This is a genomic window from uncultured Pseudacidovorax sp., assembly GCF_913773995.1.
GTDB lineage: Bacteria > Pseudomonadota > Gammaproteobacteria > Burkholderiales > Burkholderiaceae_C > Xenophilus.
This window is the reverse complement of record NZ_CAJYES010000226.1, coordinates 1-55,644: the sequence shown is the minus strand read 5'-3', so window position 1 is coordinate 55,644 and position 55,644 is coordinate 1. Positions and strand designations below refer to the sequence as shown.

The 55,644-nt window shown below is 69.7% G+C and carries 52 protein-coding genes (1 of these 52 only partly in view); 20 read left to right on the top strand and 32 right to left on the bottom strand.

Annotated features, from left to right (window positions below; translation table 11 throughout):
- The 4 genes in view from QZ772_RS20985 to QZ772_RS20970 are tightly spaced (at most 32 nt apart) and all read right to left on the bottom strand, a layout consistent with a single transcriptional unit that may run on beyond the window.
- Positions 1-1,288: the 5' portion of a feruloyl-CoA synthase gene (locus QZ772_RS20985; protein WP_295530488.1), read on the bottom strand. It extends 518 nt beyond the left edge of the window; only the first 1,288 of its 1,806 coding nucleotides appear in the window; its start codon is at positions 1,286-1,288; its stop codon lies off the left edge, out of view.
- Between the two features lie 32 nt (positions 1,289-1,320).
- Positions 1,321-2,268 (bottom strand): 3-hydroxyacyl-CoA dehydrogenase NAD-binding domain-containing protein, encoded by a 948-nt coding sequence (locus QZ772_RS20980; RefSeq protein WP_295530485.1) that lies wholly within the window; start codon positions 2,266-2,268, stop codon positions 1,321-1,323.
- The gene (locus QZ772_RS20975) at positions 2,265-3,473 is read right to left on the bottom strand and encodes an ABC transporter substrate-binding protein (protein WP_295530482.1); all 1,209 of its coding nucleotides are present in this window, start codon (positions 3,471-3,473) and stop codon (positions 2,265-2,267) included. The genes QZ772_RS20980 and QZ772_RS20975 overlap by 4 nt, the downstream gene beginning before the upstream one ends.
- Positions 3,474-3,499: 26 nt before the next feature.
- Entirely contained in the window at positions 3,500-4,441 is a 942-nt protein-coding gene (locus QZ772_RS20970; protein WP_295530479.1) for a 3-keto-5-aminohexanoate cleavage protein, read from the bottom strand.
- Positions 4,442-4,601: 160 nt separating this feature from the next.
- On the opposite strand from QZ772_RS20970, the gene QZ772_RS20965 reads away from it, so the two are divergent.
- Positions 4,602-5,291 carry a Crp/Fnr family transcriptional regulator gene (locus QZ772_RS20965; protein WP_295530476.1) on the top strand — a complete coding sequence of 230 codons (690 nt, stop codon included), beginning with the start codon at positions 4,602-4,604 and terminating at the stop codon, positions 5,289-5,291.
- A gap of 18 nt (positions 5,292-5,309) precedes the next feature.
- On the opposite strand, the gene QZ772_RS20960 is transcribed toward QZ772_RS20965, so the two are convergent.
- The 9 genes from QZ772_RS20960 to QZ772_RS20920 all read right to left on the bottom strand — a co-directional run bounded on the left by QZ772_RS20960 (position 5,310) and on the right by QZ772_RS20920 (position 14,810).
- Positions 5,310-6,011, bottom strand: coding sequence for an ABC transporter ATP-binding protein (locus QZ772_RS20960; RefSeq protein WP_295530473.1), 702 nt, complete (start codon positions 6,009-6,011; stop codon positions 5,310-5,312).
- A 16-nt stretch (positions 6,012-6,027) separates the two neighbouring features.
- Positions 6,028-6,792, bottom strand: coding sequence for an ABC transporter ATP-binding protein (locus QZ772_RS20955; RefSeq protein ID WP_295530470.1), 765 nt, complete (start codon positions 6,790-6,792; stop codon positions 6,028-6,030).
- Positions 6,789-7,796: a branched-chain amino acid ABC transporter permease gene (locus QZ772_RS20950; protein WP_295530468.1), complete on the bottom strand. Its 1,008-nt coding sequence runs from the start codon at positions 7,794-7,796 to the stop codon at positions 6,789-6,791. Before QZ772_RS20950 ends, QZ772_RS20955 begins: the two co-directional genes overlap by 4 nt.
- A gap of 20 nt (positions 7,797-7,816) precedes the next feature.
- Positions 7,817-8,689 carry a branched-chain amino acid ABC transporter permease gene (locus QZ772_RS20945; protein WP_017757730.1) on the bottom strand — a complete coding sequence of 291 codons (873 nt, stop codon included), beginning with the start codon at positions 8,687-8,689 and terminating at the stop codon, positions 7,817-7,819.
- 274 nt (positions 8,690-8,963) lie between these two features.
- A complete protein-coding gene (locus tag QZ772_RS20940) occupies positions 8,964-10,133 on the bottom strand; it encodes an ABC transporter substrate-binding protein (RefSeq protein ID WP_295530464.1) in 1,170 nt (389 codons plus the stop codon).
- Positions 10,134-10,198: 65 nt separating this feature from the next.
- Complete coding sequence (locus tag QZ772_RS20935) at positions 10,199-11,020, bottom strand: alpha/beta hydrolase (RefSeq protein WP_295530461.1); 822 nt, start codon at positions 11,018-11,020, stop codon at positions 10,199-10,201.
- Positions 11,021-11,177: 157 nt separating this feature from the next.
- Positions 11,178-12,728, bottom strand: a complete 1,551-nt coding sequence (locus QZ772_RS20930; RefSeq protein WP_295530459.1) for a benzoate-CoA ligase family protein — start codon at positions 12,726-12,728, stop codon at positions 11,178-11,180.
- A gap of 51 nt (positions 12,729-12,779) precedes the next feature.
- Entirely contained in the window at positions 12,780-14,333 is a 1,554-nt protein-coding gene (locus QZ772_RS20925) for a 3,4-dehydroadipyl-CoA semialdehyde dehydrogenase (protein WP_295530456.1), read from the bottom strand.
- 3 nt (positions 14,334-14,336) lie between these two features.
- The gene (locus QZ772_RS20920; RefSeq protein WP_295530453.1) at positions 14,337-14,810 is read right to left on the bottom strand and encodes a DUF4863 family protein; all 474 of its coding nucleotides are present in this window, start codon (positions 14,808-14,810) and stop codon (positions 14,337-14,339) included.
- Between the two features lie 242 nt (positions 14,811-15,052).
- On the opposite strand from QZ772_RS20920, the gene QZ772_RS20915 reads away from it, so the two are divergent.
- Positions 15,053-16,015, top strand: coding sequence for a helix-turn-helix transcriptional regulator (locus QZ772_RS20915; protein ID WP_295530450.1), 963 nt, complete (start codon positions 15,053-15,055; stop codon positions 16,013-16,015).
- A 28-nt stretch (positions 16,016-16,043) separates the two neighbouring features.
- Here QZ772_RS20915 and QZ772_RS20910 read toward each other — a convergent pair whose 3' ends face one another.
- Both QZ772_RS20910 and QZ772_RS20905 read right to left on the bottom strand, forming a co-directional pair.
- Positions 16,044-16,364: a type II toxin-antitoxin system PemK/MazF family toxin gene (locus QZ772_RS20910; RefSeq protein ID WP_295530844.1), complete on the bottom strand. Its 321-nt coding sequence runs from the start codon at positions 16,362-16,364 to the stop codon at positions 16,044-16,046.
- On the bottom strand, positions 16,358-16,612 hold the full coding sequence (locus QZ772_RS20905) for an AbrB/MazE/SpoVT family DNA-binding domain-containing protein (RefSeq protein WP_295530841.1): 255 nt from the start codon (positions 16,610-16,612) through the stop codon (positions 16,358-16,360). Before QZ772_RS20905 ends, QZ772_RS20910 begins: the two co-directional genes overlap by 7 nt.
- Before the next feature lie 305 nt (positions 16,613-16,917).
- Between QZ772_RS20905 and boxC the strand changes: the two genes are divergently transcribed.
- The 5 genes from boxC (at position 16,918) to QZ772_RS20880 (ending at position 22,650) form a co-directional block, all read left to right on the top strand.
- Entirely contained in the window at positions 16,918-18,606 is a 1,689-nt protein-coding gene (boxC, locus tag QZ772_RS20900; RefSeq protein ID WP_295530447.1) for a 2,3-epoxybenzoyl-CoA dihydrolase, read from the top strand.
- A 164-nt stretch (positions 18,607-18,770) separates the two neighbouring features.
- Positions 18,771-20,198, top strand: coding sequence for a benzoyl-CoA 2,3-epoxidase subunit BoxB (boxB, locus tag QZ772_RS20895; RefSeq protein ID WP_295530444.1), 1,428 nt, complete (start codon positions 18,771-18,773; stop codon positions 20,196-20,198).
- A gap of 237 nt (positions 20,199-20,435) precedes the next feature.
- Complete coding sequence (gene boxA / locus QZ772_RS20890; protein ID WP_295530441.1) at positions 20,436-21,716, top strand: benzoyl-CoA 2,3-epoxidase subunit BoxA; 1,281 nt, start codon at positions 20,436-20,438, stop codon at positions 21,714-21,716.
- A gap of 123 nt (positions 21,717-21,839) precedes the next feature.
- The gene (locus tag QZ772_RS20885) at positions 21,840-22,199 is read left to right on the top strand and encodes a cupin domain-containing protein (RefSeq protein ID WP_295530438.1); all 360 of its coding nucleotides are present in this window, start codon (positions 21,840-21,842) and stop codon (positions 22,197-22,199) included.
- A 16-nt stretch (positions 22,200-22,215) separates the two neighbouring features.
- Positions 22,216-22,650, top strand: a complete 435-nt coding sequence (locus QZ772_RS20880; protein WP_295530435.1) for a MaoC family dehydratase — start codon at positions 22,216-22,218, stop codon at positions 22,648-22,650.
- 73 nt (positions 22,651-22,723) lie between these two features.
- Here the strand turns inward: QZ772_RS20880 and fahA are convergent, their stop codons facing one another.
- The 7 genes from fahA to QZ772_RS20845 form a co-directional block, all read right to left on the bottom strand.
- A complete protein-coding gene (gene fahA / locus QZ772_RS20875; protein ID WP_295530432.1) occupies positions 22,724-24,046 on the bottom strand; it encodes a fumarylacetoacetase in 1,323 nt (440 codons plus the stop codon).
- Between the two features lie 12 nt (positions 24,047-24,058).
- Positions 24,059-24,865 carry a cyclase family protein gene (locus QZ772_RS20870; protein WP_295530429.1) on the bottom strand — a complete coding sequence of 269 codons (807 nt, stop codon included), beginning with the start codon at positions 24,863-24,865 and terminating at the stop codon, positions 24,059-24,061.
- 150 nt (positions 24,866-25,015) lie between these two features.
- The gene (locus QZ772_RS20865; protein WP_295530426.1) at positions 25,016-25,792 is read right to left on the bottom strand and encodes an ABC transporter permease; all 777 of its coding nucleotides are present in this window, start codon (positions 25,790-25,792) and stop codon (positions 25,016-25,018) included.
- Positions 25,789-26,505, bottom strand: coding sequence for an ABC transporter permease (locus QZ772_RS20860; RefSeq protein WP_295530423.1), 717 nt, complete (start codon positions 26,503-26,505; stop codon positions 25,789-25,791). The genes QZ772_RS20865 and QZ772_RS20860 overlap by 4 nt, the downstream gene beginning before the upstream one ends.
- 157 nt (positions 26,506-26,662) lie before the next feature.
- Complete coding sequence (locus tag QZ772_RS20855) at positions 26,663-27,514, bottom strand: ABC transporter ATP-binding protein (RefSeq protein WP_295530839.1); 852 nt, start codon at positions 27,512-27,514, stop codon at positions 26,663-26,665.
- A gap of 33 nt (positions 27,515-27,547) precedes the next feature.
- A complete protein-coding gene (locus QZ772_RS20850) occupies positions 27,548-28,495 on the bottom strand; it encodes an ABC transporter substrate-binding protein (protein ID WP_295530837.1) in 948 nt (315 codons plus the stop codon).
- Positions 28,492-29,232 carry a TetR/AcrR family transcriptional regulator gene (locus tag QZ772_RS20845; protein ID WP_295530420.1) on the bottom strand — a complete coding sequence of 247 codons (741 nt, stop codon included), beginning with the start codon at positions 29,230-29,232 and terminating at the stop codon, positions 28,492-28,494. Before QZ772_RS20845 ends, QZ772_RS20850 begins: the two co-directional genes overlap by 4 nt.
- A 163-nt stretch (positions 29,233-29,395) precedes the next feature.
- Between QZ772_RS20845 and QZ772_RS20840 the strand changes: the two genes are divergently transcribed.
- Complete coding sequence (locus tag QZ772_RS20840; protein WP_295530417.1) at positions 29,396-31,447, top strand: acetoacetate--CoA ligase; 2,052 nt, start codon at positions 29,396-29,398, stop codon at positions 31,445-31,447.
- Positions 31,448-31,526: 79 nt separating this feature from the next.
- Positions 31,527-32,750 carry an MFS transporter gene (locus QZ772_RS20835; RefSeq protein ID WP_295530414.1) on the top strand — a complete coding sequence of 408 codons (1,224 nt, stop codon included), beginning with the start codon at positions 31,527-31,529 and terminating at the stop codon, positions 32,748-32,750.
- A 67-nt stretch (positions 32,751-32,817) separates the two neighbouring features.
- On the opposite strand, the gene QZ772_RS20830 is transcribed toward QZ772_RS20835, so the two are convergent.
- Both QZ772_RS20830 and QZ772_RS20825 read right to left on the bottom strand, forming a co-directional pair.
- Entirely contained in the window at positions 32,818-33,615 is a 798-nt protein-coding gene (locus QZ772_RS20830; RefSeq protein ID WP_295530411.1) for a hypothetical protein, read from the bottom strand.
- Positions 33,616-33,879: 264 nt separating this feature from the next.
- A complete protein-coding gene (locus QZ772_RS20825; RefSeq protein WP_295530408.1) occupies positions 33,880-34,284 on the bottom strand; it encodes a phage holin family protein in 405 nt (134 codons plus the stop codon).
- A 143-nt stretch (positions 34,285-34,427) separates the two neighbouring features.
- Between QZ772_RS20825 and QZ772_RS20820 the strand changes: the two genes are divergently transcribed.
- On the top strand, positions 34,428-34,739 hold the full coding sequence (locus QZ772_RS20820; protein WP_295530405.1) for a plasmid stabilization protein: 312 nt from the start codon (positions 34,428-34,430) through the stop codon (positions 34,737-34,739).
- Between the two features lie 142 nt (positions 34,740-34,881).
- Positions 34,882-35,385 (top strand): hemerythrin domain-containing protein, encoded by a 504-nt coding sequence (locus QZ772_RS20815; protein WP_295530402.1) that lies wholly within the window; start codon positions 34,882-34,884, stop codon positions 35,383-35,385.
- A 113-nt stretch (positions 35,386-35,498) separates the two neighbouring features.
- Here QZ772_RS20815 and ubiM read toward each other — a convergent pair whose 3' ends face one another.
- On the bottom strand, positions 35,499-36,698 hold the full coding sequence (gene ubiM, locus QZ772_RS20810) for a 5-demethoxyubiquinol-8 5-hydroxylase UbiM (protein ID WP_295530400.1): 1,200 nt from the start codon (positions 36,696-36,698) through the stop codon (positions 35,499-35,501).
- Positions 36,699-36,762: 64 nt separating this feature from the next.
- Positions 36,763-38,634: an adenylate/guanylate cyclase domain-containing protein gene (locus QZ772_RS20805; protein WP_295530397.1), complete on the bottom strand. Its 1,872-nt coding sequence runs from the start codon at positions 38,632-38,634 to the stop codon at positions 36,763-36,765.
- Positions 38,635-39,147: 513 nt separating this feature from the next.
- Between QZ772_RS20805 and QZ772_RS20800 the strand changes: the two genes are divergently transcribed.
- A complete protein-coding gene (locus QZ772_RS20800; protein WP_295530394.1) occupies positions 39,148-39,534 on the top strand; it encodes a Spy/CpxP family protein refolding chaperone in 387 nt (128 codons plus the stop codon).
- 91 nt (positions 39,535-39,625) lie between these two features.
- Here QZ772_RS20800 and QZ772_RS20795 read toward each other — a convergent pair whose 3' ends face one another.
- Complete coding sequence (locus QZ772_RS20795; protein ID WP_295530392.1) at positions 39,626-40,045, bottom strand: serine/threonine protein kinase; 420 nt, start codon at positions 40,043-40,045, stop codon at positions 39,626-39,628.
- Between the two features lie 317 nt (positions 40,046-40,362).
- On the opposite strand from QZ772_RS20795, the gene QZ772_RS20790 reads away from it, so the two are divergent.
- The 5 genes from QZ772_RS20790 (at position 40,363) to QZ772_RS20770 (ending at position 46,467) form a co-directional block, all read left to right on the top strand.
- On the top strand, positions 40,363-41,091 hold the full coding sequence (locus QZ772_RS20790; RefSeq protein WP_295530835.1) for an endonuclease/exonuclease/phosphatase family protein: 729 nt from the start codon (positions 40,363-40,365) through the stop codon (positions 41,089-41,091).
- Positions 41,092-41,118: 27 nt separating this feature from the next.
- Complete coding sequence (clsB, locus tag QZ772_RS20785) at positions 41,119-42,411, top strand: cardiolipin synthase ClsB (protein ID WP_295530389.1); 1,293 nt, start codon at positions 41,119-41,121, stop codon at positions 42,409-42,411.
- 2 nt (positions 42,412-42,413) lie between these two features.
- The gene (locus QZ772_RS20780) at positions 42,414-43,400 is read left to right on the top strand and encodes a lysylphosphatidylglycerol synthase domain-containing protein (RefSeq protein ID WP_295530386.1); all 987 of its coding nucleotides are present in this window, start codon (positions 42,414-42,416) and stop codon (positions 43,398-43,400) included.
- A gap of 52 nt (positions 43,401-43,452) precedes the next feature.
- On the top strand, positions 43,453-44,736 hold the full coding sequence (locus tag QZ772_RS20775; RefSeq protein WP_295530383.1) for a putative DNA modification/repair radical SAM protein: 1,284 nt from the start codon (positions 43,453-43,455) through the stop codon (positions 44,734-44,736).
- Between the two features lie 171 nt (positions 44,737-44,907).
- The gene (locus QZ772_RS20770; RefSeq protein ID WP_295530380.1) at positions 44,908-46,467 is read left to right on the top strand and encodes a UdgX family uracil-DNA binding protein; all 1,560 of its coding nucleotides are present in this window, start codon (positions 44,908-44,910) and stop codon (positions 46,465-46,467) included.
- Here the strand turns inward: QZ772_RS20770 and QZ772_RS20765 are convergent.
- Complete coding sequence (locus QZ772_RS20765; RefSeq protein WP_295530377.1) at positions 46,442-47,626, bottom strand: metallophosphoesterase; 1,185 nt, start codon at positions 47,624-47,626, stop codon at positions 46,442-46,444. The genes QZ772_RS20770 and QZ772_RS20765 overlap by 26 nt on opposite strands.
- A gap of 166 nt (positions 47,627-47,792) precedes the next feature.
- A complete protein-coding gene (locus QZ772_RS20760) occupies positions 47,793-48,296 on the bottom strand; it encodes a hypothetical protein (protein WP_295530375.1) in 504 nt (167 codons plus the stop codon).
- A 261-nt stretch (positions 48,297-48,557) separates the two neighbouring features.
- Here QZ772_RS20760 and QZ772_RS20755 point away from each other — a divergent pair, with 261 nt between their 5' ends.
- Entirely contained in the window at positions 48,558-48,866 is a 309-nt protein-coding gene (locus QZ772_RS20755; RefSeq protein WP_295530372.1) for a hypothetical protein, read from the top strand.
- Between the two features lie 78 nt (positions 48,867-48,944).
- On the opposite strand, the gene QZ772_RS20750 is transcribed toward QZ772_RS20755, so the two are convergent.
- The 3 genes from QZ772_RS20750 to QZ772_RS20740 all read right to left on the bottom strand — a co-directional run bounded on the left by QZ772_RS20750 (position 48,945) and on the right by QZ772_RS20740 (position 54,868).
- Positions 48,945-50,954, bottom strand: a complete 2,010-nt coding sequence (locus QZ772_RS20750; RefSeq protein ID WP_295530368.1) for an alkaline phosphatase PhoX — start codon at positions 50,952-50,954, stop codon at positions 48,945-48,947.
- A gap of 256 nt (positions 50,955-51,210) precedes the next feature.
- A complete protein-coding gene (locus QZ772_RS20745) occupies positions 51,211-53,478 on the bottom strand; it encodes a PhoX family phosphatase (protein ID WP_295530365.1) in 2,268 nt (755 codons plus the stop codon).
- Between the two features lie 181 nt (positions 53,479-53,659).
- Positions 53,660-54,868 carry an MltA domain-containing protein gene (locus tag QZ772_RS20740; RefSeq protein ID WP_295530362.1) on the bottom strand — a complete coding sequence of 403 codons (1,209 nt, stop codon included), beginning with the start codon at positions 54,866-54,868 and terminating at the stop codon, positions 53,660-53,662.
- 70 nt (positions 54,869-54,938) lie between these two features.
- Here QZ772_RS20740 and QZ772_RS20735 point away from each other — a divergent pair, with 70 nt between their 5' ends.
- Positions 54,939-55,067, top strand: coding sequence for a hypothetical protein (locus QZ772_RS20735; RefSeq protein ID WP_295530360.1), 129 nt, complete (start codon positions 54,939-54,941; stop codon positions 55,065-55,067).
- 253 nt (positions 55,068-55,320) lie between these two features.
- Positions 55,321-55,644 (top strand): glycine zipper domain-containing protein (locus QZ772_RS20730; protein WP_295530357.1); only part of this gene is annotated, 324 nt, incomplete at its 3' end.

Sequence of the window (55,644 nt, the reverse complement as noted above, 5' to 3'; positions counted from 1 at the left end):
GCCGGTAGCCGGGTGTCACCGTCACGCCCTTGATGCGCATCTCCAGCTTGCCGCCGTTGGGCACGAAGCGCACCTCCATGCCGGGCAGCGGATTGCCGATGCAGCCGGCGCCGTCGAGCGCCCAGTGGGCCGAGGTGATGGCCGGCGAGGTCTCGGTGCAGCCCCAGGAGGTGGTGAGCCACAGCGGCCGGCCCGGCCGCACGCGCTCGGCCAGCGCCTGCAGCCGCTGCCAGGTGGCGGGCGACAGCGCCGCCGCCGCATAGAAGGCCAGCCGCAGCCGCGAGAGGATGTCCGCGGCCAGCGCCGTGTCGGCCTCCATCAGCGGCAGCAGCATGTCGAAGCCGCGCGGCACGTTGAACCACAGCGTGGGCCGTACCTCGCGCAGGTTGCGTGCCGTCTTCTCGACCAGGCCGGGCGCGGGCCGCCCTTCGTCGATGTAGAGCGCGCCGCCATGGGCCAGCACCATGTTGAGGTTGTGGTTGGCGCCGAAGGTGTGGCTCCAGGGCAGCCAGTCCACGAGCACCGGCGGCTCCTGCGTCAGGAAGCGCCAGGTCTGGGCCATCATCTGCTGGTTGGCGCAGAGCATGCGGTGGGTGTTGATCACCGCCTTGGGATGGCCGGTGGATCCCGAGGTCATCAGGTACTTGGCATGCGTCTCGGGGCCGATGGCCGCGAAGGCGGTGCGCACGGCGGGCGTCTCGGGCGTGGCGCCCAGGGTGTCGAAGGCCAGGCCGCCGGACCACGCACCGGCATTGGCGCTGAACACGCAGGGCACGTCGAGGTCGCAGGCGGCGATGGCGGGGCCGTAGACCTGCGCATCCGATGCGTAGATCAGACCCGGCCCCAGTAGCCGCAGCATGCCGGCCAGGCGCGTGTGGTCCTGCGTGAGGCGCGAATAGGCGCTGGAGAGGGAGCAGCTCGGCCGGCCGATGTGCATGGCCGCCAGCATCACCACCGCATGGTCGATGCTGTTGTCCGACAGGATCACCACCGGCGCATCCTCCGGCAGCCGCAGGTCGAGCAGCGCCTGCGCCATGCGGCTGACCTGCGCGCGCAGCTGCGCGTAGCTGACGCGCCGCCAGTCGGCGCCATCCGGCGTGCGCTCGGCCAGCGCGAGGGCATCGGGCGTGCGCTCGGCCCACTGTTCCAGCCACTCGCCCACGCAGCGGGCATAGGGCTGCAGGGCAACGGGCGAGCGCAGCGAGAAGCTGCCGTCGTCGAAGTCGATGCGCACGGCGCGCGGCGGTGCGACCTGGGCCGGATCGGCGAGGAAGTCGATGGGGGACATGGATGTCTCTCGAAAGCGGGCGGGATGCGCAATCACGGCAGGGTGCCGTCCCCGGCCTTGGCGCGCATCAGGTCGATCAGCAGGTCGTCGCGGCTGCGGGCCAGCGCATCCTCGCGGCGCTCGCCGCGGGCCTCGGCCACGCCCTGCACCACGCGGGCCTTCAGCGCGGGCGTCATCGCCGGCTGGCCCAGGTCGCGCCACCAGCTCTCGATGGGCCCGCCCAGGTGCGCCAGCAGCTGCTGCATGCCGCCGTCGCCGCCCGACAGGTGCAGGTTCATGAACGGACCCATCACCGCCCATCGCAGGCCCGGGCCATGGGCGATGGCGGTGTCGATGTCGGCCACGCTGGCCACGCCCTGGTCGACCAGGTGGAAAGCCTCGCGCCACAGCGCCGCCTGCAGCCGGTTGGCGATGTGGCCCAGCACCTCGCGCCGAACATGGATTGGGCGCTTGCCCAGCGCCGCGTAGAAGGCCATGGCGTGTTCGATGGCATCGGGCGCCGTGGACTCGCCACCGCCCACCTCCACCAGCGGGATCAGGTGCGGCGGGTTGAAGGGATGGCCCAGCACCACGCGCTGCGGCGCTTCGCAGCGCACCTGCATGCCGCTGACCGGCAGGCCCGAGCTGCTGCTGGCCAGCAGCACCTGCGGCGGCGTGGCGGCGTCCATGCGGGCATAGAGCTCGGCCTTGAAGTCAGCGCGCTCGGGACCGCTTTCCTGCACGAAGTCGCAACCTTCCAGCGCCCGCTCCAGCGAGGCATCGAAGTGCAGCCGGGCGGGCGATGCACCTTCGGCGAGGCCCATGCGCTGCAGCGTGGGCCAGTGGCGATCGACCGCGGCGCGCAGCCGGTCCTCGGCCCCGGGCGCGGGATCGGTGGCCGACACGTCCAGGCCGCGCGCCAGGAAGAAGGCGGCCCAGCTGGCGCCGATCACGCCGGTGCCGACGATGCCGACGCGGCGGATGTCCGGATGCCCGCTCATGACGCCTTCCAGCGCGCGCAGCGGCTTTCGGCACGCGTGGTCCAGGCGGCCTCGCCGCGGATGGCCTCGACCACCTTGTAGTAGTCCCAGGGCTCCTTCGACTCCGCGGGCGTCTTCACCTGCATCAGGTGCATGTCGTGCACCATCAGGCCGTCGTCGCGCAGCCAGCCGCCCTGCACGAACATGTCGTCGAACCTGGTCTTCTTCAGCTGGGCCATCACCTTCTCGCCGTCGTCGCTGCCGGCCGCCTGCACGGCCTTGAAGTACTGCAGCGCGGCGGAATAGTCGCCGGCATGGAAGGAGGTGGGCATGCGCTTGTGCTTGTCGAAGAAGCGCCGCGCCCAGGCCCGCGATTCGGGGCTCTGGTTCCAGTACCAGCTGTCGGTCAGGAACATGCCCTGCGCCGTCTTCAGGCCCAGCGCATGCACGTCCTGGATGGTGATGATCATGCCGGCCAGCTTCATCTTCTGCGCCAGGCCGAACTCGGCCGCGGACTTGATGGCGTTGACCGTGTCGCCGCCCGCGTTGGCCAGGGCCAGTACGTCGGGCCTGGCGCTGGTGGCCTGCAGCATGTACGAGGAGAAGTCGCTCGCGCCCAGGGGATGCTTGACCGCGCCGGCCACCGTGCCGCCACCGGTCTCCACCACTTTGCTGGCATCGGCCTGCAGCGCGTTGCCGAAGGCGTAGTCGGCCGTGACGAAGAACCAGCGCTTGCCGCCGCCCCTGACCACTGCACTCGCCGTGCCACGGGCCATGGCCACGGTGTCGTAGGCATACATGACGGTGAAGGGCGAGCAGTGCTCGTTGGTCAGGCCCGAGGCACCGGAGCCGACGACGAAGTAGGGCTTCTTCTTGTCGCGTGCCACGCCCGCCATGGCGATGGCGGCGCCGGAGTTCACGCCGCCGATCAGCATGTCCACCTTGTCCACGTCGAACCACTCGCGGGCCTTGGCGGCGGCAATGTCGGGCTTGTTCTGGTGGTCGGCCGTGAGCAGTTCGATCTTCTTGCCGGCGATGCTGCCGCCCATGTCGGCGATGGCCATGCGGATGGCCTCGGCGCCGGCCGGGCCGTCGTAGTCACGGTACACGCCGGACATGTCGCTGATGAAGCCGATGCGGACGGTGTCGTCCGAGATCTGGGCCGAGGCGCCGGTCGCGCAGGCGAGCGCGGCCGCCGCGGCCAGCAGGGCGCGGGTGAAGGTCATCGGGGGTCTCCTCGTGGTGGTCGGAATCAGGCGGCTGCGTCGGCCAGTGCCCCTGGCGCGAACTCGGGCCGCGGCGTGCCAGTGCGCGGCAGGCCCATGAGCGCGCGCGCCTCGTCGGGCGTGGCCGGTTCCATGTCCAGCTCGCGGATCAGCCGCACGATGCGCTCGGTGAGCTGCACGTTGGTGGCCAGCTCGCCCTGGCGGTAGTAGAGGTTGTCTTCCAGCCCCACGCGGGCGTGGCCGCCGAGCAGCAGCGCGGCCACGTTGGCCTCCAGCTGCGAGGGGCCGATGCCGCTGACGCAGAACAGGCTGTTGCGCGGCAGCACATCCACCATCTGCTGCAGGTAGCGCGGCGAGAAGGGCATCGCGTTCTGGAAGTTGCGGTGCACGTTCATCACCAGGTTGATGAAGTGCGGCGCCTCGTCATGGCCTTCCTCGATCAGCGTGGTCACGTCCTGGAGGATGTGCGTGTGCGCGAAGACTTCCCACTCCGGCTTGATGCCGCGCGCCTTCATGCCGGCGGCCAGTTCGCGGCCCTTGGACAGCGGCGTGTCCATCAGGATCTCGCGGCCGCCGAAACTGAGGTTGAGCGTGGTGGCGTCCAGCGTGCACATCTCGGCGCCGGCGTCCATGCCCTTGATGCGCTCCTCCCACGCGATCTCCCAGCGGTCGCCGGGCAGCGGCCGGATCATGTCGCCATGCACGCCGCCGCCGGTGGAGTTGTTGAGCACGATGTCGCAGCCCGCGTCGCGGATGCGCCGGTTGATGTCGCGGTAGATGGCGGGGTTGCAGGTGGCGCCGTCGTCGGGCCGCCGTGCATGGATGGCGACCACGCTGGCGCCGGCGTTCCAGCAGCGCAGCACGTCGGCGGCGATCTCGTCGGGTTGCGTCGGCAGATGGGGGCTCTGCGACTTGTGGGCCATGCCGCCGGTCGGGGCGATGGTGACGATGACCTTGCGCTTGCTCATCGTGTCTCCTGATGTGTTCGTGGTGGGCGCGGCTATTATTTTTTTGGGCCCCTTGCCACTCAGTCGTTGCGATGACATTTGCCCTGGGGGTTAGTACCGTCCCGCGCCGCATCACGGCGCGCGCCAACGATTCCAGGAGACCACCATCCGCCACCGTCCCATGCCCGCGCGCAGAAGCCTCGACGACCTGCTGGCCCACAGCGCCTGGTACCCGGCATTGCCCGAGGCGACGCGGTCGCATGTGCGAGAGCGGATGCGCGAGGCCGAGGTGCCGGCGGGCACCGCGCTGTGCCGCGTGGGCGACGCGCCGCTGCACTGGTATGGCGCCATCGAGGGCCTGCTGAAGTGGTCGGTGGGCAGTGCCGACGGTCGCTCGGTCACGCTCGGCGGCCTGTCGGTGGGCAGCTGGTTCGGCGAGGGCACGGTGCTGCGCGGCGCCGCCCGCACGGCCGACGTGATCGCGCTGCGCGACAGCCGGGTGGCGCTGATGCCGGCCGAGGTCTTCGACTGGTTGCGCAGCCACGAGCCCGGCTTCGCCGACTACCTGCTGCACCAGATCAACGAGCGCATGCACTGGTTCCTGGGCAACTTCGCCGCCCACCACCTGCTGGACACCGACAGCAACGTGGCGCGGGCGCTGGTGGGGCTGTTCCATCCGTGGCTGCATCCGGGCAGCGACCCGCACCTGCAGGTCACGCAGGAGGAGATCGCGCACCTCTCGGGCGTGTCGCGCCAGCGCTGCAACGCCGCGCTCAAGCGCCTGGCCACCGACGGGCTGGTCGAGCTGGAGTACGGCGGCATCACGGTGGTCGACCTGGCCGCGCTGCGCGCCCGCGTGCCTGGCGCCTGAACGGCACCTGGCCGCCCGCTACACGCCCAGCCGCTGTGCCAGTGCGTCGGGCTGCGCCAGCAACTCGGCCGAGGCGCCGGCCAGCACGATGCGGCCCTTCTCCATCACCACCGCCTGGTCGGTGTGGTGCAGCACTTTGTGCCAGTCGCGGTCCACGATCAGCGTGGCGATGCCGCTGGCACGGATCTCGGCGATCACGCGCCAGATCTCCGTCACGATCAGCGGCGCCAGGCCCTCGGTGGCCTCGTCCAGGATCATCAGGCGCGGATTGGTCATCAGCGCCCGGCCGATGGAAAGCATCTGCTGCTCGCCGCCCGACAGCTGCTGGCCGCCGTGCGACAGCCGCTCCGACAGCCGCGGGAAGGTGGCCATCACGCGCTCGAAGGTCCAGGCGCGGCTGCCGTCGATGCCGGGCCGCGCGGCCATCACCAGGTTCTCGCGCACCGACAGGTTGGGGAAGATGCCCCGGCCCTCGGGCACGTAGCCGATGCCCAGCCGCGCCATCTTCTCGGGCGCCCAGCCGGTCACGTCGCGGCCATCGGCCAGCACCTGGCCGGAGGCGGGGCGGACATAGCCCATCAGGCTGCGGATCAGCGTGGTCTTGCCCATGCCGTTGCGGCCCAGCAGGCCCACGGCGCAGGCGGCGGGCACCTGCGCATCGACGCCGCGCAGGATGTGGCTGTCGCCGTAGTAGGTGTTGAGGTCGCGGATGGAGAGCATGGAAGGCGGCTTCGCTTCAGTGTTCATCGCCCAGGTAGGCGGCGCGCACGTCGGGATTGGTGCGGATGGCCTCGGGCGTGCCGGTGGCGATGACGGCGCCGTTGACCATCACCGTGATGCGGTCGGCCACGCGGAAGACGGCGTCCATGTCGTGCTCCACCAGCAGGATGGCGTGGCGGGCCTTGAGCCGCTGCAGCAGCGCGAGCATGCGGTCGGTCTCCTCGGCGCCCATGCCAGCCAACGGCTCGTCCAGCAGCAGCACGCGCGGGCACGTGGCCAGGCACATGGCCACTTCGAGTTGGCGCTTGGCGCCGTGGCTCAGCGTGCCGGCGATGCGGTGCGCTTCGGTGCTCAGGCCCGCGGCCTCCAGCGCCTCGTGGGCGGCGGTGTTGCTGGCCTGGCAGCGTGCCGACGATTCCCAGAAGGCCCAAGCCCGCGGCGTCGCCGCTTGCGCAGCCAGGCGGCAGTTCTCCAGCACGGTGAACTCGCCGAAGATGGTGGTGCGCTGGTAGCTGCGGCCCACGCCGCCCAGCGCGCGGCGCGGCTGGGGCAGGGCGGTGATGTCGCGGCCATCGAGCGTGATGCGGCCGGCCGAGGCCTCGATCTCGCCCGAGAGCATGTTGATCAGCGTGGACTTGCCGGCACCGTTGGTGCCGATCACCGCATGCACCTCGCCCACGTGCAGGTCGAGCGTGACCTCGCTCACCGCCACCAGGCCGCCGAAGCGGCGCGTGAGGCCCTGCACACCAAGCAGTGCCGCGGTCGATTCGACGGCGTTCATCGTGCCGCTCCTTTGCTGGCGGCCATCGGCGACAGCCGCTCCCGCAGGCCGATCAGCCCCTTGGGCAGCAGCGCCACGAAGACGATGATGACGATCCCCAGGCTCAGCTGCCAGTGATCGGCCAGCGGGCCCACCAGGCCGTGGGTGGACAGAACTTCCTTCAGCAGGGTGAAGGCCACCGCCCCCAGCACCGCGCCGCGCAGGTGGCCCAGGCCACCCAGGATGATCATCAGCAGCACCTCGCCCGAGTTGTGCCAGGCCATCAGCTCGGGATTGACCACGCCGTCGCGCGCCGCCACCAGAAAGCCCGCCAGCCCGGCCAGCGCACCCGCGATGACGAAGGCCGCCAGCTTGTAGGCATAGGTGGGAAAGCCCACCGCCCGCATGCGCTGCTCGCTCACGCGGATGCCCGCGAGCGCGGCGCCGAAGCGCGAGCGGCGGATCAGCGCCAGCAGGCCGTAGGTGCCCGCCAGCGCCGCCAGCACCACATAGAACAGCACCAGGCGGTTCTCCATGTCCAGCGCACCGATGGCCGGGCGGATGTACAGGTAGATGCCGTCGCTGCCGCCGCCCACCGGCGTGTCGTGGAAGACGAAGAAGGCCATCTGCGCGAAGGCCAGCGTGACCATGATGAAGTAGACGCCGCGCGTGCGCAGGCTCAAAGCGCCCACCACCAGCGCATAGAGCGCCGCGCCGCCCATGGCCAGCACCAGCAGCACCAGCAGGTTGCCGCCCTCCTTGCCCGAAGCCAGCACGGTGATGTACGCGCCGATGCCGTAGAAGGCGGCATGGCCCAGGCTCACCAGCCCGGTCATGCCCACCAGCAGTTCGAGGCTGAGTGCGAAGATGGCAAGGATCATCACCTTCACCACCAGGTCGGCCGCATAGCCGCCCAGCAGCGGCCCCGCGATGGCCAGGATCACGGCGGCGGCCAGCGGCAGCAGTGCGCCCTGGGGCAGGCCGCCGGTGCGGGTTGGGGTGGAGGAGGGCAAGGGTGGGGTCATCGCGGAAGACGTGGTGGTGTTCATGCGCGCTTGCCCATCAAACCCTCGGGGCGCCAGATCAGGATGATGGCCATGAGGAGGTAGATGCCGATGCCGCTCAGCTCGGCGAAGAAGACCTTGCCGAAGGTGTCGACGAAGCCGACCAGCAGCGAGGCCACGAGCGCGCCGGTGATGGAGCCGATGCCGCCGATCACCACCACCACGAAGCAGATGATCAGCACGCTGGCGCCCATGTTGGGATAGACCGAGGACATGGGCGCCGCGATCATGCCGGCCAGGGCCGCCAGCGCCACGCCGGCCGCGAAGACGATGCGGTAGAGCTTGCGGATGTCGATGCCCAGGCCGCGCACCATGTCGCGATTGCTGGCGCCGGCGCGGATCATCATGCCGAGCCGGGTGCGGTTGACCACCGCATACATGGCCACCGCCAGAACGATGCAGGCCACCGACGCGAAGATGCGATACCACGGGTAGCTCATCACGTCGCCCAGCGCGAAGCTGCCCGCCAGCCAGCCCGGCAACGGCACGCCGTGCACATCGTTGCCCACCAGGATCGAGCGCAGTTCCTCGAACACCAGGATCAGGCCGTAGGTCATCAGCACCTGCTGCAGGTGGTCGCGCTGGTAGAGGTAGCTGAAGAAGGCCCATTCCAGCGCATAGCCCAGCGCCGCCGCCAGTAGCACGCCGGCCACCAGCATCAGCAGGAAGCTGTCGCCGAACAGCGGCGCCAGCGAGAACGCCATGTACGCGCCGATCATGTAGAAGCTGCCGTGCGCCAGATTGATGACGCCCATGATCCCGAAGATCAGCGTCAGGCCCGAGGCAAGCAGGAACAGCAGCAGCCCGTACTGCACCGAGTTCAGGCATTGGACGAGGAAGGTGCCGAGTTCCACGAGTGAGGTTCCGAGATGCGAATTGAAGAGGGGCCGGCCCGGCTGAGCGTCTATTCCGTTCGGCCTGAGCCTTCACTCCGTTCGGCCTGAGCTTGTCGAAGGCCGTGCACGGCGCGGTGCCGGGCTTCGACAGGCTCAGCCTGAACGGTTGTGGTGGCTCAGCCCAAACCTTAGATGCGGCTCAGCCCCAACAGTCGACGCGGCTCAGCCCGAGCGATGGGAGTGATCTCAGGCTGGCAGAAGAAGATCGGTCCTACCGAGCAGGCAGGATCGCTTACATCCTGCATCCACGCCCAGGGTCTGCAAGACCCTTGATCGCCACATTCACCAGCTTGTTCTCCTTGCCATCCACCTTTCGCAGATAGATGTCCTGCACCGGGTTGTGGGACTTGCCCACGGTGAAGGCGCCGCGGGGGCTGTCGATCTTCGCCTTCTCCACCGCGGCGGCGAACTCGGCCTTCTTGCTGGCATCGCCCTTGGTCGCGGCCAGACCGACGCCCAGCATCTGCGCCGCGTCGTAGCCTTGCACGGCGTAGACGTCGGGCTGCAGCTTGAAGGTCTTGGCGTAGGCGGTGCGGAAGGCGTTGTCCTTGGGCGTGTTCAGGCCATCGGCATAGTGCAGCGTGGTCAGCATGCCGGCGGCGGCGTCGCCCTGGGCGTCCAGCGTGCCGTCGGTCAGGAAGCCGGGGCCGTACAGCGGGATGGTCTTGTTCAGGCCGGCAGCCGCATAGTCCTTCACCAGCTTGACGGCGCCGCCGCCGGCCATGAACGAGTACACGGCGTCGGGCTTGGCCGCCGCGATCTCGGTCAGCAGGGCCTGGAACTCCACATTGGGGAAGGGCAGGGTGAGTTGCTTGACCACCTTGCCGCCGCCCTTCTCGAAGCCTTCCTTGAAGCCGGCCGTCGACTCATCGCCGGCGGCGTACTTCCAGGTCAGGGTGATGGCGGTCTTCTTGCCTTCCTTGGCGGCGACCACGCCCATGGCATAGGCCGGCTGCCAGTTGCTGAAGCTGCTGCGGAAGATGTTGGGCGCGCACATGGGGCCGGTCACCGCGTCGGCGCCGGCGTTGGGCACGATCAGGATGGTGCCGCTTTCCTTGGCCGCCTTGGCCATGGCCATGGCCACGCCGGAGTGCACGGTGCCGATGATCACGTCGACGTTGTCGCGCTTGATCAGCTTGTTGACGTTGTCGGTGGCTTTGGCCGGGTCGGACTCGTCGTCCACCTTGAAGTACTCGATCTCGCGGCCGCCGAGCTTGCCGCCCTGCTCGTCCACGTAGAGCTTGAAGCCGTTCTCGATGGCCACGCCCAGCGCGCTGTAGGTGCCGCTGAAGGGCAGCATCAGGCCGACCTTGAGCTTGCCGGCGCCTTGGGCCGAAGCGGCGGCGGCCAGACCGGCCAGGGCAAAGGCGGCGAGGGTGTTGCGGGGGAAGCGGATGGGCATGCGTCTGTCTCCTGGATTGTCGTGAAATTACTTTACAACTAAAGCAATGTAGGCGGCTTCGGTGTTTACCTGGGCGCGGCAGCGGGTGCCCCGCGCAAGGAAGGCGCGAGCATGCGGCCTGTGGCCTCGATCACCTGCTCGGGTTGATCCCTATGGGGCGAGTGGCCGCAGCCCGGAATGGGCAGCAGCTGGGTGCCGGGCACGCGCGCCGCGATGCCCTCGATCTGCGCCAGCGTTCCGTACTCGTCGTCCAGGCCCTGGATGGCGAGCACCGGGCAATGGATGCCTTCGATGTCGGCTTCGATGTTCCAGGCGCGGAAGGCCGGTGCCAGCCAGATGTCGTTCCAGCCGCGGAAGGCCGAGTCCACGTCGTCGTGATAACGGGCCAGGCGCGCGCGCAGGTCCGCATGGTCGTAGGCCTGGCGGGCGAGCTCGATGTTGTGCACCGTCACGTCCTCGACGAAGAGGTGCGGCGCCAGCAGCACCAAGCCGGCCACCGCCTGTGGATGGCGGGCGGCGAAGAGCAGGGCGATGGAGCCGCCGTCGCTGTGACCGAAGAGCCACACGGGCGTGTCGATGCCCAGGGCTGCGAGGAAGGCGGGCAGCACCTCGTTGGCCTGACGGTGCATGAAGTCCACGGTCAGCGGCTCGTTGGCGGGCCGCGGCGTGGAGCGGCCATAGCCGGGGCGCGAGTACACCAGGCCGCGCACGCCCAGCGCCTGGCACAGGCGGTCGGGGAAGTCCTTCCACATCGCCACCGAGCCCAGCCCTTCGTGCAGGAAGACGACGAGCGGTGCCGTCTCGGCACCCGCAGGCACGATGAAGCGGTGCTCGATGCGCACCGCCCGGCCGCGCCAGTCGATCTCGGCGAAGTCGACGGTGCTCATGGTCTTGCTCCTTCCCCCGCTGGGGGAAGGTGGGGATGGGGGCCCGTGCGGACGCAAGGGGCGCTGCCGGCCCCCACCCCAGCCCTCCCCCAGCGGGGGAGGGAGCAAGACAGCGCGCCTGCTCTCGGTACCGCGTGATCGTGCATGGCCATTCGACTCATGCCTGCTCCCGCTCTCGCAGCCGGAAGCGCTGGATCTTGCCCGTCGCCGTCTTGGGCAGCTCGTCGATGAACTCGATCAGCCGCGGGTACTTGTAGGGCGCGAGCCGGTCCTTCACGAAGGCCTTGAGTTCGGCATCGGTGGCGGGCTGGCCGGGCTTGAGCACCACGTAGGCCTTGGTCTTGGTCAGCCCCTCGGCATCGGCCACGCCGATGACGGCGGCCTCCAGCACGGCGGGATGCTGCACCAGCGTGGCCTCGACCTCGAAGGGCGAGACATAGATGCCGCTGACCTTGAGCATGTCGTCGCTGCGGCCGGCGTAGGTGTAGTAGCCCTCGGCATCGCGCACGTACTTGTCGCCGGACTTGGTCCAGCCGCCCAGGAAGGTGTCGCGCGTCTTCTCGCGGTTGCCCCAGTACATCAGCGCACTGCTCGGGCCGCGGATGTAGAGGTCGCCCACCTCGCCATCGTGCACGGGGCGGCCGTCCTCGCCGCGCAGCTCCACCTCGTAGCCCTCGACCGGGCGGCCGGTGCTGCCGTACCGGACGTCGCCCGGCCGGTTGGAGAGGAAGACATGCAGCATCTCGGTGGAGCCGATGCCATCGATGATGTCGCAGCCGAAGTGCGCCTTGAAGCGCTGGGCGATGTCCGCCGGTAGCGCCTCGCCGGCGGAGGAGCCCATGCGCAGCGCCACCTGATCGCGTGCAGGCAACTGCGACGAGGCCAGCATGCCCGCATAGCCCGTGGGTGCGCCGAAGAAGACCGTCGGCCGGTGCTCGGCCTGCGTCCAGCGCTTGAAGACGGCCTCGGGCGTGGGCCGCTCGGCCATCAGCACCACGCTGGCGCCCACCGACAGCGGAAAGGTCAGCGCATTGCCCAGGCCATAGGCGAAGTAGAGCTTGGCGGCCGAGAAGCACACGTCCTGCTCGGTCAGCTGCAGCACCGCCTTGCCGTAGAGCTCGGCCGTCCACCACAGGTTGCCATGGGTGTGGACGGTGCCCTTGGGCTTGCCGGTGGAGCCAGAGGAATAGAGCCAGAAGCCCGGGTCGTCGGGCGTGGTGGGCGCGGGGGCGGGCCGTGGCTCGGCGGCGGCGATGGCGTCTTCGAGCGCCTGCATGCCGCGCGGCAGCTCGCCCGTGGGCTGGGCCACGATCACCGACTGCAGCTCGTGCGTGCCCCTCTCCATCGCGCTCTGCAGCACCGGCAGCAGCGCACCGCCGACCAACGCGGCCTGGGCGCGGCTGTGTTCGAGCATGTAGGCATAGTCGTCGACCGTGAGCAGGGTGTTGACGGCCACCGGCACCACGCCGGCGTACAGGCTGCCCAGGAAGCACACGGGCCAGTCCTGCGTGTCGTGCATCAGCAGCAGCACGCGCTCCTCGCGGCGCACACCGGCGGCGGCCAGGGCCGCAGCCAGGCGGCGGGCGCGGTCTTCCAGCTCGCCATAGCTCAGCACGCCGCGGTCGTCGATGTAGGCGGGCTTGGCGGCGCGGCCGCGGTTGAGGGCGAACAGGTGTTCGGCGAAGTTGAAGCGGGCGGGCAGGCTCATCGTTGTCTCCTAATCACTCCCTGGGGGCTCTTCTTATTTGTCAGGCGCGTGTCACGGCACCAGCGCATCCAGCACCGCAGGGCTGGTCTGCACCGCCGCACGCCGGTGATAGAAGTCCAGCGCCCGCAGGCCGCCCAGCTCGGCGCCGCCACCGGCGCGGCCCGGGCCGCCGTGCAGCGACATCGGCATCACGTTGCCGTGGCCGGTGTGCGCCTGCGCCACCTCGGGCGTCACGGCATGCACGCGGCCGTGGCTTGCGGCCAGGGCGAGCGCGGCGCGGCCGATCTCGGCCGGGTCGTCGCCGTAGACCGAGGCCACCAGCGAGCCCAACCCGCGTTCGGTCAGGGCCAGCGCATGCGGCAGGTCGCGGTAGGGCAGGAGCGTGGCGACGGGACCGAACACCTCCACGTCGTGCACCACGGCCGCGCTGTCGGCATCGCGGGCGCCCAGCAGCACCGGGCCGATGCAGGCGGCGATGGCCGGGTCGCAATCCACCAGCGCGGCGCGGCGGCCGTCGTGCAGCACCTCGGTCGCGGCCTCCAGTTGCTGCAGGCCCTGCTGGACGGAGGCCAACTGCTCGCGGCTGACCAGCGAACCCATGCGCACCGACTCGTTGCGCGGATTGCCCACGCTCACTTTCGCCAGCCGGGCGGAGACGGCCTCGGCCACCGGCGCATAGAGCGCCTCGGGCACCAGAACGCGGCGGATGGCGGTGCATTTCTGGCCCGACTTGACCGTCATCTCGCGCACCACCTCCTTGACCAGCAGCTCGAACACCGCATCGCCGGGCGCGGCGCCGGGCAGCAGCAGGGCGCTGTTGAGGCTGTCGGCCTCGATATTGGCGCGTACCGAATGGCGAGCCACCGCCGCATGGCCGCGGATCAGCGCCGCGGTGTCGGCCGAGCCGGTGAAGGAGACCAGATCGAAGGGCGTCAGCGCATCCATCAACCCGGCCGAGCTGCCGCAGACGATGGACAGCGCCCCCGGCGGCAGCACGCCGGCCTCGATCACGTCGCGCACCATGCGCTGCGTGAGCCAGGCGGTGGCCGTCGCGGGCTTGACGATCACCGGCACGCCCGACAGCAGGGCCGGTGCCGCCTTCTCCCACAGCCCCCAGGCCGGGAAGTTGAAGGCATTGATGAACAGGGCCACGCCCTGCACCGGCACCTGCACGTGCTGGGACTGGAAGACCGGCTCGCGGCCCAGCCGCACTGGCTCGCCGTCCTTCAGTGCGTGGGCGTCGCCCAGCGACTCGCCCCACTTGGCGTACTGGCCCAGCGTGAAGATGCCGCCGTCGATGTCCACCGCCGAGTCGTTCTTCACCGTGCCCGAATTGGCGGTGGCGATCTCGTAGTAGGCATCGCGGTTGGCCTGCAGCACCTTGACGATGGCGGCCAGCAGGCCGGCACGCTCGCGGTAGCTCAGCGCCCGCAGCGCCGCGCCGCCGGTCTGGCGTGCGAAGGCGAAGGCGGCGGGCAGGTCCAGACCGGTGGCGTCGACGCGCACGAGCTCGGTGCCGAGCACCGGGTCGACCAGCGGCGTGCCGGCGCCGGTGCCCGCCTGCCAGCGGCCGGCGACGTGGTTCTGGAGAAGTTCGGTGGTCATCGCTCAGGCGCCTTTGGTGAATTCGATGCGGCCCTCGGGCAGCAGGTAGAGCACCAGCGCGCGGCCGTCGCTCACGGTGGGCCGGTGGGCGCTGCCCGGCGGGTAGACGCACCAGCCGGCGGGCCGGCCGTCGAAGGCGGCGCGGCTGTCCGCGAGCGGCATGATCAGGTCGATCTCGCCGTTCGGGTGCACATGGTGCGGACCTGCAATGTCCTGCATGTCGACCACGTCGACCGAGAAGCGATGCAGGGCGTCCTCGGCTTTGAAGACGCGGCCGTAGCGGATGCCGCCGCCCTCGCGCTCGCACAGCCAGCCCTGGGCCACGCCCTCTTCGCAGCTGGCCTTGAGCTGGGCATAGGTGGCGCTGCGCGCTCCGTGCTCGGCGTTGAGCCAGGCGTCCAGCGCGGCATCGAGCGGCCGGCCGGCGATCTGGGCCGTCAGTGCGGCCACCTGGGCATGGAAGGCTTGCTTGGACATCGTGGATCTCGCTGTCGGGGTGCTTGTCTCTCTGCGGGTTGACGCCAGTGCTTGCCGGCGCCGTTCATGTGCAGTATCTTGCTTGCGGACGAACCATAGAAGCGCACCTGATGCATGTCAAGCAACATAGTGCATGTTGGGTGTTATCCCTAGGTGCGGTGAAGACGGAAGGGCCGGCGATGAATCGGCCGACGCGAGGGCCGGTGGCGCCTCGCGACAATCGCGTTGTGAAGGACGATGCAATGAGCGAACCCGAGAGCGCGCTGCGGCCTGGTGAGGCGGAAGCGGACGCGCATCCGCCGGAGGCGGCCAACACCGCCTCGGGCGGCGAAAACCGCCATCCGCTGCTGGCGGCCGTGGGCGAGCGCGCCCGCAGCCTGCGCGCGCGGCGCGGACTGACGCGCAAGGCCGTGGCGCAGGCGGCCGACGTGTCGGAGCGCCACCTGGCCAACCTCGAATACGGCATGGGCAACGTGTCGATCCTGGTGCTGCAACAGGTGGCGGGCGCGCTGCAGTGCTCCATGGCCGAGCTGCTCGGCGACGCGACCACCAGTTCGCCCGAATGGCTGCTGATCCGCGAACTGCTCGAAAACCGCAGCGAGGCCGACCTGCGCCGCGCCCGCATCGCGCTGGGCGAGCTGTTGGGCACTGCCGGCATCGACCCGGCCCGCAAGCGCCGCTTTGCACTGGTGGGCCTGCGCGGCGCCGGCAAGTCCACGCTGGGCCAGATGCTGGCCGAGGACCTGGGCTTGCCCTTCATCGAGCTCAGCCGCGAGATCGAGAAGTTCGCAGGCTGCAGCGTGCGCGAGATTCACGACCTGTACGGCACCAACGCGTACCGCCGCTACGAGCGCCGCGCGCTGGAAGAAACGGTGCAGATCTACGGCGAGGTGGTCATCGCCACGCCGGGCGGCATCGTCTCCGACCCGGCCACCTTCAACGAGCTGCTGGCCCACTGCACCACCGTGTGGCTGCAGGCCCGGCCCGAGGAGCACATGGGCCGCGTCATCGCCCAGGGCGACATGCGCCCCATGGCCGCCAGCCGCGAGGCGATGGACGACCTCAAGCGCATCCTCGACGGACGTGCGGCCTTCTATTCCAAGGCCGACCTCACGGTCGACACCGGCGGCACCACGCTGCCGCAGGCTTTCGAGGCGCTGCGGGCGGCGGTGCAGAAGGTAATGGCCGAGCCGGCCGGCGCCTGAGCACGGCGCAGCGTCTGGTCGCCGTCGTTCAGGGGGCGAACACTTCCTGCAACGTTGCCAGCGTCTTGGCGAGGGTCTTTGCGGACAGCGCGCCCATCTTGCGGACCAGGCGGACCTTGTCCACCGTGCGAAGCTGGTCCAGCAGGATCAGGCCTTCGGCGCCCGCGTGCGTCACGGGGATGCGGAAGGGCGCGGCAAAGCCCTTGGACGTCATCGGCGCCACGATCACGGTGCGCAGGTGATTGTTCAGCTCGGCCGGCGAGACGATGACGCACGGCCGGGACTTCTGGATCTCGCTGCCCACTGTGGGGTCAAGGTTGACCAACCAGATTTCTCCGCGCTTCACCAGGCCAAGTCCTCGTCGCCTTCGTTGCCGAATTCGCCCATGACCAGCGCATCGCCGCCCTGGGTGCTCACGCGGGCTGCGGCTTCCGCCCAGCCTTCCCGGACGCGGGGCGCGGCTTTGCGCAGCAGGATGACGCCGTTCTCGACAAGCAATTCGGCGTCAGTGACGTCCTCCAGACCGGCCTGAGCCAGCACAGTCTTGGGGAGCACGACGCCCTTGCTGTTGCCGATGGCGCGGATGGTGACGGCGATAGCGGGCATAGTAATAACAATGTTATTACGATCAGCGCTGGCCTGTCCAGAACCGCTTGCAACAACGTCATCTGGCCTTGCTGCCGTCCGCCCTGAGTTGGTCGAAGACGGCTCGGCGCGCAGGCGAAGGAATTGCCTCTGGTCACGTCGCGGCCTTGGTTGCTCCCTCGGGATACCCCCAGCCCAAAAACCCGGCAGGCCCTCTCCGCCTTGACTTGACGCGCCCGTAAACATGCATAATGATGCATGTCATCGACGAAGCAACATGCAAAGTGCTTCCGGTTGACCCACCCAGGAGACACCCCATGAGCGAGAGCGCAGCAGCAAGCAGCACCACCGCGGCCCAGGCGCCGGTGGACTACCGCACGGACCCCAGCCAGTACAAGCACTGGAAGCTCAGCATTGACGGCGCCATTGCCCGGCTGACGCTGGACATCGCCGAGGACGGCGGCCTGCGCCCCGGCTACAAGCTCAAGCTCAACAGCTACGACCTGGGCGTGGACATCGAACTGCACGACGCCCTCAACCGCGTCCGCTTCGAGCACCCCGAAGTGCGCACGGTCATCGTCACCAGCGCCCGCGACCGCATCTTCTGCTCGGGCGCCAACATCTTCATGCTGGGTCTCTCCAGCCATGCCTGGAAGGTGAACTTCTGCAAGTTCACCAACGAGACGCGAAATGGCATCGAGGACTCGTCGAAGCACTCCGGCCTCAAGTTCCTGGCCGCCGTCAACGGCGCCTGCGCCGGCGGCGGCTACGAGCTGGCCCTGGCCTGCGACGAGATCATGCTGGTGGACGACCGCTCCTCCGCCGTCAGCCTGCCCGAGGTGCCGTTGCTGGGCGTGCTGCCCGGCACCGGCGGCCTCACCCGCGTGACCGACAAGCGCCATGTGCGCCACGACCTGGCCGACATCTTCTGCACCAGCGTCGAAGGCGTGCGTGGCCAGCGCGCCGTCGAATGGCGCCTGGTCGACGCGGTGGCCAAGCCGGCGCAGTTCGCTGCGGCCGTGCAGGAGCGCGCGATGAAGCTCGCCGAAGGCAGCCCCCGTCCCGCCGGCGTCCGCGGCATCGCGCTGCCCCGCTTGGAACGTGAGGAATCGGCCGACGGCATGCGCTACTCGCATGTCGAGGTGTCGGTGGACCGCGCCAAGCGCACCGCCACGCTCACGCTCAAGGCCCCGCAGTCCGCACTGCCGGCCGACATCGCCGCCATCGAGGCCGCTGGCGCCGGCTGGTGGCCGCTGGCCCTGGCCCGCGAGCTGGACGACGCCATCCTGCACCTGCGCACCAACGAGCCCGACATCGGCACCTGGCTGCTCAAGACCCGCGGCGAGGCCGAGGCCGTGCTGGCCGCCGACCGCCAGCTGCTGGCGCACCAGGACCACTGGCTGGCCCGCGAGACGCTGGGCGCGCTGCGCCGCACCTTCGCGCGGCTGGACGTGTCCTCGCGCACGCTGTTCGCCGTGGTGGACGAGGGCTCCTGCTTCGCCGGCCTGTTCGCGGAGTTGGCCTTCGCCGCCGACCGCACCTACATGCTGGCCCTGCCCGACGCGCCCGAGAAGGCGCCGAAGCTGGTGCTGGATGAACTCAACTTCGGCCTGCTGCCGCTGGTCAACGACCAGAGCCGCCTGCAGCGCCGCTTCTACGAAGAGGCCGGCCCGATGGAGGCCGCCCGCGGCGCCGCCGGCCGACCCATCGATGCCGACGAGGCGATGACGCTGGGCCTGGTCACCGCCGCGCCCGACGACATCGACTGGGAGGACGAACTGCGCATCGCGCTGGAAGAGCGCGCCGCCATGTCGCCCGACGCCCTCACCGGCCTGGAGGCCAACCTGCGCTTCGCCAGCCAGGAGAACATGCTGACCCGCATCTTCGGGCGGCTGTCGGCCTGGCAGAACTGGATCTTCCAGCGTCCCAATGCAGTCGGCGAGGCAGGCGCCTTGAAGGTCTACGGCACCGGCCAGAAGGCGGGCTTCGACATGAAAAGGGTCTGACCCCCAGGCTCCGCGGACTGCGTCCGCGCCGCCCACCCCCTTGCAGGGGGCGACGCCTGCGGCCAGCCCTTCGACGGGCTCAGGACAGGACAAAGCCGGTTCCGCGGCATATCCAGCGAAGACGGCGTTCCCCACTTCCTTCTTTCTCTCAACGAGGTCGAGACATGAGCAGCATCAACTACAGCGAGAAGATCCCCAACAACGTCAACCTGGCCGAGGACCGCACGCTGCAGCGCGCGCTCGAAGGCTGGCAGCCCAACTTCATCAACTGGTGGGACGACGTGGGCCCCGAGGGCTCCACCAACTACGACGTCTACCTGCGCACCGCCGTGAGCGTGGACCCCAACGGCTGGGCCCAGTTCGGCCACGTCAAGATGCGCGACTACCGCTGGGGCATCTTCCTGAACCCGGGCGACCCTAGCCGTGAGATCCACTTCGGCGACCACAAGGGTGAGAAGGCCTGGCAGGACGTGCCCGGCGAGCACCGCGCCAACCTGCGCCGCATCATCGTCACGCAGGGCGACACCGAGCCCGCTTCGGTCGAGCAGCAGCGCCATCTGGGCCTTACCGCGCCCAGCCAATACGACCTGCGCAACCTCTTCCAGGTCAATGTGGAAGAAGGCCGCCACCTGTGGGCCATGGTCTACCTGCTGCACAAGCACTTCGGCCGCGACGGCCGCGAAGAGGCCGAGGCGCTGCTGGAGCGCCAGAGCGGCGACGAGAACAACCCCCGCATCCTGGGCGCGTTCAACGAGAAGACGCCGGACTGGCTGAGCTTCTTCATGTTCACCTACTTCACCGACCGCGACGGCAAGTTCCAGCTGTCGGCCCTGGCCGAGTCCGCCTTCGATCCGCTGGCGCGCACCACCAAGTTCATGCTGACCGAAGAGGCCCACCACATGTTCGTGGGCGAGTCGGGCGTCAGCCGCGTCATCCAGCGCACCTGCCAGGTGATGAACGAACTCAAGACCGACGATCCGAAGAAGGTGCGCGAGGCCGGCGCCATCGACCTGGAGACCATCCAGCGCTACCTCAACTTCCATTACTCGGTGACCATCGACCTGTTCGGCGCCGACCAGTCCAGCAACGCCGCCACCTTCTACAGCTCGGGCCTCAAGGGCCGCTACGAAGAAGGCAAGCGCACCGACGACCACGTCCTCAAGAACCAGACCTACAAGGTGCTGGAGGTCAAGGACGGCCAGTTGCTCGAGAAGGAAGTGCCGATGCTCAATGCCCTCAACGAGGTGCTTCGCGACGACTTCATCAAGGACTCGGTGGCCGGCGTGAGCCGCTGGAACAAGGTGATCGAGAAGGCGGGCATCCCCTTCCGGCTCACCGTGCCGCACAAGGCCTTCAACCGCGCCATCGGTGCCCTGGCCGGCATCCGCATGTCGCCGGACGGCCGCGTGGTGAGCGAGACCGAGTGGGAGGCCAAGAAGAAGGAATGGCTGCCCACCGACGAGGACCGCGCCTTCGTGGCCTCGCTGATGGGCCGCGTGGTCGAGCCCGGCAAGTTCGCCAACTGGATCGCACCGCCGGTCATGGGCATCAACCGCCAGCCCGTCGATTTCGAGTACGTGCGTTTCGCCTAAGGCGTCTGGCGCCCTCTCTGCCTCGGACACCCTACGACCCGTTCGCGTTGAGCCTGTCGAAACGCCGCGCAAGGCTTCGACAAGCTCAGCCCGAACGGTCTGGGAATACCGACCGGCGATCGGGGCAGTGGGCTGGAGGCACGCATAGTCAGTCAAAGCGGGCGGTGACGCCCGTCCTTCCTGCGCGAGAGGCCCTGAGGTCGTGGCGACGCAGGCGGACCGAGAAAGAGAGAAACGATGGAAACGGCTGAAGCTGTGGCGGTCATCAGGCAGCACCTGATCGATCCCGAGATCTGCATCCGCTGCAACACCTGCGAGGCCACCTGCCCCATCGGGGCGATCACGCACGACGACCGCAATTACGTGGTCAAGGCCGACGTGTGCAACGGCTGCATGGCCTGCATCTCGCCCTGCCCGACGGGCTCCATCGACAACTGGCGCACCGTGCCAGCGGCCAAGGCCTATCCGATCGAGGAGCAGCTTCTGTGGGACGAGCTGCCCGCGGAGCTGACGCCCGAACAGCTGGCGGCCGAAGGCGTGCCTGCCGATGCCGCCGAGGCCGCGCCCGCCGCTGCACCGGCAAACGCGGACGCCGTGGCCGAGCCCGGCACCGCGCCTTTCCACTCGGCCAGCTACGGCGCCACCCGCCCGCCCTGGTCGGCCGCGCATCCGTACACCAACCTGCATGCGCCCAAGAGCCCCATCACCGCCACGGTGACGGGCAACTTCAACTGCACCGAAGCCGGCTTCGACAGCGAGACGCACCACATCGTGCTGGACTTCGGCGTCATGCCCTTCCCGGTGCTGGAAGGCCAGTCCATCGGCATCGTGCCGCCGGGCACCGATGCGCTGGGCCGCGCGCACCAGCCGCGGCAGTACTCGGTGGCCAGCGCGCGCAACGGCGAGCGGCCGGGCTACAACAACCTGTCGCTCACGGTGAAGCGCGTCACGCAGGACCACCAGGGCCAGGCCGTGCGCGGCATCTGCTCCAACTACCTGTGCGACCTCCAGGTGGGCGACACCGTGCAGGTGGTCGGTCCCTTCGGCAGCAGCTTCCTGATGCCCAACCATCCCAGGTCGCACATCGTCATGATCTGCACCGGCACCGGCAGCGCGCCCATGCGGGCCATGACCGAATGGCGGCGGCGCCTGAGGAAGAGCGGCAAGTTCGAAGGCGGCAAGCTGATGCTCTTCTTCGGCGCCCGCACCCAGCAGGAACTGCCCTACTTCGGCCCGCTGACCAGCCTGCCCAAGGACTTCATCGACATCAACCTGGCCTTCTCCCGCACACCCGGGGAGCCGAAGAAATATGTGCAGGACCTGATGCGTGAGCGCGCCGCCGACTTGGCGCTGCTGCTGCGCGACGAGGCTGCACACTTCTACGTGTGCGGCCTCAAGAGCATGGAAGAAGGCGTGGTGCTGGCCCTGCGCGACGTGGCCCACGAGGCCGGCCTGGACTGGGAGCAGATCGCGGCGCGGCTCAAGCAGGAAGGGCGGCTGCACCTGGAGACGTACTGACGGACAAACGACCGGGGGCAGGTACACCACCAGGTCCATAAAGAGCGTCGGCTCGCCAGAGTGCCCCCGACGCGAGACACTTGCGGCTCGCCGTTTCCGGCCCACCTCGCCACGGAGCCTTTGATGAACCGTCCCGCCAGCGTCACCTTCCCCGCCCCCATCGCCCCCGATGCGCTGCCCAGCTTTTCCGCCTACGAGGCGCAGGCGCGCAAGCGCGGCTTCGACGAAGTGACCGAGCGCATGTGGGAGCCGGACACGCAGGTCGCCAGCCACGGCCATCCCTTCGCCGTGGAAGCCTTGATGGTGCAGGGCGAGCTGACCCTCACCGTCGGTGACGAGACCCGGGTGCTGCACCGCGGCGACCGCTTCGTGCTGGCCCCCGATCAGCCGCACGAGGAGCGCTACGGTCCCGACGGTGCGACCTACTGGGTGGCCCGGCTGCATGCGCAGGCCATGCCGCCGCTGGAGGAAGCGCCCCGCTGAGGCGGTTTCGCACCGGATGAAGTTTGCCGAATTCCGCCCCGGTCAGGTCATCGAGGCCGGTCCGCATGCCGTCACCGAGGAAGAGGTGCTCGGCTTTGCCCGCCAGTGGGACCCGCAGTGGTTTCACACCGATCCCGAGGCGGCGGCCGAGGGCGTGTTCGGGGGACTCATCGCCAGCGGCTGGCACACCTGCGCCATCGCCATGCGGCTGGTGGTGCAAGCGGCACTGCACGACTCCGAATCCTTCGCCTCGCCGGGCATCGACCACATCCGCTGGTCCCGGCCCGTGCGTCCCGGCGACCGGCTGCGCCTGCGGGCCGAGGTGATCGAGGCGCGCCGCTCGGACACCAAGGCGCACCTGGGCATCCTGCGCTGGCGCTGGCAGCTGTTCAACCAGCACGATGTGCAGGTGCTGGACGCCATGGTCACCAGCCTGTTCCGGCTGCCCTGAACGCGAGCGGCCCCGCTGGCCATCGTCGGCGCCGTGGATGGCCGGCGCCGCTGACTTCGATGCGCCGCCCGCCTTAGCCCACCGCCGGCAGCACCTCGCCCCGGCATTCGCCGAAGCCGATGCGGGCATGGCCATCGCGTTCGCACCAGCCGCGCAGGATCACCGTGTCGCCGTCCTCCAGGAAGGTGCGCGTCTCGCCGGTGGCCGGCAGGTCGATGGCCTGCGTGCCGCCGCGCGACAACTCGACGATGGCGCCTGCCTCGCCCGGCGTGGGCCCGGAGATGGTGCCGGTGCCCAGCAAGTCGCCCGGCTGCAGGTTGCAGCCGCCCACCGTGTGCTGCGCCACCATCTGCGCGAGCGTCCAGTACTGGTGGCGGAAGCTGGTGGCCGACAGGCGGTCGCCGGCATGCCCCGCCTCACGGTGCCGCGGGCTCTGCAGGCGCACCTCCAGTTGCACGTCGACGCCGCCGTGCGCGCGATTGGCGGCGCTGTCCAGATAGGCCAGCGGCTGCGGTTCGTCGTCCGCACGTTCGAAGGCCACGCGGTAGGGCGCGAGCGCCTCCATCGTCACGATCCAGGGCGACACGCTGGTGCAGAAGTTCTTGCCCAGGAAGGGGCCCAGCGGCGCCATCTCCCAGAACTGGTGGTCGCGCGCCGACCAGTCGTTGAGCAGGCACATGCCGAAGATGTGCGATTCGGCCTGGCCGATGCCGATGGGCCGGCCCTGGGCATTGCCCGGGCCGACGTAGAAGCCCATCTCCAGCTCATAGTCCAGCCGGCGGCAGGGGCCGTACTGCGGTGCGGCGGCACCGGGTGCCATGGCCTGGCCCATGGGGCGGTGGAAGGCCGTGCCGCTGGGCACCACGCTGGAGGCGCGGCCGTGGTAGGCGATGGGCAGCCAGCGGAAGTTGGGCGTGAGCGGATCGTCGGGCTTGAGCACCCGGCCCACGTTCAGCGCGTGATGCACCGAGGTGTAGAAGTCGGTGTAGTCGCCAATGCGGCTGGGCAGGCCCATCTCGGCCTGGGCCTGCGGCACGAGCGCGGCGCGCAGGGCCTCGGCGGCCGAGCCCGTGGCACCGTCGATCAATGCATCGAAGAGCGCAAGACGCAGCGCATGCCAGGCCTCGGGCCCCATGGCCATCAGCGCATTCAGCGTGGGCTGTGACGCGGCCTGCAAGGCCTGCGCGGCCAGCCCGGTGAAGGCGCCGCGGGCCGCCATCGCCTGCAGGTCGATCACCTGGTCACCAATGGCCACGCCACCGCGGAAGGCCTCGTTGGTGCCGGCACGGCGGAACACGCCGAAGGGCAGGTTCTGGATCGGGAAGTCACCGCCCGATGCGTTGGCGCTGGCCAGCCAGCTGCGCGCATCGGCGTCATGGGTGCGGTCGAGCGTCATCGATGCTGCTCCTCAGGCCGAGGCCATCAGGGCGTCGTCGAAGATGGCGACGGCGCGCGTCCAACCCGCGGACGCGCCGCGGATCTTGTGCGGGAAGCAGCTGATGAAGAAGCCATCGGGCGGCAGCGCCTCCAGGTTGTGCAGCTTCTCGATGTGGCAGTAGCCGATGTCGCGGCCGGCCTTGTGGCCTTCCCAGATCAGGCCGGCGTCCTGGGTCTCGCCGTACTTCTGAGCGGTGTGGACGAAGGGCGCGTCCCAGCTCCAGCCGTCGGTGCCCGTCAGGCGCACGCCGCGCTCCAGCAGGTACATGGTGGCCTCGTAGCCCATGCCGCAGCCGCTGGAGACATAGTCGTTCTGACCGTAGCGCTCGCCCGCGCGCGTGTTGACCACCACGATCTCCAGCGGCTTGAGCACATGGCCGATGCGGGCCAGTTCGGCCTCCACGTCGGCGGCCGTCACCACATAGCCGTCCGCGAAGTGGCGGAAGTCCAGCTTCACCCCGGGCTGGAAGCACCACTCGAGCGGCACGGCATCGATGGTGATGGCGGGCTTCTTCTCGCCCAGCGCCTTGTCCATGGTGGAGTGGAAGTGGTAGGGCGCATCCAGGTGCGTGCCGTTGTGGGTGGACAGCTGCACCTGCTCCACCGCCCAGCCCTCGCCGTCGGGCAGGTCGGCCTTCTGCAGGCCGGGGAAGAAGGGCACGATCTGCTCGACCGTGTTCTCGTGCGTGAAGTACTGGATCTTGGGCGCGAAGGGCGGCGGGTCGCTCACCACGTCGTTCTCGAGGTAGATGGACAGGTCGACGAATTTGCGGGGCATCGGGGGTCTCCTTTGAGGAACAAGTGATTCAAGCGGCCGCGGAGCAGGCCATGCCTGCGGCCTCCACGGAACTGGCTTGGCCAGGCCGTGGGCGGCGCCCCCTGGAAGGGGGTGGCGGAGCGCAACGAAGTGCGCGGAGCCTGGGGGTGGTCATCTTTGCCAGCGCAGCAATTTGTGTTCTGCGAAGGCCAGCAAGCCATTGCTGACGAAGCCGATCAGCCCCAGCAGCACGATGCCGGCGAACAGCTCGCTGGCCCGGAAGGCGCGTGCCGCCAGCAGGATGGCCTGGCCCAGGCCGCCCTGCGAGGCGATCATCTCGCCCACCACGGCCACGATCAGCGCAACGGTGAGGGCCAGGCGCATGCCAGCCAGGATGTCGGGCATGGCATGCGGCAGGCCGATCTTGAGGATGAAGGCGGGGCGGGACAGCTGCAGGCAGCGCGTCACCTCGGCCAGCCGCGCATCGACGGTGGCCAGCCCATGCACCGTGGCCAGCAGCACCGGCCACATGGCGCCGAAGGCCACCACCACCAGCACCATGCGCGGGCTCAGCCCGAAGATGGCGATGGCCACCGGCAGCACCGCCGAGGCCGGCAGCGGTCGGATGAACTCCAGCATCGGCTGCAGCCAGGCACGGGCCGCGGCCGAGGCGCCGATGAACACGCCCAGCGCCACACCCGCCAGCGAGGCCAGCAGCCAGCCCTGCAGCATCCGGCCGACGGTGTCGAAGGTCCATGACGCCAGCTCGCCGCGGCCGTTGCCGCGCAGGTTGAAGCCCTCGGCCAGCGCGTCCCAGGTGGCCTGCGGCGTGGGCAGGAAGACGCGACTGACCCAGCCCAGGTTGCTGGCCGCCCACCACAGCGCGATCAGCGCTGCGAGCACCAGGGCCGAGCCCAGCCAGCTGCTCGTCTTCAGGCGCTCGTTCATGCGGCCCCCATCCGGCGGGCGACGCACTGCTGCAGCCGCAGCATGGCAGCATTGACCGCATAGCCCACCACGCCGATCCAGCCCAGCCAGGCCAGCATCAGCGCGGGGTCGAAGCTCTGCTGCGCGATCATCATGGCGTAGCCCATGCCGTTGGGATTGGCAGCGATCTCCACCGTCACCGCCACCACCAGCGCCACGGCCACGCCCAGGCGCAGCGCGACGAAGAGCCGCGGCGCGATGGCCGGCAGCACGATCTTGAAGGCGCGCTCGCGCGCCGAAAGGCCCAGCACGCGGCTCACCTCCAGCAGCCGCGGCTCCACCTGCCGCACGGCCGCCTGCACCAGCAGCATCAGCGGCCAGAACGTGGCGAAGGCGACCACCGCCATCTCCATGCGCACGCCGAAGCCGAACATCAGCATGGCCAGCGGGATCAGTGCCACCGAGGGCACGGTGCGCAGCAGTTCGGTGGTCATGAAGCCCATACGTGCGGCACGCGCCGACAGGCCCAATGCGATGCCGCCGGTCAGCGCGAGCAGGCTGCCGACGCCCAGGCCGAGCGCCGCGGTGCCGAGGGTGAAGGCGGTGGCCTGCCAGAGTGAGCCGTCCAGGGCTGCGCCCCACCACGCTTGGACCGCCGCGCTCACGGGCGCGAGTGAATCGCTGCCCAGGGCCGAGGCGCGTCGGGCGTAGAGCTCGAATGCGAGCAGCAGCAAGGCGGGGATGACCCAGGGGCGCAGGCGGGTGAGGGGGTGTGGCCTGGCGGTCGGCGCTTCGACAGGCTCAGCGCGAACGGACTGGGTTTTGCGTGGCGCCTGGACAGGCTCGGCGCGAACGGTCGCAGCGCCGAGGGCCGTGGGGTCCGCAGCCCGCTCAGCCATGGCCTTCCTCGATGAAGGTGAAGAGCTCGCGCCGCAGGCGCACGAACTCGGGATGCTCGCGCGTGGTGAGCTGGTCGCGGGGTCGGGGAATGGGCACGTCGATCATGCGCGCCAGGCTGGGCCGGCCTGGGCCCGGGTTGGCCTGCAGGGCCACCACGCGGTCGCCGAGGTAGATGGCTTCTTCCAGATCGTGGGTGACGAAGATCACCGTCAGGCCGTCGTCGCGCACCAGGCGCGCCAGCTCGTCCTGCAGGCCCTGGCGCGTCATCGCGTCCAGTGCGCCGAAGGGCTCGTCCATCAGCATCAGCTCGGGCTGCTGGGCCAGGCAGCGGGCGATCTGCACGCGCTGCTGCATGCCGCCCGACAGCTGCAGCGGAAACTTGTTCGCATGCGCCGCCAGGCCGACCTTGGCCAGCACCTCGGCCGCACGGGCTGCATGCTCGGCGGCAGGCACGTGCGCGGCCTCCAGCGCCAGGCGCACATTGCCTTCCACCGTGCGCCAGGGCAGCAGGGCGCGGCCGTAGTCCTGGAACACGAAGGCGATCTCGCGTACGGGCTGCGTGATGGGCACGCCGTGGCGCAGCACGCGGCCCGCCGTGGGCGCGACCAGCGCGCTGGCGGTGCGCAGCAGCGTCGTCTTGCCGCAGCCGCTGGCGCCGACGATGCAGACGAATTCGCCGCGCCGCACCTCGAAGCTCGTGGGCGACAGGATCTCGCGCCCGCCCAGGCGGATGCTCACCTCGTCGAAGCGCAGCAGCGGCGCTTCTGCGCTCGCGGCGCAGCCCGCGATGGGGGCAGCCGCTGCAGCGGCCGGATGTGCCGCCGCGCGGTTCGCAGCGACCATGAAGTCGGGGGCTCCCATGTCGTGCGCCTGGCCTCAGCGCGCGATCAGCCGCGCCACGTCGGGCGTGCCCTTGAGCATGTCCTGGTCCTTCATCAGCCCCACCCAGTAGGCCAGCTGCTTGTCGGTGACGACCGGGCCGGGCGGCGAAATCTGCACCTTGGCCAGCACCTCGGGCGGCAGCTTGATGTACTTGCCGATGGCCGCGCGCACGCGGGCGTCGTTCTTCGCCTGGCCCATGAAGGCCGCCGCCTCCACCAGCGACTCGCGGAAGGCGCGCACCGCCTGCGGGTTCTTCTCGGCCCAGTCGCGACGGGCCGCATGCACGATGGTCTGGTTGCCCTCGGGCAGGAAGGTGGAGTAGTAGCTCGCCACGTAGCCCGCGCCGGATTCGGTGATGCGGCTCATGAAGGGATCGGCCGACACCACCGCGTCCACCGAGCCGCCGCGCAGCAGGTCCGCATGCTGCGGAAAGGCGGCTTCGACGAAGTTGACCTTGCGGTAGTCCACGCCCTGGTCCTTGAGCCAGGCGCGGAAGGTGACATGCAGGAAGGCGCCCAGGCCCGGCACGCCGATCTTCTTGCCCACGCAGTCCTGCGCGCTCTTGATGCCCGAGCCGGCGCGCGCCACCAGGCCGAAGCCGGTGATGCTCTTGGCGGTGAGGCCGCCGCCGGCCACCAGCACCAGATCCAGGCCGCCATCCACCGCCTGCAGGAAGACCGAGGGCGTGGGTCCGCCGATGGTGAGCGAGTCGGACTGCAGAGCGGCCGGGATGGTCGAGTTGAGCGGGATGAACTTGGGCTCGACGTCCAGGCCGCGCTTGGTGAAGTAGCCTTGTTCCTTGGCCACGAAGACCGAGGCGAAGTCGGTCACCGCCGTGAAGCCGAACACGATCTTCGTCATGCCCTGCGCGCGGGCGGGCAGCGCCGCGGCGGTCAGTGTGGCGGCGCCGAGCGCCGAGAGTGCGGTGCGTCTTTTCATCAGGCTTGTCTCCGTGGGTTGGTCTTCTTGGCAGGCGCCGCGGTCGTGCGGACGGCGCGGGGACGGGGCATGGCGGCGCGCAGCCCACCGGCGATGAAGGCCACCAGCAGTGCGCTGCCGGCCGCGTCGTTGGCATGGGCCTTGCCGCCGGACAGGCGCTCCACCCGCGTGTCGGTCAGGTGGTGCAGCAGCGCGCCCAGCGCGAACTGGTAGCCCCAGGCCACCTGCGCCCGCGTGGCATGGGGCAGAGCGCGCTGCAGGGCGTCGATGAAGGCGTTGGCCAGCGGGTCGAAGTAATGGCGCAGCACGCGGTCGGCCTCTTCGGTGGCATGCGACAGCTCGCGGGCCACCAGCAGGGCGTAGTACTCGCCTTCGCTGCTGGCGCGCAGGGCCAGCACCGGCGCGGTGAAGGCGTCGATGATGCGCGGCAGCGTCTTTGCGTTGGCCGGGTCGATGGGCACCGCGGCCAGCGCGGCCAGACGGCGCTCGATGGTCTGGTTCCAGTGCTCGAAGATGGCCTCGAACAGTGCGTTCTTGGGGCCGAAGTAGTAGCCCACCAGCGCCAGCGGCACGCCGGCCTCGTCGGCGATCTGGCGGATGCTCACGGCGTGATAGCCGTAACGGGCGAAGAGCTTCTCCGCCGCCAGCAGGATGGCTTGGCGGCGGTCGGGCCGCGGCTCGGCGGCTATCGCACGCGACGCTCTGCGCGGGGAGAGGGCGGAGTTCGGCCGTGCACTCATGGGCGTATTGAACGACCGTACAACAGTCTTGCACACACGTACAAACCATGAGCCGTGGCGCCTTGGCCTGCTCCCCAGGCGCGCCGCGGTCCCAGTCGCGCAGACGACGCCGCTGGGGCCAATCCGCATTGAGCGTGCTGCACTGCCGCACTACGCTGGCCGGATGACCGCTCCCGCCTACGTACCCCAGATCCGCCTCTTCCAGAACTGGCTGCGCGACCGCCGCGGCCTGGTGTTCGACAGCTACGACGCGCTGTGGCAATGGTCGGTGACCGACCTGCATGGCTTCTGGCAGGCCATCTGGGACTATGCGGGCATCCAGTCGCCGACACCGCACCGCGCGGTGCTGGCCGACCGGCGCATGCCCGGGGCGGTGTGGTTTCCCGGCGCGCAGGTCAACTACGCCTGGGAGGTGCTGCGTCATGTGGAGCCCGCCGATGCGGCTGGCATGCCGGCCATCGTCAGCGAGAACGAGGCGGGCGAGGTGCGCGAGATGTCCTGGCCCGAGCTCCAGCGCCAGATCGCATCGGTGGCGCTCTCGCTCAAGGCCCTGGGCGTGAAGCGCGGCGACCGCGTCGCGGCCTACCTGCCCAACATCCCCGAGACCATGGTCGCCTTCCTGGCCTGCTCCAGCATCGGCGCCGTGTGGAGCGTGTGCGCGCCCGACATGGGCACTGCCGCCGTGGCCGACCGTTTCAGGCAGATCGAGCCGAAGGTGCTGATCGCGGTGGACGGCGTGCACTACGGCCAGAAGGCGCTGGACCGCAGTGCGGTGGTGCGGGAGCTGCGCGCGCAGTTGCCCACGGCCGAGCACCTGCTGCTGCTGCGCACGCCGCATGCGGCCGAGCCCTTGCCGCACGACATCGACTGGACCACTGCCAGCAGCCGGGACGACGCCGAGGTCGCGGCCTTCGCACCCGAGTGGCTGCCCTTCGACCATCCGGTGTGGATCGTCTATTCCAGCGGCACCACCGGCCTGCCCAAGCCCATCGTGCACGGCCAGGGCGGCATCCTGATGTCGATGGCGCTCTCGCAGATCCATTACGACCTGGGCAGCAGCTATGCGGCCAACAGCTTCGGCGAGCGCTTCCACTGGTTCAGCTCCACCGGCTGGGTGATGTGGAACGCGCAGCTGTCGGGCCTGGTGGCGGGCGCCACCTGCGTCATCTACGACGGCCATCCGGCCCACAGCAAGGAGCAGCCCGACTGGTCGGTGCTGTGGCGCTTCGTGGCGCGCCATGGCGTGACCTTCTTCGGTGCCGGCGCAGCGTACTTCACCAACTGCATGAAGGCCGGTGTGCGCACCGTCGACTGCGGCGACCTCTCGCGCGTGCGCGTGCTGGGCAGCACCGGCTCGCCGCTGGCGGAGGAGGTGCAGCGCTGGGGCAGTGCGCAGATGCTCGAAGCGAAGCTCGCCGCTGGCCTCGTGCCGAAGGCTGGTGCCCTCAGGGGCGGTGCCGACAGTGAGGTCTGGTGGAACAACATCTCGGGCGGCACCGATTTCTGCGGCGCCTTCGTCGGCGGCAACCGCGAGTTGCCCGAGGTGCCGGGCCAGATGCAGTGCCGCTTCATGGGCGCCGCCGTCCACGCCTGGAACGAGAACGGCCAGGCCGTCACCGGCGAAGTGGGCGAGCTGGTCTGCACCGAGCCCATCCCGTCGATGCCGCTGTACTTCTGGAACGACCCGGGCAACGCGCGCTACCTGTCGAGCTACTTCGACACCTATCCCGGCGTCTGGCGGCATGGCGACTGGCTCAAGGTGGGTGCGGACGGCGGCTGCGTCATCTACGGCCGCAGCGACGCCACCATCAACCGCCAGGGCCTGCGCATGGGCACCAGCGAGATCTACAACGCGGTGGAGTCGCTGCCCGAGGTGCTCGACTCGATGGTGGTCGACCTGGAGTACCTGGGCCGCGACAGCTACATGCCGCTCTTCGTGGTGCTGCGTCCCGGCGTGGCGCTGGACGAGGCCATGCGCCGCAAGCTCAACGACGCCATCCGCGCCAGCCTGTCGCCGCGCTTCCTGCCCGACGACATCTTCCAGGTGGCCGAGATCCCGCGCACCCTCTCGGGCAAGAAGCAGGAGCTGCCGATCAAGAAGCTGCTGCTGGGCCAGCCCATCGACAAGGTGGTCAACAAGGAGGCCATGGCCAACCCAGGCTGCCTGGGCTGGTACGTGGCGCTGGCCGAGCGGCGAGCCAGGACGGCTGCCTGAGGCGGCGGCGCCCCGCCGCGCCGGCTGTCGCGCCGGTGGTCGATGACGCGACAGTGGGCACAGGACAATGTGCCCGCACATGCCCCCTCCGTCAGCCACCTCGCGCGGCCTCGTCGCGCTGACCTTCGCCTTCTCCCTCAGCCAGTTCTTCCGTAGCTGCCTCGCGGTCATCGCCCCCGAACTGCAGCACGACCTGGCGCTCTCGCCCGCCGGCTTCGGTGCGTTGTCCTCCAGCTTTTTCCTGGCCTTCGCCGTCGCGCAGGTGCCGGTCGGCGTGGCCTTCGACCGCTGGGGCGTGGGCCGACCCAGCCGCTGGATGCTGGCGATCGGCGTGGTGTCGGCGGCCCTGCTGGTCGCCGCCCCCAATGGCGCCGTCGCCATGGTGGCCCAGGCCGGCCTGGGGCTGGCCTGCGCGCCGGTCTTCATGGGCCTCATGCATTACGCGGCCGAGCAGCTGCCGCCCGCGCGCTTTGCGGCCTTCATCAGCCGGGCCAATGCCGTGGGCATGGTGGGTTCGCTCGTGGCCACGGCGCCGCTGGGCTGGGCCGCCCACCGCATCGGCTGGCGTCCGGCCATCGCGCTGGGCGGTGTCGCCATGCTGCTGGCCTGCATCGGCGTGTGGCGGCATGTGCGCGACCAGGGCCATGCCCAGGCGCGGCAGGAAGGTCCCGCCGCCATGGTGCTGGCCAGCGTCGGGCTGCTGCGCCGGATGGCGCTGTGGACGCTGATCCCGATGTGCATCGCGATGGCGGCGGGCACCAGCTTCCGCAACGCCTGGGGCGGGCCCTACTTCGCGCAGGTCTTCGGGCTGGGGGCCGATGCGCGGGGACTGGCGCTGATGGTGGTGAGCGCTGGGGGCATCCTGGGTGCGCTCACCATTCCGCTGGTCGTGCGCCGCAGCTCGCTGCGTGCCACCGTGGCCGGCTGGACGGCCTTCTCCTTCGTCGCGGCCCTGGCGCTCACCGCCTGGCCCGCGGTGGGGCTGGCCGTGGACCTGACCCTGCTCACCTTCGTCGTCACCGCCGGCATGCTGCACCCGCTGGTGATGAGCCACGGGCGCGCGCTGGTGCCTGCGGCCTTGCGCGGGCGGGGCCTGGGCGTTCTGAACACCTGCGTGTTCGTGGGCTCCGCGGGCGCCTCCTGGGCCTTCGGCCTGATCGCCGAGGCGGGGCAGCGCCGCGGCTGGCCGGTCGACGGCACGTTTGCCGCCATCTTCGGCTGTGCGGCGGCGCTGCTGCTGGCGGGCCTGCTGCCCTACCTGTTCAGTCCAGCGCCGGTGGAAGGGGCGCCAACGCGCCGTTAGGGGCGCACCACACGCCCGCGCGAGTGCGGGGCGCGCGCATCCGGCAAGCGCAGGGATGCGCCGGCGGTCAATGGCCGGGGGCGAGGATCGACTGGCGCAGACGGTACTCGGCCTGCGAATTGGGCATCGGCTGGCCGCGTTGCAGCGACTCGATCCAGGGCCGCAGCACCAGGCGCCGGGTCCAGCCCACGCCCAGCGCCTTCAGCAACGGCCTGGAGATCCGCCCGAAGGGCAGCAGTTGGACATGGCCGTCGGGCCGGATGAGTGCCACCACATGCTGGGCGCCCAGCACCGGCGCCATCCGCCAGGTGGACAGGTCGGGCGTGGGGTACAGGGTGAGCCGGCCCACCCGCGCGCGACCGGCCAGCCGATAGAGCTGGCAGCGGTTCTTGCCCTCGCCCGCCCAGAAGACCGGGACGCCCTCCAGGCCGTGTGCGGTGGCGTCCATGGCGGCGTCATCGGCATGGATCTCGTCCACCATCGCCCGCAGTCGGGCCTGCGGCCGCTCGGGCGTCAGGCGGTAGGCGTCCTTGCGCACCCAGCCGAGCGTGCACCAGGGCGGCAGGCTGGTGCGCGCCCAGGTGCCGACGGGCTCGCCGACGGCCCTGAACCAGTCGCCCAGCAGGTGTCGGGCAAAGTGGTCCGGCAGGTGCGAGGTCTTGAGCGATGCCGCCTGTTGCGGCGTCAGTCCGTGCCAGGCCAGGACCTGTGCGACGCGACTGCGCGGCGGCGTGTTGTCCGGCCAGCGGACCGCATGGTCGAGTGCTTCCTTGAGTTCGCACAGCGGCTCGACGAGGCTGCGCCAGGCTTCTGGAACGAACGGCCCGGTGCGTTCGAGGGTGAGGGGAGGAAGAGCGTCGTTCATGGCGGATATGGCGGGCGGCGCAAGAGGGGCGCGCGTCGTGCAACGTCTCTTCCCGGCTCCCTCCGTATCGATCCCCTCGATTCTGTGCAGACCTTCGCGGATCGCCACGCACTTCATGCGCAAAAGCGGGATTCGGCCGCGTAAATGGGCCTGCAGCGGCGCGCCCGCGCGTCGCTTCTTCAACAAGCCTGCAATTTGGTGAACGAAGCGACGTCGTGTGTCAGCGTTGTCGTGGCCGCGACCCGGCGCCTCGCCGCCCCGGCACTACAACCAGTTGCCCGTGCCCTGCGGCAGCTGGATGCGGGTGGCCGGGTCGCCGCCGTCCACCAGCGTGCCGATCAGCACGCTCAGCAGCGAGATGAAGATGCTGGCGAACAGGGCGGTCCAGAAGCCCGACACACGGAAGCCCTTCACCAGCGCCGCCACCAGCAGGATCATCAGCGCGTTGATGACCAACAGAAACAAGCCGAATGTCAGCAGCGTGAGTGGCAGCGTCAGAAAGATCAGCAGCGGCTTGACGATGGCGTTGGCCAGGCCCAGCAGCAACGCCGACACCACCAGCGAGCCCGCGCCGTCGAACTGCAGGCCACGGAAGATGTGGCTTGCCACCCAGAGCGAGAAGGCAGTGATGGCCCAGTGGAGGAGGAAGGGCGTGAGGTTCGCGAGCATCGGCCCATGATAGGCGTCCGGCCAGGGCCCGCTGTCGGTCTGCGGCGCGCCGCCGGAGGCGCACAGGCCCGTTCAGCGTCGGCCTACAGGCATGCGCCCGGGCGAGACGAGCATGGGTTCCTTCGCAACGAAAGGAGATCCCCATGCCCCGTGGCGACAAGTCCGCCTACACCGACAAGCAGAAGCGTCAGGCTGCGCATATCGAGGAAGGTTATGAGGCGCGCGGCATGCCCGATGCCGAGGCCGAGCGCCGCGCCTGGGCCACCGTGAACAAGGAATCGGGCGGTGGCAAGAAAAGCGGCTCGGGCCGCGGCCACACCGTGAGCCATGCGTCTTCGCGCAAGGGTGGGCACGCGGGCGGTGCGGCGTCTGCCTCGCGCACCGCGGCGCAGCGGTCCGCCTCCGCAAAGAAGGCGGCCGCCACCCGCAAGCGCAACGCGGCGGCCAAGCACTGACGGGCCGCGCCGGCCGCGGCGATGGCGTGCGGCAGCGACTTTGGAGCCGGGCCGCCGCCTCTCTGTTGCGCACGGTCAAGGTGATCGCGGCCCCGTCGGTCTACGCTGCACGCTCCCCAAACGACTGCGTGGAGAGACGACGATGGCCGCCTTGCAATGGTCCGAAGCCCTGGTGCTGGACGCCCCCGTGATGGACCGCACCCATGAGGAGTTCGTCGTGCTGCTGTCCGAGGTCGAGGACGCGCAGGACGACCAGCTGCTGGCCCGCTGGAGTGGGCTCATCGATCACACCGACGCGCACTTCTCCCGCGAGGATCAGTGGATGCAGGCCACCGGCTTCTCCAGCGCCAATTGCCACAGCGTGCAGCACAAGGTGGTGCTCCAGGCCATGCGCGACGGACTGGGCGCCGGGCAGCGGGGCGATCTGGCATTCGTGCGCGAGATGGCGCGGCAACTCGGCGCGTGGTTCGTCCACCATGCCCAGACGATGGATGCGGGTCTGGCGCTGCACCTGCGGAGCGTGGGCCTCGACATGGACACCGGTGAGATCGCGCGGCCCGATGCGCTGCCCGTCGAACCGCTGAAGGGTTGCGGATCGGCGGCCTGCTCGACGGTCGCCGAAGAGTCCGCTGCGGCGGTCGTCTGAGACAACCCCGGCATTCGGCGGGGCTGCTGCCCAAGTGCCCGCGGGTGCCGCGCGGCTGACCTTCTTCTCTGTGTTTCCCCAGGTGCGACGGAAAGAAGCGCGAAACACGCTGCTCAGAAGTGCGTCGGGCCAGCGCCGGTAAGCTGGCGCGTGATGGCCGCGCGCACCGGCGGCACGCGGCGCGCCGCGTCCAGCACCAGACGGCGCAGCAGGCGCTGCGGACCCGAGTCGCCGGCGTAGAGCCGGGCCACGGCATTGGTGCCGTGGTAGATCGGCGCCGTCTCGCGCCGATGCAGGCGCTCGTAGTGCCGCAGCCGGTCGGCGTCGCCCGGATCGGCGACCACGGGCCGCTGGGCCAGTGCGGTACACAGGCTGCGCACGCCCTGCAGTCCCAGGTTGAAGCCATGGGCCGTCACCGGATGCATGCCCACGGCGGCATCGCCGGCCAGGGCGAAGCGATGACCGGCAAAGCGTTCGGCGTAGGTGGCCACCAGCGGATAGGCGTGGCGCTCCCCGGCGAGCCGCAACGGGCCCAGGCCATCGCCGAACTGGCGCTGCACCTCCTGGGCGAACTCGGCCGGTGGCAGGGCGCAAAGCCGGGGCGCCTGAGCGCTGGACACCGTCAGCACGGCCGAGCTGAAGCGTCCCGGCAGCGGCAGCATGGCCAGTGTGCGTTCGGGCCCGAAGCATTCGTGCGCGACGTCGCCGTGATCGGCGGCCTCGTGGGCCACGCGGCACACCACCATCGTGCGGCCGAAGTCCTGCAGGGCTGCGCGCACGCCCAGTTGGCGGCGCAGGCTGGAGAAGCGGCTGTCGGCCGCCACCAGCAGGCGGGCGTGCAGCGGATCGGCGCCATGCCGCGTGAGGTGCGCATGGTCTTGTGTGATGCGCACGGTTTCCACGCGGTGGCCAGGCAGCAGCCGGAGACGCGCCTGCGATGCGGCCGTCTCGAAGCAGGCGCGCCGGATGGCATGGTTGGCCACGATGGCGCCCAGTGCCTCGCAGCCCGTACCGGCCGTATGGAAACGCAGCGCAGGCGACGCCGGACCGCCATCCGTCACGCGCGCCTCGCGGATGCGCCCGATGGCCTCCGCGGGCAGGCGCTGCCAGATGCCCAGTGCGCGCAGCAGGCCGACGCTGGCATGGGTGAGGGCGATCTCGCGGCCGTCGTCGGAGGGGGTGGCCAGGGAGTCCGCGTCCTGATGGTCGAGCACCGCCACCGCATGACCCTGACGAGCGAGCGCAATGCCCAGGGTGAGCCCGGCAGGGCCGGCGCCCACGATGGCGACGTCGAAGGGTTCGATGGAAGGCATGGCGCGTCGAGGGAAGTCGGGCCGACATTGTGGGCAGCCATGCGCCGCGCCGAGTTGACGGGGCTCAACGCGCGTCGACCTGTTCCTCGAGAAGTTCGTACACCGTCAGCGGCGCCTGGCGGCCGCGCAGCAGGGCTTCGGTGGCGATGCGCCGAACGGGCAGGCGGCCGGCCAAGCCGTCCCACGTGGCCTGGGAGATCAGGATGCGCGTGCCCAGGGCCGTGTTGAGCTCTTCCACGCGGCTCGCCACATTGACGGCATCGCCGATGGCCGTGTAGGCCAGCCGGTCGGCGGAGCCCAGCAGCCCCGCGATCACCGTGCCGGTGTGGATGCCGATGCGGGTGGGCAGCGGCGCGCGGCCCGCGGCCCGCGCGCGTGCGTTGAGCGCATCGACCTCGACCTGCAGCGCCAGGGCGGCGCGGCAGGCGCGCAGCTCCGCATCGGGCAGGGTGGCGGGCGCGCCCCACAGCACCATCATCCCGTCGCCGATGTACTTGTCGATGGTGCCGCCGTGCCGGGCGATGACCGCGGCCGCCACATTGAAATACGCCGTGAGCTGCTCCACTAGAACCGAAGGTGGCGTGTCTTCCGCCAGACCGGTGAAGCCCGCGATGTCGGTGAACATCACCGTCACGCGCCGCAGCTGGCCGCTGGCGGACAGGGGCAGGCCTTGGGCCATCAGCTGGCGCACCAGCTCGACGGGCACGAACTGCCGGAAGGCGCTCAGGCCGCGCGCGGAGTCCTCCAGCGCCTGCGCCAGATGCTGGATCTCGAGCACGGGGCTGTGCACGGGGGTGGGCGAGTCCAGATCCAGTCGACCGATCCGGCGGGCCGTCTCGGCCAGGCGTTCGACCGGGGCCGTCACCCGTCGGGCAAGCCGCAGCGACAGCAGCAGGACCACGCCCAGGAAACCCAGCGCCGCGACCAGGGCCCGGCCCAGTGCGCGGTGCACGCCATCGGTCACGCGCGCCTCGGGCACCCAGCTGACGAGCCGCCAGCCGACGGGCGCGATCACCGAGCTCTGCACCAGGTAGCGCTCGCCCTGATGCTCGACCGTGAAGGCGAGGTCGCCCGGACGCGCGAGCGGCTCGCGCAGCGCAGCCAGCACGCCCTCTTCCGCCCGGGCCAGACGGGTGATGCGGCCGGGCTGGTCGCTGCGCGCCAGCACGCGCTGATCGGTATCCAGCAAGGCGCTGTCGCCTGCGCCGGCCTGGGCGAACTGGCGCACGAAATCCGACAGCCGGCCCAGGGTCACGTCGCCCGCGACCACATGGTCGGGGGTGTCCGGGTCGCCGTAGCGCAGGTCGGGGCGGGCATAGGTCACGCCCAGTTCCCGCGTGCCCTGGAACTCGTAAGGGGGCGTCCAAACGGGGCGTCCCGCGGCCACGGCGACGCGGTAGAAGGGGCGCTCGACAGGGTCGTAGGCCGTGGTCGCCACCTCCCGGCGCGTGGTGGCGAAGCGCTGCGCGGGCATCAGGCGCAGATCGGGCGGCACCTTGAAGTCCCAGGTCTCGGTGGTGATGCCCCGCTCGCGCACGACGCGGCGCACCGCCGTGTCCGGATAGCGCTGCACCACCAGCATGCGCGATCGCGCGTCGGCCACATAGAGGTTGTCGAGCTCGGGTGCCTGTTGAAGCAGCACCCACAGCAATTGGGCGGTGTCGTCGGCGCCCGGGCCGGCCGCCGTCAGGCGGGGGGCCTGTGCCATTGCGTCGACCGCGGTGGAGGCACGGGCGAGAAAGGCATCGACCTTCTCCTGCACCCGCCGGTGGCTGGCCCGATGCGCCGTCTCGCCGAAGACGGACACGAGCTGCTGCGTGCCCCATCCGGCAAGCGCAAGAAGCACCAGCGACTGGGTCAGAACCAGGGTGGCGACGAGGGTGCCGACGTCCACCCGGAAGCGGCGGGCGCGAAGCAGCGAGGACGCGAAGAGCATGCAGAACAGACGAGGAGTCCGGAGGGCGCCGGCGAGCGACGATCTTCCGAGCCCCAACCCTTCTTCGTCCTGATGGCCACCAAGCCGTCGGCCGAATGGACGGGAGTGCGCAGAGCCCAGACGACAGAACGTGAAATCACTTTGAACAAGGACGCCATGGGCTTGCACTTTGCAAGACTGCGCGGCTGGCGAGGCGCACAGGGTAGAGCGCGGGCCGGCCTCCTCGATTCCTGCCCGATCGCGCTCCACCATTCACGGTTCTTTACTTGGCACAACCCAACGCTTACGGAGGCACAACCTGGGCTTGACCTGTGCGGCGCACAGTTCATCCCACGCTGCCGCTCCGGTGGCGGTCTTCGGAAAGGAAGCATCATGAACCCCCTTCGTCATTCCCTCGTTGCGGCCGGTCTGCTGGCATGCGCCGCCTTTGCCTCTGCGCAGCCCGCGCCCACGGCCGCTGCGGACGGCACCCCGCCCCCAGCAAGTGCGCAGGGACATCGACATGCCAAGCCCATGGACCCGCAACAGCGCATGGCGCGCATGCAGGAGCATCATGCCAAGCGCATGGAAGCGCTCAAGGCCAAGCTGCAGCTCACGGCCGCGCAGCAGGGCGCGTGGGACAGCTATGCCAGCGCCTTCACGCCGCCGCCGCCTCCCGCCGGCCCGCGTGAAGACCTGGCCAAGCTCAGCACGCCCGAGCGCCTGGACCGCATGCAGGCGCGCCAGGCGGCGCGCCAGGCGCACTTCGCGAAGATCGCCGACGCCACACGCAGCTTCTATGGGCAGCTGACGCCGCAGCAGCAACAGACCTTCGACGCCGAGACGCTGCCCCGCATGCATGCCCGTGGCGACGGCCCGCGCGGCCACGGCCCGCGTCCCGGCGACGCGCCCCGCGGCTGATCTGGTTGCGCAGGCGCCCATGAAAAAACCCCGGTCGCAAGACCGGGGTTTTCTGCTTCTGCCGGCGCCGCGCAGCGCGGCGCTGGGTCCGTCACTTCGGGGTGCCGGTCATGTTCTTGGGATTGGTCGGCACGTCGGGACGCTCGCCCGTGTTGCCGTAGGGGCGGCGCTGCATGTCGGCCTTGGTGTCGGCACGCACTTCGGCGCGGGTGTTCTGGTTGACCTGCGGCGTGGCGTTGGGCTTGCCCTGCATCATGGTGCTGGCCTGGCCGCTGGGCGTGGTGGTGTTGTCCTGCATGCGGTTGTTCGCACGGGCCTCGGCACGCACGTTGTCGCGTTGGGCCGGCATCGTGCCGTCAGGGCGCTGCGTGGGGTTGGGCACCCCGGCCGGCGTCATGGTGCTTTGTTGGCCCTGCGTCGCAGGCACGGCGGTCTGTGCGATGGCGCTGGCACCGACGGCCATCAGGCCGGCGGCGGCAAGGGTGCAGAGGGTGCGAGTGGTGCGGGTCATGGGAATCTCCTTCTGGTGGATGAAGTTGCGGGATGACGTCGCCATCCCGACGACGTGGCGTGACCGTAGCGGCGCCGTCTGGACAGCCCGTGTGGGCAAGGACGGCGCAGCCCTGTAGGAGCGCCTTGCGCGTCGCCCGCAGCCGAAGCGAAAGACGCTGGCGAAAAAGTAGGCGCGGGGAACCGGACGCGCTCCTACAGCCCGTGTCCTGGCTGCCGCCTACAACTCGCCCCGTGTCTTCATTGCCTCAATCCGAACTGCAACAGCCTCTTGCCGAGCCGGCCTCCGCGTCTGCGGCCGTGCGTCGCCTGAAGGTGATGACGGTCAACACGCACAAGGGCTTCACCACCTTCAACCGGCGCTTCATCCTTCCCGAGTTGCGCGAGGCGGTGCGCACGGTGGGGGCGGATGTCGTCTTTCTGCAGGAAGTGCTGGGGACCCATCAGCGCCACGCGCGCAGAGTGGACAACTGGCCCGAGGCGCCGCATTACGAATTCCTGGCCGACACGATGTGGCCGCAGTTCGCCTATGGGCGCAATGCGGTCTATCCGCGCGGGCACCATGGCAATGCGCTGCTGTCCAAGTTTCCGATCGTGCACCACCGCAACCACGATGTCTCCGTGGCGGGTCCGGAGAAGCGCGGGCTGCTGCATTGCGTGGTCCGCATGCCGGGCCGGGTGGACGATCTGCACGCCATCTGCGCCCACCTGGGCCTGGCCGAGTCCCATCGCCAGCAGCAGCTGGAGCTGCTGTGCCACATCGTCCGCGACGAGGTGCCGGCAAATGCGCCGCTGATCGTCGCAGGCGACTTCAACGACTGGCGCAGCCGCGCCAATCAGGTGCTGGAAGACGGCGCCGGACTCAAGGAGGTCTTCATGACCGCCAACGGCAGGCCGGCCCGCACCTTCCCCGCCCGTTTTCCCCTGCTGCCGCTGGACCGCATCTATGTGCGCAACGCCGGCGTCTCATCGCCCGTGGTGCTGCCGCGCACGCCCTGGTCCCACCTGTCGGACCACGCGCCCCTGGTGGCGGAAATCCACCTCTGACCTGTTGCCCCTGGAGCGACCTCACCCATGACCGCGCCCACATGGCATCCTGACAACGACGTCGAACTGCTGGAGAACGGCGAGGCCTTCTTCCCGCGTGTGTTCGAGGCCATCCGCCGCGCCGAGCGCGAAGTGGTGATCGAGACGTTCATCCTTTTCGAGGACAAGGTCGGTCTGGCGCTGCATGAAGCACTTTGCGAAGCCGGACGACGGGGCGTCAGCATCGACCTGATGATCGACGGCTTCGGCTCGCCCGATCTGTCCGCGCGCTTCCTCGGCGAGCTGGCGGCGGCGGGGGTGAAGGTGCGGGTCTTCGACCCGGGCGAGCGCGTGTTCGGCAAGCGCCTGAACGTCTTCCGGCGCATGCACCGCAAGATCGTGGTGGTCGACGGCTGGCGTGCCTTCATCGGCGGGATCAACTACTCGGCCGATCACTTGGCCGACTTCGGGCCCGAGGCCAAGCAGGACTACTCGGTGGAGTTGCGCGGCCCCATCGTGGGCGAACTACACCGCTTCGTGCTGAGAGAGATCGCGCTGGGTGCGCGCAAGCCGCGCTGGTACCGGCGCCGCATCAGGCGAGTGCACGCGCTGGCCCAATCGCCCGAACGGCAGGAGGCGCCGCCCACCGCCACGCGGTTGCGAGGGCCGCAGGCAGCCCAGGGCGTGCAGGCGCTGCTAGTGACCCGCGACAACCGCCACCACACGACCGACATCGAAAGGCACTACCTGGACGCCATCCGCCGGGCCCGCCACCGGGTGGTGATCGCCAATGCCTACTTCTTTCCGGGCTATCGCTTCATCAAGGCGCTGCGACAGGCGGCGCGGCGCGGGGTGGATGTGCGGCTGATCCTGCAGGGCGAGCCGGACATGCCCATCGTGAAGAAGGCGGCCAGCATGCTCTACCACCACCTGCTGCATGCGGGCGTGCGCATCTACGAGTACTGCGAGCGGCCCCTGCATGGCAAGGTCGCATTGGTCGACGATGCGTGGAGCACCGTGGGCTCCAGCAACCTGGACCCGTTGTCGCTATCGCTCAACCTCGAAGCCAATGTGGTGTTGCGCGGCGAGGGCTTCAACCGGGTGCTGTCCGAGCGGCTGGAGGATCTGATGCGCCACAGCTGCAAGCAGATCGCGGCCGAAGACCTGGCAGAGGAATGGAGCGGCTGGCGACTGGTTCGCAGCTTCTTCGTCTTCCATTTCCTGCGCTGGTATCCCTCGCTGACCAGCTGGCTGCCGCGGCATGTGCCGCAGCTCAAGCCCGCGGTGCCGCCGCAGGCGGCCGCTGCGCCGCTGAGCGCGCAGCACGCTGACGTGGTCTGACCATGCCGGCCGCTTTGTCCGCACATGCGCCGGCAAGGCAGCCGCCGCCGGCGCGCCCGTGGTGGACATGGCTGAAGCGCATTGCGCTCTGGGCTTTCCTCGCGGGAGTGGCCTGGCTGATCGTGCAGCAGGCACGCACGATCGAATGGGACGAGGTGCTCGCAGCACTGCGCGCCTTGCCTGCGGTGCTGGTGGCCGGGGCCGCGGTGCTGGCGGCCATGAGCTTCGCGCTCTACACGACCTTCGACCTTCTGGGCCGGCATCTCACCGGCCATCGGCTCGGGGCGCCCACGGTGATGGGGGTTGCGTTCATCAGCTATGCCTTCAACCTGAACTTCGGCTCGCTGGTGGGGGGCGTGGCGTTCCGCTACCGGCTCTATTCCCGACTGGGCCTGCGTGCATCGGACATCACGCGCGTGCTCGGCTTCTCGATGCTCACCAATTGGATCGGCTACCTGCTGGTGGCCGGCGCTGCCTTCGCCCTGTCCCCGCTGGCGCTACCCCCGGAGTGGCGCATCGACAGTGGCGGACTTCGGGTGCTGGGCGTGGTGCTCGTCGGCGCCGCAATCGGATACCTGCTGGTCTGTGCGTTGGCCGGCGGCCGGACGCTCACCGTGAGAGGCCATGTGCTGGAAGTGCCCTCGCTGCGGATGGGCGTGCTGCAGCTGGGGCTGTCCGCGGCCAACTGGTCTCTGATGGGCGGCATCGTGTGGCTGCTGCTGCAGGGGCGGGTCGACTATCTCCAGGTGCTGGCGGTGCTGCTGGTGGCAGCGGTGGCCGGAGTGATCACCCATGTTCCGGCCGGCCTGGGTGTGCTGGAGGCCGTGTTCGTGGCGCTGCTGTCCCATCAGGTGCCGCAGGCGCTGCTGCTCGGCGCGCTGCTCGCCTACCGCGCGGTCTATTACCTCCTGCCGCTGGTCGTGGCATTGGTGCTCTATGCCATGACCGAATTCCGCGCGCGCCACCGGCGCGCGCCGCACAAGACCTGATCGGGGACGAGGGCAAGGCGGCCGCGGGCCGATGTCACTGTATATTCATCCAGTGGACATCCAACGCAAGCTCGCGATCCTGGCCGACGCCGCCAAATACGACGCCTCGTGTGCCTCCTCGGGCACGGACAAGCGGGACTCGCGCGGCGGGCGCGGCATGGGCTCGACCGAGGGCATGGGCATCTGCCACAGCTACGCGCCCGACGGCCGATGCATCTCGCTGCTGAAGATCCTGCTCACCAACTTCTGCCAGTACGACTGCCTCTACTGCATCAACCGCGTGAGCAGCAACGTGCCGCGCGCACGCTTCTCGGTGGACGAGGTGGTGCACCTCACCCTCGACTTCTACGCCCGCAACTGCATCGAGGGGCTGTTCCTGTCCAGCGGCATCATCCGCAGCCCCGACTACACCATGGAGCAGCTGGTGGAGGTGGCGCGCATGCTGCGAGAGGAGCACGACTTCCGCGGCTACATCCACCTCAAGACCATCCCCGATGCCGATCCGGTGCTGCTGGCGCGCGCCGGTCGTTATGCCGACCGACTGAGCATCAATGTCGAGCTGCCCACCCCGGCCGGGCTGGAGGCGCTGGCGCCCGAGAAAGATGCGACGGCCATCCGACGCTCCATGGCGCGCATGGCCGTGCACATCGGCGAGGCCAAGGGCCAGGCCGGCGACGACGCGGCCGCCGCGTCCAAGGCGGTGTCCTTGCCGGTGACCGGTCCGCGCCGTGGCAAGGCGCCGCGTTTCGCGCCGGCTGGCCAGAGCACGCAGATGATCGTGGGCGCCGATGCCGCGACCGACGCCTCCATCCTGGACACCAGCGCCAACCTCTATGGTGCCTATCGTCTGCGGCGCGTGTACTACTCGGCATTCAGCCCCATCCCCGATGCGGCCAGCCGCCTGCCTCCTGCGGCGCCCCCGCTCATGCGGGAGCACCGGCTCTACCAGGCCGACTGGCTGATGCGCTTCTATGGCTTCGAGCACCACGAGATCGTGCCGTCCTCTCAGCAGGGCATGCTGGCGCTGGATGTCGATCCCAAGCTGGCCTGGGCGCTGGCGCACCGCGAGCGGTTTCCGGTGGATCTCAACACCGCGCCGCGCGAGTTGCTGCTGCGGGTGCCGGGCCTCGGCGTGCGCGCGGTGGAGCAGTTGATGGCAGCGCGCCGGCACCGGCGTCTGCGGGCCGAAGACCTGCGCCGCCTGCGTGTGCCGGTGGCGCGCGTGATGCCCTTCGTGCAGCTCGATGGCCATCGGCCGGCGCGGGCGCTGGAGTCGCCCGACTTGCGCGCGCGGCTCACCCGGCGTGCCGAGCCCGCGCAGGCCAGCCTTTTCTGAGAGGCGCTGAGTGCGTATGCCCTGTGCGAGTGGGCTCCGCGGGCGTTCGCGCGGCCATGGGGCCGCGCACGCGCTGCAGTCCCCCACTGACCCAGGCGCATGAATCTGCCCTGTACGCCGCGGGTCGCCTGCCTACAAAACGAGCGCTTCCGTTTGCCTACCTTGCGAGTCATGAGTCTCCGTGTCATCACCCTGGAAAGCGAGATCGATTGGCCTGGCTTCCGTCGTGAGGCACGCACGCTGCTCGCGTCGCTCGTGCCACCCGACGAGGTGGTCTGGCAGACGCCGGCTCATCCGGCGCCCGAGTTGTGGCAATCGGAAGCACAGCCCAGACCTGCGCCGGCCCCGCCGTCACGACGACCGCTTGGTGGCTCGGGCCCTGCCCGGCTCGTGGTGCCGCCCGCCTTCATCACCCTGTGCGAGAAGGTGGTGCTGCATCAAGACCCTCAGCGCTTTGCACTGCTCTATCGGCTCCTGTGGCGTTTGGTGCACGAACGTGGTCTTCGCCAGGACCCGCTCGACCCTGACCGGCTGCGCGCGCGGCAGATGCTGCAGTCGGTCCGTCGAGACATGCACAAGATGAAAGCCTTCGTGCGGTTCCGGCCGGTCGGTCAGCCGGAGGGCGAGCCGCCGCTGTCCGTGGCCTGGTTCGAGCCGGAACATCACATCGTCGAAGCGGTCGCGCCCTTTTTTGTGCGGCGCTTCACGCAGATGCACTGGGCAATCCTGACGCCCGAATGCTCGGTGCGCTGGACGCCGGCACCGCCCGATGGCCCGCCACTGGCGGGCGAGGGGGCATTGCCGGGCGAGCTGGAATTCGGCCCGGGCGCCTCGCGGACGCAGGCGCCGGGGCCCGATGAGGGCGAGGCGCTGTGGCTGACCTATTACGCCCACATCTTCAATCCTGCCCGGCTCAAGCTGTCGATGATGACGCGGGAAATGCCGCGCAAGTATTGGTCGAATCTGCCAGAGGCGCAGTTGATTGCGCCGCTGGCCGCGCAGGCGGCGGAACGCACCGGGCGCATGGTCCAGGCGGCGGCCTCGACGCCGCGACGGCGCATCCCCATCCGCGCGCCGCTGCCTGCCGCGGACGATGCAGGCGATCCGCGCGAGACCCTGGCGTCTCTAGCGCAGGCCACCGACCGCTGCCGCGACTGCCCCATCGGCGAGCATGCGACGCAGTCGGTGTTCGGCGAAGGCGCGTTGCACCCCCCGCTGATGCTGGTCGGCGAGCAGCCGGGCGACCAGGAGGACCTGGCGGGCCATCCCTTCGTGGGCCCGGCCGGGCGTCTCCTGGACAAGGCGCTGGAGGAGCTGGGATGGGCGCGCGAGTCGCTGTATCTGACCAACGCGGTGAAGCATTTCAAGTTCGAGCTGCGCGGCACGCGACGCATCCACAAGAGTCCCGGGCAGCGCGAGGTGCTGGCCTGTCAGCAGTGGCTGGAGCGGGAAATCGCGCTGGTGCGCCCGAGGGCGTTCGTCGCTCTGGGCGCAACGGCGGCCCGGGCGTTGATCGGACGCGCCGTCCCCGTCATGACCGAGCGGGGTCATTGGTTGAGCGGCCCGGACGACATTCCCGTGCTCGTCACCCTTCATCCTTCCGCGCTGCTGCGCGGCGATCCCGCAGAGCGCGATACGGCGTGGCGGGCCTGGCTGGACGACCTGGCTCTTGCCAGCCCTTATCTGGCGGGCGAGGAGGGCGCCGTCACTCGCTCCCGCGCCGAAGCGTGACGAGGGTGATTTCAGAAGGGGCGCCCAGCCGCTTGGGCGGGCCCCAATAGCCCGAGCCGCGGCTCACATAGACCCACATGTCCTGCAGGCGGTGCAGGCCCGCGGTGAAGGGCTGCTGCAGCGGCACGAAGAGGTTCCAGGGAAAAAACTGGCCCCCATGCGTGTGGCCGGACAACTGCAGCTGGAAGCCGGCTTCCGCCGCCGCCGGCGCACTGCGCGGCTGGTGGGCGAGCAGGATGCGCGTCGCGACCATGGGCGGGGCATCGAGCAGCGCCGCCTGCGGATCACTTTCGTGCGCCGCATCGAAGTGGCCCGCCGTGTAGTCGGTCACCCCCGCCACCAGAAGGGCACTGTCGAGGATTTCTTCGTCGGTCTGGGCTCCATGCACGCTGCGCGTCTGCAGCACCACATGCTCGTTGAGCAGGACTTTCAGGCCCAGCCGGCGCAATTCGGCGACCCAGGCATGGGCACCGGCGTAGTACTCGTGATTGCCAGTGACGACGAAGGTGCCGTGGCGTGCGCGCAGGCGGGCGAGCGGCGCCACATGCTCGCGCAGCTCGGCCACCGAGCCATCGACCAGGTCACCGGTGATGGCCACCATGTCCGCACCGAGGCGGTTCACCTCTTCCACGATCCGCGCGATGTACCCCGCGCGGATGGTCGGTCCCACATGCAGATCGCTCAGCTGCGCGATGCTGAAGCCGGCGAGCCGAGCTGGCAGGCCGGCGATGGGCACATCCACCCGACGCACCGGCGGGGTGCGGCGCGCGAAGAAAAAGCCGACCAGCGACCCGGCCGTGGCCAGTGCCATCACCGCCAGGGCGCTGCCCTGTTCCCATGGCGCCCGGTTCATAGGCAGATGCGCCAATCGCGTGACCGCCCAGGCCGAGAGCAGACCGACGTCGCGCAGCACCGCCAGCACGAACACCGAGGAGAACCAGCCCATCGCCAGCAGTCCGAACCAGCGAATGGGCGCGCGCAAGGTCTTCGGCAGCGGAAAGCGCTGCATGAAGGGGAGCGGCATGGTCACGGCAGACAGCAGCAGCAACAGGGCAAATACCGGCCAGGCGCCGGTCGCCTGCGCCAGGGCAGGCAGCAGCCGCACCGCCAGGAAGACGTGCAGCAGCGTGGTCAGGAAAGCGAGAGGAGCGAGAGGCATGGCGAACGAACGCCATTTTGCTGCGCCGCAGCAAAATGCGCACGTGGGGAAACCCGCTGTCTGTGTCGACGCGGGTAACAAATGAGAAAGAAATGAGCCGAGCGCCCCCCGCAATGGCGCGCCAAAACGGGGCCCGCGATGGGCACCCTGGGGGGTCAGGGAAAGCTCAGCGGTTGTCCTGTGGGCCCTGTGCGAGGGCCTGCGGCGGATGCGTGGCGGCGGCGATGTCGAAGTTGGAGGGCCAGAGGAACAGCGTCCGTCCGGGGGCGCCCAGCGCCACGTTCAGGGTCTGCGTGAGCGTCAACGGCCCGAGCGTCGCCTGCACGTCGTAGGTGCCGGGGGCCAGCCGGGCCAGCATGTAGGGGCCATGGGCGACGGCATCGAGCACCTGCTCGCCGTTGTACTTGTTGACCACCCGCACCTTCACGGGCTCGTCGAACTGGCCGCGCGGGCCGCGCGAGATGGCGAATTCGAGCGTGGCGCCCCACCGCGGCGAGACCATCTCCATGAAGGCGCGCTCATCGCGCCCCATGCCGCCGCACATGTATTCGGTGCCTTGCGGCGCCATGAGGATGTCCGGCAGCGGCGCGGCGGTGGCAGTGCCGGCACCCAGGACGCAGGCGCCGGCGGTGCAGGCGGCGGAAAGAAGACGGGAGAGCCGGAAGGACATGGACTTCTTCATCAACGGTGGGGAGTTGCGCGACCCGGATCGACCCGGCCCCGCGGGCCGCTGGAGCGGCCGGACCATTGTGCTCAGCAAGAATCGGGCGCAGTCTGAGGACTGCTCCGCTTGACAGCAGGCGCCTGGGCAGGCGGACTTTGGCGCCGGCGTGCGCCACCATGGGGCATCGGTAGCGGGCGCGCACCTACAGGCGCGGCGGCCGCAGCGGGCTAAAAGCGGTGCCTTCCCGTCTTTTTCATGATGCCTGCCATGACCCAGCCCGGCTTTCCCGACACCTCCGAATCTCAGCCCGACGCCGCCGACCCGGGCACCCGTCCCGTTGGCGCCCAGTCCTGGCTGGATGCCGCCAAGGCCTTCGACGCCCGACGGCCGGATCTCCCGGGCGAGCACCTGGTGGTGCTGGGGCTCGGTGTGGCGCTGCTGCTGTCCTCGGGTCGCAGTCGCTCGATCCTGGGCCGGCTGGTGAAGGCGGCGGCGGGCGGTGCGCTGGTGGCGCGCGCCGCCAGCGGCACCGGCGGGGTGGCCCGCGTGGCGCGGGTCATCGCCAAGGTCACCTGAGCGAAGGCGCGCCCGTCCGGGTCCAGCCGGACGCGCCTTCGACACGGGCGGGGCATCGCGCGGCGCCGCGCGGGGGGATCAGCCCTTGGCCAGGCGGTACTGCACGGGATCGGCGGTTAGGTAGCCCACCGCGCAGGCGTAGCGCCCGTTGTAGTTGGCCTTGATCAGCGGGTCCAGCGTGGGCTGCACGATGCTGTGGAACGCCTCCCAGTCGCCCGGGTGCTGGAAGTTGCTCATGATGTAGGTCCAGCCGTTGATCTCGTCCACGGCGTGCAGGCCGGTGGATTCGGCGCCGGCCGGTGCCGACAGGATGCGCGACAGCTTCTTCGTGTCCACGTTGTACGCCCACAGGAAGTTGTTGACGTGGTGGCCGCTGTCCTCGCCGATGAAGAGGGTGCGCATCTTCTCGGAGAACTTCAGGTTGTCGGCGCTGGAAATCTTGTCCGGGTTGGTGAGGTTGCCCAGGGCATCCGGAGTGGCCAGGTCTTCGCCGGTCAGCATCACGCGCGAGCTCACGACCACCCATTCGCTGTTGATGGCGTTGCCGTCCGTGTCCTTGGCGCCGCCGGCCAGCTTGTGCTCCAGGATCACGCCACAGTTCAGCTTCTTGGGGAAGGTGACGTTGGCGCTCGCCTGCCAACCGGTGCCGGCGTTGACCATCGAGTTCTGCACGTTCGTCACGCCGGAGTAGGCGAGCTTGTCCCGCACGTTGACCGTGGTGCCTTCCATCTTGGTGAAGGCCATGCTGCCGCCCTTGAGTGCGGCATACCGGTGCGTCTCCAGGAAGGCCGCGGCCTTTTCCTTGCCGGCCTTGACCCGGACCCAGTTCGCCTTGCCGCTGTAGAAGATCTTGGTGAAGCTGGCGTCGCCCGGGTCGGTGTCCCGGACGTCCATGATGTCGGTCGGCGCGAGCACGTCGGCCAGGGCCTCGATGGCGGAGCTGGTGGCCGAACCGAGCTTGATCCAGGTGAGCTTCGCGGTGCTCGTGTCCGTGAGCGTCTCGTCGTAGCGCGCCACGTAGAGCGTGCCCGAGGACAGATCGCGCGCCTTGTCGGCCACGAACATGAACAGGCCGCCGTTGGTGGCGTCGTCGCCCATCAGGGCCGTGCGCTCGTCGGGCATCACCTGGATCAGCTCGTGCGAGATGCGGCCGAGGTTGTAGTGCTTCCTGCAGCTGCCGGTGCCGTCGGCGTTGACGCTGATCTCCGGCAGGTGGCCGTAGTGGTAGGGGTTGGCCTTGGTGGCATCGCCGAACAGGTTCTTGCTGTAGGCCTGGAACATCGTGTTGGTGGCGATGGCGAAGGCGTCCGGCTCGTACTCTTCGCTCGACAGGTGCGTGCCCCAGGGCGACAGGCTGGCGCCGCAGGTGATCCACAGACCATGCGCGGCCGAGGTGTCGACGTTGTGGTACTTGGCCAGCGTGAGCTTGCCGGTGGCCGGGTCCTGGTCCAGCGTCAGCACGGCGATGGGCGAGGGCAGGGTGCCATAGGTCGAATCGCCGTTCAGGTTGCGCGTGGTGTATTCGAACTGCACCACGGCGAACACCGTGTTGCCCTTCACCCCGGCCACCTTGGCGCCCGGCACCGTCAGCAGCGAACTGCCGTCGGCACAGTCGGAGAAGAACTGGCGCTGCTGGCCGGCCACGGAGCTGTCGATGATGGGCTTGTTGTTGATGTCGTAATAGCCGCCGGCCAGGATGGTGCCGCCCTTGCCGTCCGGCACCTGGGTGCCGGTCAGGAAGAAGGGCTTGTAGGCCAGGGCGTAGGTGGTGCTGCTGCCATCGCTGTACGACACCTTCATCGCCGAGCTCGTGGTCACCGTGGCCATCTCCGCCGGCTTGGCCAGCGAAGGGGCGGGCATGTTGCTGAACTCGGTGGCCACGTATTGCGCGGACGGGGTCGCTGCGGGGGCCGGCGCGGGCGCCGGTGCGGGGCTGGGCGTCAGACCCGCGAAGTTGACGTTGCTGCCGCCGCCGCCGCAGGCGGTCAGCAGCGCGGCGCCGCCCAGCGGCAGCAGCGGGGCGGTGCCGAACAGCTTCAGGGCCTTGCGGCGGGTGGGGACGGATGGGGTGTTGTCGTGGGTGTTCATCGTCGGGCTGGGTGAAAACGGAATGGATCGGGCCGGCGGGCTGCCCCGGAGGACAGGCCGCCGGCCGCGAAGCCGTGACGATGAAGGCGCCCCGTGACAGGGGCATGAAACGGTCAGGCCCTTGGCAGCCCGTTGCGCTAGCGATGCGCTTCGCGCATCGGGTGCCCAGCCGCCGCCACGCGCCGGGCATGCGCGCCGCCGCGATCCTGCGCGGGCGGCCGTGGACCGCGGAAGGCCGACCGACCGCGAGGGCCCTTCAGACGCCGATCACCCCGCCGTCGTTGCGGGTGATGACGATCGTGGCCGAGCGTGGGCGGCTCGTGCCGCCGTCGGGCCAGTGGCTGCTGAACTTGCTCGGGTCGGCGATGTTGGCCACGGCCGTGTCCTCGCCCGGGTGCTGGATGTTCACGAAGATCGCGCGGCCGTCGCCCGATTCGGCGATGCCGGTGATCTCGCATTCCTTGGGGCCGACCAGGAAGCGGCGCAGAGTGGCGGTGTCGGCGTCCTTGCCGGCGAAGGTGACCTGCTTGACGCCATCCCCGCCACCCGCTGGAAAGTTCGTGATTTCTTTCCGCTGGCCGTCGCCCACCTTGCCCGGCAAGGCGGCCAGCATCATGCAGTTGGTCACGTCGGTGTAGGCACCGTCGTCGGTCTGCAGCCACAGCAGGCCCGGTTTGGCCTGGCTGAACCACAGGCCGTCCGGGCTGGAGAAGTCGTTGTCGGCGCCCAGCTGCGACAGGTTGATGTCGGCCGACGCGGTCGAGCGCGCGCCGAAGAGGTACACATCCCACTTGAAGGTGGTGGAGGTGACATCGCCGTTGGCTTCCGAGAAGCGCAGCACATGGCCGTTGGGGTTGCCCAGCTGCGCCGTCTGGGCGCTGCCCTTCGGGTCGTTGTAGAAGCGCGGGTTGGCCGCGTCGGTGGCGGTGATGGGCCGCGAGCTGGCATTGGTGTTGGTCAGCGTCACGTACACCTCGCCGGTCACCGGGTTGACGGCGGTCCACTCGGGGCGGTCCATCCTGGTGGCGCCGGCGGCGTCGGCGGCCAGGCGGGCGTTGACCACCACGTCAGCGGCATCGGCGAAGGCGTAGGTGGCGTTGGTGCCGGTGATGTTGTTCACGCCCAGCTTCAGCTCCAGCCAGGTGCCGGTGCCGTCGGCGGCGAACTTCGCCACGTACAGGCGGCCGTCGTCCATGTACTTGTCGCCAGCGGCCAGGCCGCCGCCCACGTCGGCCGGGTCCCAGGCCTTGGTCGACACGAACTTGTAGATGTACTCGTTGCGCGAGTCGTCGCCCATGTACCAGACCAGCGGCTTGCCGGCCACGACCGGCCCCAGGCAGGCGCCTTCATGACCGAAGCGGCCCAGCGCGGTGCGCTTGCGCGGCGTCGACAGCGGGGCGAAGGGATCGATCTCCACCACCCAGCCATAGGTGTTGGGGCCGTTGCGGAAGTCGTCGGTGGCGCTGGCGCCGGTCACCTGCGCGTTCCAGCGGCCGTACAGGTTGTCGCTCGTGTCGGGCGTGACCGTGGCCCAGAGCTCGCGGCCGTTGCCGGCCACGCCGTAGCGGTTGAGCGAGGTCAGCTCCTTGGGTGTGCGGGCGGCGTTGTCGGTGGCGGCGACGCGGCGGAAGTACAGGGCCCAGTTCTCTTCGCAGGTCAGGTAGGTGCCCCAGGGCGTGGTGCCGTTGGCACAGTTGTTGACCGTGCCGCGGGTCTTGCTGCCGTCGGTGGAATACCGGGTCTTGACGTACTCGGACCTGGCGGCAGGGCCCGACAGACGCATCTCCGTCAGCGTGTGCACGCGGCGGTTGAAGCTGGCGCCACGCTTGTAGCTCCAGGCGTTGCCGCTCTTGCCCACCTCGATCACGCTCACGCCGTGCAGGTAGAACTCGCGCAGCACTTCGCCCGCCACGGTGCGCACCTGGGCCGTGCCGCTGCCGGTGGTGGTCTGCCCGGCCGGATGCAGGAAGGCGGGCGTGATGGCCTCGTGGTTCATCACCAGCAGGCCGCGGTCCGCCGCCGTGGGCGCCCAGCTGCCGTTGGCATTCATGCCGAAGAAGGTCATGCCGTCGTGGTGGTCGCCGGCGCGTCGATCGTAGGTGGTGGGATCGTCGCTGCCGTCGTTGGCATAGGCCGCCACGTCGGTCGTGATCGGGTCGCCCAGGCGGTACATGACGGTGGCGGTGTAGCCGGCGGGCAGCACCACGCGGTCTTCCAGGCTCTTGGCCACGGGGTTGAAGCTCAGGCTCAGCGCAGCCGGTGCGGGGGTGGGTGCGGGTGCGGGTGCAGGTGCCGGCGAGGGGGCCGGGCTGGCGCCGACCGGCGGCACGAACACGCCGTTGCTGCCACCGCCGCCGCAGGCGGTGATCAGCGCGGCGCCGCCGCTGGCCACGCCGAAGCCCAGCAGGCGGCGGCGGTTCATGCGGGCGGCCACGACCTCGTCGAAGCTGGGGTTGGCGCTGGGGTTGTGGCCGACCTCGTCGGGATCGATCGAGGGCATGCCCAGAGGCTGCGAATTGCTCATTCCGTATTCCGTGGGGCTGAAGAAACAGCCGGCACGGTATCGGCGGCACATGACAGTTCCGAGAAAGTCAGGTTCTGGCAAGCCTATTCAAGGTAAGCAATCTGCCGGGGTCGGCGATGCTCGTTGCGGCGGACGGCACCGCCACCCCGCCACCCCGCCACCGCGGCGTCTGAGCGCAGGCTCAGTAGCCGGCGCCCGAAGGATCGACGCCGCGGGGCCACAGCGCCCACAGCCGCAGCGGCTGCTTCATGCGCGCGGCGAAGCGGCCGGCCTCCGCCCCGGTGCCGGCGAAGAAGTCGGCCCGCACCGCACCCAGGATGGCGCTGCCCGTGTCCTGCGCCACCACCAGCCGCGACATCTGCGCCACCGGGCCGCTGGTGGCAAGCCACACCGGCGTGCCGTAGGGGATGGACTCGCGGTCCACCGCGATGGAACGCCCCGCCGTCAGCGGCACGCCCTGGGCACCGCGCGGGCCAAAGGCGGCGTCCAGCTCGGTCAGCGGCTCCTCACGGAAGAACACGTAGCGCGGATTGCTCCACAGCATCTGCTGCACGCGCTGGGGGTTCTGGCGCGCCCAGTCCTTCACGTCCTCCGGCCAGCGGCCGATGGGCGACACGCCCTGGCTGGCCAGCCACTGCTGCACGCTGCGGTAGGGCTGCTCGTTGGTGCCGGCGAAGGCCAGGCGCACCGTGCGGCGGCTGCCGTCGGGCTCGGTGACCTGCAGCCGGCCGGAGCCCTGGATGTGCAGCATCAGTGCATCGACCGGGTCGGACAGCCAGGCGATCTCGCGCCCGCGCAGCGCCGCCTGAGCCTCGGGCAGGGTGTCGATTTGCTGGCGGGTGTACCAGGGCCGGCGCGGTGCCCAGCCGGCCGGCGTCTGATAGAGCGGCACGGCATAGGCGGAGGAGGGCGTGCGGCTCGCCTCGAAGACGGGCTCGTAGTAGCTGGTGAGCAGGCCTTGCGACTGACCGTCGGCCGCCTCCACGCGGTAGGGCTGCAGCCGCTCCATCAGGAAGGCGCGCTGCTCCTCGGGCGAGCCGATCGACAGCCGGCGCAGTTCCTGGCACAGCGGCGAGATCACGGCATTGGGGCGCTGGCAGTTGGCCATGAGCACGATCCAGGCCTCGTGCATCGCATCGTCCTGCACGCCGGGCAGTTCGGACCAATCCACCGGGACCCAGCGGCTCTTGGGATGGGTGAGCGGCCCCGTGAGCGGCGCCAGCGGCGGCTGGGGTGGCGGCGCGGTGGGCGCCACCGTTCGCGCGGGCGGCACCGGCGCCGAGGCGCAGCCGGCCAGCACCGCTACGATGGCCGCCGCAGCCAGGGCCGCCAGCCCACGCCAGCGCCCGGTGCCGTGCCCGCGCGGGGCCGTGCCGCTGCGGGGCGGCATGGGCTCGGGTGCGGCAGCCAGGCCGCCCTCCGGGGTGAACAGCCGAGAAACTTGTGGAGCATTGGAACGCATGTACTTGATTTTGCTGGAGGCATTCGCCGCATTGGCGGTACTGGTGCTGATTGTGTGGTGGACCATGTTCCACGGTCGTCGCGGGGGTGAACTGCCACCGGACCAGGACCCCGACCAGAAGCCCTGAACCCTGTCGGACAGGCGGCCAGCGCCCTGTGGGAAGGGCATGCGACCTACCGGCCGCCAAAGGGTCAGGCGGTTCATTTTTGATAGCACTCAAGTCTTGTCAGAAAAGACAGATCCGCATTTTTGACGTTGCAAGGCCTGCTACCTCCGATGCCTCGCCGCCATGCCGGGCGCCTCCCATAATGGCGCCAACCCGCCGGGTGGACGGACGTCCCGGCCATGGTGAGGCGGGTGCCATCCAAGGAGAAACAACCATGCAGAAACTTTCGGGCAAGCTCGTCCTCAGCGCCGCCACCCTGGCCGTGGCACTGACCGGCTGCGCCAACATGAGCGACACCCAACGCACCACCGGCATGGGCGCCGGCATCGGCGCGCTGGGCGGCGCCGCCCTCGGCGCCGCCACCGGCAACAGCCGCACGGCCGCCACCGGCGCGGCCATCGGGGCCGGCGTGGGCGCCCTGGGCGGCTACCTGTGGTCGCAGCGCATGGAGAACCAGAAGCGCCAGATGGAGCAGGCCACCCAGGGCACCGGCATCGCCGTGTCCCAGACCGCCAATAACGAGCTGAAGCTGGCCATC

What these genes read in the sequence shown, in the direction of transcription:
- QZ772_RS20780 (WP_295530386.1), top strand. Translation starts at nt 42,414, where the DNA reads ATGCCGGCCGCTTTGTCCGCACATGCGCCGGCAAGGCAGCCGCCGCCG.
- QZ772_RS20830 (WP_295530411.1), bottom strand. Translation starts at nt 33,615, where the DNA reads ATGAACGACGCTCTTCCTCCCCTCACCCTCGAACGCACCGGGCCGTTC.
- QZ772_RS20760 (WP_295530375.1), bottom strand. Translation starts at nt 48,296, where the DNA reads ATGTCCTTCCGGCTCTCCCGTCTTCTTTCCGCCGCCTGCACCGCCGGC.
- QZ772_RS20925 (WP_295530456.1), bottom strand. Translation starts at nt 14,333, where the DNA reads ATGACCACCGAACTTCTCCAGAACCACGTCGCCGGCCGCTGGCAGGCG.
- QZ772_RS20840 (WP_295530417.1), top strand. Translation starts at nt 29,396, where the DNA reads ATGACCGCTCCCGCCTACGTACCCCAGATCCGCCTCTTCCAGAACTGG.
- QZ772_RS20865 (WP_295530426.1), bottom strand. Translation starts at nt 25,792, where the DNA reads ATGAACGAGCGCCTGAAGACGAGCAGCTGGCTGGGCTCGGCCCTGGTG.
- boxC (WP_295530447.1), top strand. Translation starts at nt 16,918, where the DNA reads ATGAGCGAGAGCGCAGCAGCAAGCAGCACCACCGCGGCCCAGGCGCCG.
- QZ772_RS20790 (WP_295530835.1), top strand. Translation starts at nt 40,363, where the DNA reads ATGACGGTCAACACGCACAAGGGCTTCACCACCTTCAACCGGCGCTTC.
- QZ772_RS20950 (WP_295530468.1), bottom strand. Translation starts at nt 7,796, where the DNA reads ATGACCCCACCCTTGCCCTCCTCCACCCCAACCCGCACCGGCGGCCTG.
- boxB (WP_295530444.1), top strand. Translation starts at nt 18,771, where the DNA reads ATGAGCAGCATCAACTACAGCGAGAAGATCCCCAACAACGTCAACCTG.
- QZ772_RS20800 (WP_295530394.1), top strand. Translation starts at nt 39,148, where the DNA reads ATGGACCCGCAACAGCGCATGGCGCGCATGCAGGAGCATCATGCCAAG.
- QZ772_RS20965 (WP_295530476.1), top strand. Translation starts at nt 4,602, where the DNA reads ATGCCCGCGCGCAGAAGCCTCGACGACCTGCTGGCCCACAGCGCCTGG.
- ubiM (WP_295530400.1), bottom strand. Translation starts at nt 36,698, where the DNA reads ATGCCTTCCATCGAACCCTTCGACGTCGCCATCGTGGGCGCCGGCCCT.
- QZ772_RS20930 (WP_295530459.1), bottom strand. Translation starts at nt 12,728, where the DNA reads ATGAGCCTGCCCGCCCGCTTCAACTTCGCCGAACACCTGTTCGCCCTC.
- QZ772_RS20755 (WP_295530372.1), top strand. Translation starts at nt 48,558, where the DNA reads ATGACCCAGCCCGGCTTTCCCGACACCTCCGAATCTCAGCCCGACGCC.
- QZ772_RS20735 (WP_295530360.1), top strand. Translation starts at nt 54,939, where the DNA reads ATGTACTTGATTTTGCTGGAGGCATTCGCCGCATTGGCGGTACTGGTG.
- QZ772_RS20745 (WP_295530365.1), bottom strand. Translation starts at nt 53,478, where the DNA reads ATGAGCAATTCGCAGCCTCTGGGCATGCCCTCGATCGATCCCGACGAG.
- QZ772_RS20845 (WP_295530420.1), bottom strand. Translation starts at nt 29,232, where the DNA reads ATGAGTGCACGGCCGAACTCCGCCCTCTCCCCGCGCAGAGCGTCGCGT.
- QZ772_RS20935 (WP_295530461.1), bottom strand. Translation starts at nt 11,020, where the DNA reads ATGAGCACCGTCGACTTCGCCGAGATCGACTGGCGCGGCCGGGCGGTG.
- clsB (WP_295530389.1), top strand. Translation starts at nt 41,119, where the DNA reads ATGACCGCGCCCACATGGCATCCTGACAACGACGTCGAACTGCTGGAG.
- QZ772_RS20955 (WP_295530470.1), bottom strand. Translation starts at nt 6,792, where the DNA reads ATGAACGCCGTCGAATCGACCGCGGCACTGCTTGGTGTGCAGGGCCTC.
- QZ772_RS20960 (WP_295530473.1), bottom strand. Translation starts at nt 6,011, where the DNA reads ATGCTCTCCATCCGCGACCTCAACACCTACTACGGCGACAGCCACATC.
- QZ772_RS20820 (WP_295530405.1), top strand. Translation starts at nt 34,428, where the DNA reads ATGCCCCGTGGCGACAAGTCCGCCTACACCGACAAGCAGAAGCGTCAG.
- QZ772_RS20880 (WP_295530435.1), top strand. Translation starts at nt 22,216, where the DNA reads ATGAAGTTTGCCGAATTCCGCCCCGGTCAGGTCATCGAGGCCGGTCCG.
- QZ772_RS20885 (WP_295530438.1), top strand. Translation starts at nt 21,840, where the DNA reads ATGAACCGTCCCGCCAGCGTCACCTTCCCCGCCCCCATCGCCCCCGAT.
- QZ772_RS20980 (WP_295530485.1), bottom strand. Translation starts at nt 2,268, where the DNA reads ATGAGCGGGCATCCGGACATCCGCCGCGTCGGCATCGTCGGCACCGGC.
- QZ772_RS20940 (WP_295530464.1), bottom strand. Translation starts at nt 10,133, where the DNA reads ATGCCCATCCGCTTCCCCCGCAACACCCTCGCCGCCTTTGCCCTGGCC.
- QZ772_RS20825 (WP_295530408.1), bottom strand. Translation starts at nt 34,284, where the DNA reads ATGCTCGCGAACCTCACGCCCTTCCTCCTCCACTGGGCCATCACTGCC.
- QZ772_RS20765 (WP_295530377.1), bottom strand. Translation starts at nt 47,626, where the DNA reads ATGCCTCTCGCTCCTCTCGCTTTCCTGACCACGCTGCTGCACGTCTTC.
- QZ772_RS20805 (WP_295530397.1), bottom strand. Translation starts at nt 38,634, where the DNA reads ATGCTCTTCGCGTCCTCGCTGCTTCGCGCCCGCCGCTTCCGGGTGGAC.
- QZ772_RS20770 (WP_295530380.1), top strand. Translation starts at nt 44,908, where the DNA reads ATGAGTCTCCGTGTCATCACCCTGGAAAGCGAGATCGATTGGCCTGGC.
- QZ772_RS20835 (WP_295530414.1), top strand. Translation starts at nt 31,527, where the DNA reads ATGCCCCCTCCGTCAGCCACCTCGCGCGGCCTCGTCGCGCTGACCTTC.
- QZ772_RS20815 (WP_295530402.1), top strand. Translation starts at nt 34,882, where the DNA reads ATGGCCGCCTTGCAATGGTCCGAAGCCCTGGTGCTGGACGCCCCCGTG.
- QZ772_RS20740 (WP_295530362.1), bottom strand. Translation starts at nt 54,868, where the DNA reads ATGCCGCCCCGCAGCGGCACGGCCCCGCGCGGGCACGGCACCGGGCGC.
- QZ772_RS20970 (WP_295530479.1), bottom strand. Translation starts at nt 4,441, where the DNA reads ATGAGCAAGCGCAAGGTCATCGTCACCATCGCCCCGACCGGCGGCATG.
- QZ772_RS20795 (WP_295530392.1), bottom strand. Translation starts at nt 40,045, where the DNA reads ATGACCCGCACCACTCGCACCCTCTGCACCCTTGCCGCCGCCGGCCTG.
- QZ772_RS20920 (WP_295530453.1), bottom strand. Translation starts at nt 14,810, where the DNA reads ATGTCCAAGCAAGCCTTCCATGCCCAGGTGGCCGCACTGACGGCCCAG.
- QZ772_RS20870 (WP_295530429.1), bottom strand. Translation starts at nt 24,865, where the DNA reads ATGCCCCGCAAATTCGTCGACCTGTCCATCTACCTCGAGAACGACGTG.
- QZ772_RS20855 (WP_295530839.1), bottom strand. Translation starts at nt 27,514, where the DNA reads ATGGTCGCTGCGAACCGCGCGGCGGCACATCCGGCCGCTGCAGCGGCT.
- QZ772_RS20915 (WP_295530450.1), top strand. Translation starts at nt 15,053, where the DNA reads ATGAGCGAACCCGAGAGCGCGCTGCGGCCTGGTGAGGCGGAAGCGGAC.
- QZ772_RS20975 (WP_295530482.1), bottom strand. Translation starts at nt 3,473, where the DNA reads ATGACCTTCACCCGCGCCCTGCTGGCCGCGGCGGCCGCGCTCGCCTGC.
- fahA (WP_295530432.1), bottom strand. Translation starts at nt 24,046, where the DNA reads ATGACGCTCGACCGCACCCATGACGCCGATGCGCGCAGCTGGCTGGCC.
- QZ772_RS20750 (WP_295530368.1), bottom strand. Translation starts at nt 50,954, where the DNA reads ATGAACACCCACGACAACACCCCATCCGTCCCCACCCGCCGCAAGGCC.
- boxA (WP_295530441.1), top strand. Translation starts at nt 20,436, where the DNA reads ATGGAAACGGCTGAAGCTGTGGCGGTCATCAGGCAGCACCTGATCGAT.